This window comes from Aurantibacter sp. (assembly GCF_042094015.1).
In the GTDB taxonomy this organism is placed as follows: Bacteria; Bacteroidota; Bacteroidia; order Flavobacteriales; family Flavobacteriaceae; genus Aurantibacter.
Genome location: NZ_JBELDZ010000015.1, coordinates 1 through 40982, shown reverse-complemented (window position 1 = coordinate 40982; position 40982 = coordinate 1). Strand labels below are relative to the sequence as shown.

40 protein-coding genes are annotated in these 40982 nt (G+C 29.9%); 28 read left to right on the top strand and 12 right to left on the bottom strand.

The window, feature by feature from the left end:
• Window positions 1-411 precede the first annotated feature (411 nt).
• The 13 genes from ACFDSN_RS03905 (at window position 412) to ACFDSN_RS03845 (ending at window position 13195) form a co-directional block, all read left to right on the top strand.
• A complete protein-coding gene (locus ACFDSN_RS03905) occupies window positions 412-3690 on the top strand; it encodes a M43 family zinc metalloprotease (protein ID WP_375238520.1) in 3279 nt (1092 codons plus the stop codon).
• A 97-nt stretch (window positions 3691-3787) separates the two neighbouring features.
• Entirely contained in the window at window positions 3788-4579 is a 792-nt protein-coding gene (locus tag ACFDSN_RS03900) for a T9SS type A sorting domain-containing protein (RefSeq protein WP_375238519.1), read from the top strand.
• Between the two features lie 97 nt (window positions 4580-4676).
• Window positions 4677-5009 (top strand): arsenosugar biosynthesis-associated peroxidase-like protein, encoded by a 333-nt coding sequence (locus ACFDSN_RS03895; RefSeq protein ID WP_375238518.1) that lies wholly within the window; start codon window positions 4677-4679, stop codon window positions 5007-5009.
• Between the two features lie 68 nt (window positions 5010-5077).
• On the top strand, window positions 5078-6133 hold the full coding sequence (arsS, locus tag ACFDSN_RS03890; protein WP_375238517.1) for an arsenosugar biosynthesis radical SAM (seleno)protein ArsS: 1056 nt from the start codon (window positions 5078-5080) through the stop codon (window positions 6131-6133).
• An 8-nt stretch (window positions 6134-6141) separates the two neighbouring features.
• Window positions 6142-6654, top strand: a complete 513-nt coding sequence (locus tag ACFDSN_RS03885; RefSeq protein WP_375238516.1) for a rhodanese-like domain-containing protein — start codon at window positions 6142-6144, stop codon at window positions 6652-6654.
• On the top strand, window positions 6647-7255 hold the full coding sequence (locus ACFDSN_RS03880; protein ID WP_375238515.1) for a TIGR04282 family arsenosugar biosynthesis glycosyltransferase: 609 nt from the start codon (window positions 6647-6649) through the stop codon (window positions 7253-7255). The genes ACFDSN_RS03885 and ACFDSN_RS03880 overlap by 8 nt, the downstream gene beginning before the upstream one ends.
• Window positions 7256-7265: 10 nt before the next feature.
• On the top strand, window positions 7266-8015 hold the full coding sequence (locus tag ACFDSN_RS03875; RefSeq protein ID WP_375238514.1) for a T9SS type A sorting domain-containing protein: 750 nt from the start codon (window positions 7266-7268) through the stop codon (window positions 8013-8015).
• 6 nt (window positions 8016-8021) lie between these two features.
• Window positions 8022-8834: a purine-nucleoside phosphorylase gene (locus ACFDSN_RS03870; protein WP_375238513.1), complete on the top strand. Its 813-nt coding sequence runs from the start codon at window positions 8022-8024 to the stop codon at window positions 8832-8834.
• Between the two features lie 27 nt (window positions 8835-8861).
• Window positions 8862-9830, top strand: coding sequence for an arsenosugar biosynthesis arsenite methyltransferase ArsM (arsM, locus tag ACFDSN_RS03865; protein ID WP_375238512.1), 969 nt, complete (start codon window positions 8862-8864; stop codon window positions 9828-9830).
• A 138-nt stretch (window positions 9831-9968) separates the two neighbouring features.
• Window positions 9969-10853, top strand: coding sequence for a sterol desaturase family protein (locus ACFDSN_RS03860; RefSeq protein ID WP_375238511.1), 885 nt, complete (start codon window positions 9969-9971; stop codon window positions 10851-10853).
• A complete protein-coding gene (locus ACFDSN_RS03855; protein WP_375238510.1) occupies window positions 10850-11692 on the top strand; it encodes a DUF547 domain-containing protein in 843 nt (280 codons plus the stop codon). The genes ACFDSN_RS03860 and ACFDSN_RS03855 overlap by 4 nt, the downstream gene beginning before the upstream one ends.
• Complete coding sequence (locus tag ACFDSN_RS03850) at window positions 11685-12380, top strand: TIGR04283 family arsenosugar biosynthesis glycosyltransferase (RefSeq protein ID WP_375238509.1); 696 nt, start codon at window positions 11685-11687, stop codon at window positions 12378-12380. The genes ACFDSN_RS03855 and ACFDSN_RS03850 overlap by 8 nt, the downstream gene beginning before the upstream one ends.
• Before the next feature lie 92 nt (window positions 12381-12472).
• Window positions 12473-13195 carry an NYN domain-containing protein gene (locus ACFDSN_RS03845; protein ID WP_375238508.1) on the top strand — a complete coding sequence of 241 codons (723 nt, stop codon included), beginning with the start codon at window positions 12473-12475 and terminating at the stop codon, window positions 13193-13195.
• Between the two features lie 715 nt (window positions 13196-13910).
• Here the strand turns inward: ACFDSN_RS03845 and ACFDSN_RS03840 are convergent.
• The 4 genes from ACFDSN_RS03840 to ACFDSN_RS03825 form a co-directional block, all read right to left on the bottom strand.
• Window positions 13911-15179, bottom strand: a complete 1269-nt coding sequence (locus tag ACFDSN_RS03840; protein WP_375238507.1) for an outer membrane protein assembly factor — start codon at window positions 15177-15179, stop codon at window positions 13911-13913.
• Window positions 15169-16170 carry a glycoside hydrolase gene (locus ACFDSN_RS03835; RefSeq protein ID WP_375238506.1) on the bottom strand — a complete coding sequence of 334 codons (1002 nt, stop codon included), beginning with the start codon at window positions 16168-16170 and terminating at the stop codon, window positions 15169-15171. Before ACFDSN_RS03835 ends, ACFDSN_RS03840 begins: the two co-directional genes overlap by 11 nt.
• An 88-nt stretch (window positions 16171-16258) precedes the next feature.
• Entirely contained in the window at window positions 16259-17188 is a 930-nt protein-coding gene (locus tag ACFDSN_RS03830) for a hypothetical protein (RefSeq protein ID WP_375238505.1), read from the bottom strand.
• Between the two features lie 30 nt (window positions 17189-17218).
• Window positions 17219-17920: a DUF547 domain-containing protein gene (locus ACFDSN_RS03825; RefSeq protein WP_375238504.1), complete on the bottom strand. Its 702-nt coding sequence runs from the start codon at window positions 17918-17920 to the stop codon at window positions 17219-17221.
• Window positions 17921-18074: 154 nt separating this feature from the next.
• On the opposite strand from ACFDSN_RS03825, the gene ACFDSN_RS03820 reads away from it, so the two are divergent.
• The 10 genes from ACFDSN_RS03820 to ACFDSN_RS03775 all read left to right on the top strand — a co-directional run bounded on the left by ACFDSN_RS03820 (window position 18075) and on the right by ACFDSN_RS03775 (window position 28569).
• A complete protein-coding gene (locus tag ACFDSN_RS03820; RefSeq protein WP_375238503.1) occupies window positions 18075-19424 on the top strand; it encodes an NAD(P)/FAD-dependent oxidoreductase in 1350 nt (449 codons plus the stop codon).
• A 72-nt stretch (window positions 19425-19496) separates the two neighbouring features.
• Complete coding sequence (locus ACFDSN_RS03815) at window positions 19497-21077, top strand: 4Fe-4S binding protein (RefSeq protein ID WP_375238502.1); 1581 nt, start codon at window positions 19497-19499, stop codon at window positions 21075-21077.
• A 9-nt stretch (window positions 21078-21086) separates the two neighbouring features.
• Window positions 21087-22067 (top strand): toxin-antitoxin system YwqK family antitoxin, encoded by a 981-nt coding sequence (locus ACFDSN_RS03810; RefSeq protein ID WP_375238501.1) that lies wholly within the window; start codon window positions 21087-21089, stop codon window positions 22065-22067.
• Entirely contained in the window at window positions 22064-22756 is a 693-nt protein-coding gene (locus tag ACFDSN_RS03805; protein WP_375238500.1) for a glycosyltransferase family 2 protein, read from the top strand. The genes ACFDSN_RS03810 and ACFDSN_RS03805 overlap by 4 nt, the downstream gene beginning before the upstream one ends.
• 83 nt (window positions 22757-22839) lie before the next feature.
• On the top strand, window positions 22840-24270 hold the full coding sequence (locus ACFDSN_RS03800) for a glycosyltransferase (protein WP_375238521.1): 1431 nt from the start codon (window positions 22840-22842) through the stop codon (window positions 24268-24270).
• A gap of 42 nt (window positions 24271-24312) precedes the next feature.
• The gene (gene mptB, locus ACFDSN_RS03795) at window positions 24313-25686 is read left to right on the top strand and encodes a polyprenol phosphomannose-dependent alpha 1,6 mannosyltransferase MptB (protein ID WP_375238499.1); all 1374 of its coding nucleotides are present in this window, start codon (window positions 24313-24315) and stop codon (window positions 25684-25686) included.
• Complete coding sequence (locus ACFDSN_RS03790; protein ID WP_375238498.1) at window positions 25683-25991, top strand: hypothetical protein; 309 nt, start codon at window positions 25683-25685, stop codon at window positions 25989-25991. The genes mptB and ACFDSN_RS03790 overlap by 4 nt, the downstream gene beginning before the upstream one ends.
• Window positions 25992-26003: 12 nt before the next feature.
• Window positions 26004-26855 (top strand): SH3 domain-containing protein, encoded by an 852-nt coding sequence (locus ACFDSN_RS03785; RefSeq protein WP_375238497.1) that lies wholly within the window; start codon window positions 26004-26006, stop codon window positions 26853-26855.
• Window positions 26856-27058: 203 nt separating this feature from the next.
• Window positions 27059-27541: a carboxypeptidase-like regulatory domain-containing protein gene (locus ACFDSN_RS03780; protein ID WP_375238496.1), complete on the top strand. Its 483-nt coding sequence runs from the start codon at window positions 27059-27061 to the stop codon at window positions 27539-27541.
• Between the two features lie 17 nt (window positions 27542-27558).
• Window positions 27559-28569, top strand: a complete 1011-nt coding sequence (locus tag ACFDSN_RS03775; RefSeq protein WP_375238495.1) for a transglutaminase domain-containing protein — start codon at window positions 27559-27561, stop codon at window positions 28567-28569.
• 4 nt (window positions 28570-28573) lie between these two features.
• Here ACFDSN_RS03775 and ACFDSN_RS03770 read toward each other — a convergent pair whose 3' ends face one another.
• The 4 genes from ACFDSN_RS03770 to ACFDSN_RS03755 form a co-directional block, all read right to left on the bottom strand.
• On the bottom strand, window positions 28574-29059 hold the full coding sequence (locus ACFDSN_RS03770) for an RDD family protein (RefSeq protein ID WP_375238494.1): 486 nt from the start codon (window positions 29057-29059) through the stop codon (window positions 28574-28576).
• 69 nt (window positions 29060-29128) lie between these two features.
• A complete protein-coding gene (locus ACFDSN_RS03765; RefSeq protein WP_375238493.1) occupies window positions 29129-30913 on the bottom strand; it encodes a ribonucleoside-diphosphate reductase subunit alpha in 1785 nt (594 codons plus the stop codon).
• Window positions 30914-30915: 2 nt separating this feature from the next.
• Window positions 30916-32190, bottom strand: a complete 1275-nt coding sequence (locus ACFDSN_RS03760; protein WP_375238492.1) for a ribonucleotide-diphosphate reductase subunit beta — start codon at window positions 32188-32190, stop codon at window positions 30916-30918.
• A gap of 308 nt (window positions 32191-32498) precedes the next feature.
• Window positions 32499-33083: a DUF3109 family protein gene (locus tag ACFDSN_RS03755; protein WP_375238491.1), complete on the bottom strand. Its 585-nt coding sequence runs from the start codon at window positions 33081-33083 to the stop codon at window positions 32499-32501.
• A 103-nt stretch (window positions 33084-33186) separates the two neighbouring features.
• On the opposite strand from ACFDSN_RS03755, the gene ACFDSN_RS03750 reads away from it, so the two are divergent.
• The 5 genes from ACFDSN_RS03750 (at window position 33187) to ACFDSN_RS03730 (ending at window position 35547) form a co-directional block, all read left to right on the top strand.
• Window positions 33187-33768, top strand: a complete 582-nt coding sequence (locus ACFDSN_RS03750) for a MarC family protein (RefSeq protein WP_375238490.1) — start codon at window positions 33187-33189, stop codon at window positions 33766-33768.
• An 11-nt stretch (window positions 33769-33779) separates the two neighbouring features.
• The gene (locus ACFDSN_RS03745; protein WP_375238489.1) at window positions 33780-33980 is read left to right on the top strand and encodes a hypothetical protein; all 201 of its coding nucleotides are present in this window, start codon (window positions 33780-33782) and stop codon (window positions 33978-33980) included.
• A complete protein-coding gene (locus ACFDSN_RS03740) occupies window positions 33981-34583 on the top strand; it encodes an FAD-dependent oxidoreductase (RefSeq protein WP_375238488.1) in 603 nt (200 codons plus the stop codon).
• Window positions 34584-34659: 76 nt separating this feature from the next.
• Window positions 34660-35238 (top strand): PhnA domain-containing protein, encoded by a 579-nt coding sequence (locus ACFDSN_RS03735; RefSeq protein ID WP_375238487.1) that lies wholly within the window; start codon window positions 34660-34662, stop codon window positions 35236-35238.
• Window positions 35239-35280: 42 nt separating this feature from the next.
• Complete coding sequence (locus tag ACFDSN_RS03730) at window positions 35281-35547, top strand: DUF1272 domain-containing protein (protein WP_375238486.1); 267 nt, start codon at window positions 35281-35283, stop codon at window positions 35545-35547.
• 7 nt (window positions 35548-35554) lie between these two features.
• Here ACFDSN_RS03730 and ACFDSN_RS03725 read toward each other — a convergent pair whose 3' ends face one another.
• The 4 genes from ACFDSN_RS03725 to ACFDSN_RS03710 form a co-directional block, all read right to left on the bottom strand.
• Window positions 35555-36655, bottom strand: a complete 1101-nt coding sequence (locus ACFDSN_RS03725; RefSeq protein ID WP_375238485.1) for a DUF4407 domain-containing protein — start codon at window positions 36653-36655, stop codon at window positions 35555-35557.
• A gap of 136 nt (window positions 36656-36791) precedes the next feature.
• A complete protein-coding gene (locus tag ACFDSN_RS03720; RefSeq protein WP_375238484.1) occupies window positions 36792-38870 on the bottom strand; it encodes a M56 family metallopeptidase in 2079 nt (692 codons plus the stop codon).
• 1 nt (window position 38871) lies between these two features.
• Window positions 38872-39237 (bottom strand): BlaI/MecI/CopY family transcriptional regulator, encoded by a 366-nt coding sequence (locus tag ACFDSN_RS03715; RefSeq protein WP_375238483.1) that lies wholly within the window; start codon window positions 39235-39237, stop codon window positions 38872-38874.
• Between the two features lie 202 nt (window positions 39238-39439).
• Window positions 39440-40828 (bottom strand): dipeptidase, encoded by a 1389-nt coding sequence (locus ACFDSN_RS03710; protein WP_375238482.1) that lies wholly within the window; start codon window positions 40826-40828, stop codon window positions 39440-39442.
• Between the last annotated feature and the right edge of the window lie 154 nt (window positions 40829-40982).

Genomic DNA, 40982 nt, shown 5'->3' with positions numbered 1-40982 from the left:
AGAGCAAAGGACTGAAAATCCTTGTGTCCCTGGTTCGATTCCTGGAGGCACCACTAATAAAATGTTAAAAAGCTTCTATTCTTTTGAATAGAAGCTTTTTTTATTTTTTTTACCAAAAACTACAATAATCTGTTTAACTTTTTTACAAAAAAGATCAGCACTTATTAATGTGTTAAAAAAAATTATAGTAAAAACAAGTAGTTAAAAAGAAAAATTAATCGTTAAGAACGATTTTAAAATTTAAAAAACACTACAAATTGATTAATTTATTCGTTAAACAAACGTAATAAAAAACAAACTAATAACGACCGACTAATCGTTCAATATGTTAAATTTTAATATTTTTTTTGGAATACAAATCATATTCTATTATATTCGTGAGCGAAAAATTATTTTAAAATTAAATAACTTATGAAAAAAATTACATTAAGTAGCTTACTTTTGAGTTTCTTTTTAATTGCAACTTCAATGTTTGCTCAAGAAAAAAGACAGATTCAAAAAAGCACATCAGACTTAGGAATAACACAAAATCAAAGTTCGATAAACACTACTCCTTTACAGTTAAGTGAAGAAAATCAAAGATCAATTGCTGAAACTGGCTATGCAAGATGTGTAAGTGTAGAAATGCACGAAAGACGCTTGCAAAGAGAACCAAGAACACAAACAGATGAAGAATTCGAAGCGTGGTTAGCTCCATTAATGGAAGCTAGAAGATCTGAAATTGAAGCCCAAAAAGCTAATGGAACACACAGAATGGCTGTTGTTTATATTCCAATTATATTTCATATAATCTCATCTGGTGGAGCAAGTAATATTTCTGATGCTCAAGTACAGGCTCAGATAGATCAATTAAATATTGATTTTGCAAATCTTGCAGGTAGCACAGATCCTGTTGCTGCAGATGCACAGGTTGTATTTTTACCAGCTACTGTAGATCCAAGTGGAAATACTCTAGCTGTACCAGGAGTAGATAGAGTTACAGCTTTTGGTTCTGGTCCTTTCCCAACAACCGATTTCGATCTAGGAGATGGTGGATTAGAAATTAAGCCTGCAACTGTATGGGATAGAAGTCAATATGCAAATATTTGGACTGCAGATATTTCTGGTGGTATTTTAGGTTATGCTCAATTCCCTTCAAATTCTACTTTACCAGGTTTAAATGCAAATGGAGGTTCTGCATTAAACGATGGTGTAGTAATAGGTTATGGAACTGCTGGTTCTGTTGCAAACCCTGGGTCTGCAGCACCATATAACTTAGGTAGAACATTAACTCATGAATTTGGACACTGGATTGGTTTACGTCATATTTGGGGTGATGGTGGTTGTGCTGTAGATGATTTTGTTACTGATACACCTGATGCTGGTGGAGCAAATTATGGTACTGCCCAAAACACTTCTTGTAGTTCTGCAGATATGGTAGAAAATTATATGGATTATACTGATGATTCAATAATGAACATTTTTACAGCTGGACAAGTCTTAAGAATTGATACTGTAATTGCAAATGCAGATGGTATATCTGACTTACCTAATTCAACAACTGCTGCTGCTGACCCAACAGTTACCTTCTCTAATGCAACTTTAACTACATCAGAAGGAACAGGATGTTCTTTTACAGATGTCACTATCGACCTTAGAATTGGAGCTTTTGCACCTACACAAAATGCAGTTGCATCTATCACTGCTCCAGCTGGGACAGCAAGTTCTGGATCAGATTTTACTTTATTAAACAGCACTGCTACATTTGCGCAAGGATTAACTGAAGACCAAAGTATAACTTTAAGAATTTTTAATGATGGTTTTGTTGAAGGCGATGAAACAATAGATTTAACCTTCACTTTAAATGCTAATGGTGGTAATGCAGTTATTGGAAATAATAATATGACCATTACCATTACAGACGATGATACAGTTCCTGTAAATACTCAATCAATTACTGTTCTTGACTCAGATCAAGAAGCTGCAGATACAACAGATTGGTTTATAATAGACAATGATGGTGATGGAAATAATTTTGGTGGAGCAACTGGACTTACTTACACTGGGATTGATGGAGGCTTCTTTATTTCAGAATCTAATGGATCAGCATTAGGTAATGGAGGAAATTTCTCACCGGACAATCTTTTATTCACAGATCTTTTTACTTTACCTGCTGGCGCAACAAATATTAACTTAAGTTATGGAGTTGGTGGTTTTCAAGATAGTGAGCCATTTGAAGTTTACTGGTCTACAGATGATACTTCTGCAGCTACTATACTTGCTGGTAACGCAGTTGATGGCGGAACATCTGGAAATAGCGCTGGAGAAATTAGAAATGTGGATTTAACAGCATATGCTGGTGAAACAGGTATACTAACATTTAGACATTTAAGTCAAGGTAATGGTCCTGCTAGAACAGATGGTATATTGCTAATTGACAACGTTTTAATAGAAGCAACAATTGCTAAATTTATACAAACAGCTGTAAATGATGGTTCTAGTAACGATTTAGTTGATTTACCAGGTTCTGGGTCAATATATACATCAGATGCAGTATCAACAGATTTAATGTTAGATATTACTAATAATAATTCATTTGATTATGGATGTGTAGATATTTCTGTAAGTAGAGCTGGAAACTCAACACAATCTTATAATGGAAGTACTGGTAATGATTTAGTAATGGATAAAACATTCGATATTACTCCAGGAAGTACAACAAATTCAGGAGATATAACAATTGATTTTTATGTAACTGCTGCAGAAATGACAGGTTTTACATCTACAACAAGTTTAACTTCTAACGATGTATTTGCTTTCAGAGAAGGAAGTAATGATATTGTTGCTTTAACGGCAACTGCTTTTGGAAGTGATTTTAAATTAAGTGGAGATTTCACAGGTCTAAATGGAAAATACTATTTAGGAGCTGAAGGTGCTTTTTCTAAGGTTGAACTTGCAGTTAATATGCTTTTATCTGGCCCAACTTATTCTGGTGGACTTATGAGTGATGAATTAAGAGTTGCTGGATACATTCCAACAACATCGCCTTATGCAGATGCTTTAACTTGTAATGCTACTGTATTTAATACTACTGGAGCTAATGCAATTGTTGACTGGGTTTGGTTAGAGTTAAGAGATGCAACAGACAACACTGTGATTGAAGCTAGTACATCTGCTTTATTACAAAGAGATGGAGATGTAGTTGGTGTAGATGGAAGTTCTAATGTAGTAATACCAACTTCTGCAAAAAATTATTATATAGTAATTAACCACAGAAACCATTTAGGTGCAATGACAAATGCTACTGTAGCTTTATCTTCAACACCTACAACTGTAGATTTCACTAGTGGAATGACAACTTTTGGAACAGATGCACAAAAAGATATGGGATCTGGAACTATGGCTTTATGGGCTGGAGACGCTAATGGTAATAACAATTTAAATTACATTGGTGCTCAATCAGAAATAACTGCTATTAGTACTCATGTTTTTAACGATCCTGCAAATACAGTTTTTGGTGGTCCTCCAACAGCAACTTATAGTTCTTTAGGCTATAGCAACGCAGATGTTAATATGGATGGAATAACACAGTACTTAGGTGCTGGAACTGATATTACTTATATAAGTGATAACATTTTCAATAATCCTAGTAATACAGTTTTTGGTGGTCCTCCAACAGCAACTTATGTATTTACAGCACAGTTACCATAAATAATTTTAATTAAAATAAACTTTAATTTCTCAACAATTGCCAAATTAAAATGGCAATTGTTGAAAATTATTATATATTTACAAAAAACATAAAAAAATGAACAAAAAAATACTTTTACTTATAGCTTTATTTGTTGGATTAACAATTAACGCACAGAGTTATACTTTTTCTTTAGTATACAATTCTGGATATAACTTTTCAGTAACTGCTACTCCAGACTATTCTAAGGCAGCACCTTTTCCTACCTTAGCGCAATCTGGTTTTACTTTATTAGTGCCAGATGGAGTTACATTAGGTCCAGTAACAGGTTATGGATTAACTTATAGTAGTGCTCCATATTTATCTTTACCAGCTCCTCATGGGGTAGAAGATGCTTTTAACCTAAGTGTACTTTATGCGCCAATTGTAGATTTACCAGAACATGTTGCCGGAACTCCAATTGTAGTAGCTACTTTTGATGTACTAGGAACACCAACAACAGGAAACTTAACACTTTTAGATAATGCATCCTCATTAGCATTAGCTGCTGGTGGTATTTTTGATAGTTTCTTCTTAGTGGAACCAACTGGAGATGCTTTAGCAACTGCAACAAATTTATATGTAGGACAAAGTGGAACTACAAGTTTTGCTTTTAACACTTTAAGTACAGCAAGTAATGAATTAGATAAAGTAGCTATTTACCCAAACCCTGTAAAAAATGTTTTAAACATTAAAGGTTTAGGTAATGTATTAGAAAAAGCGGTTATTTATAATGTTAATGGTCAAAAAGTAATTACTCAAACATCTAATTTAGAAACAATTAATACTTCTGAATTAACTGCTGGTATTTATTTTGTACAATTAGAATCTGCTAATTCTACTAAAACAATAAAATTAATTAAGGAGTAAATAAAAACTCTTTTATTACTAATTATATTTAAAACGTCTGTATTTATACAGACGTTTTTTTTGTTTCCAAATTAGTTCTATTTTAGTTAAAAAAAAGATGAGTAATTACTACGATGATAAAGATTTAAGAAAATTTGGAAAAATAACAGATTGGAACGAAACTCTTGGAAACAAGTTTTTTGATTATTATGGAGAAGTTTTTAAAGAAGGAAAACTTACTGCTAGAGAGAAATCTCTAATAGCTTTAGCAGTAGCACATACAGAACAATGCCCATATTGCATAGACGCATATACAAAAGATGGACTACAACGTGGTATAACTAAGGAAGAAATGATGGAAGCATTACATGTTGGCGCTGCTATAAAAAGTGGTGCAACTTTAGTTCATGGTGTACAAATGATGAATAAAGTCAATAAACTAGATTTATAAAAAATAATTTTCCTTTTATATTGTAAGTTTGTCTAGTTATCTCGACAAATTAGCTTTAGTACATATTTATGGCACAAACTTCTTTACAAAAAAGACATAGTGATTTAGCAGAATCTAACAGGCAATTAGAAATATTATCTGGTGGAATTTTTGCAAATGGAGAATTAGAAACATTTAAATCTAAAATTTCCAAAACCAATCAGTTTCCTTTAAAAGCTAAAAAGCTTGAAATTTTACAAATTAATGTTGGTTATATGTGCAACCAAGTTTGTGAGCATTGCCATGTAGATGCTGGTCCAGACAGAAAAGAAATAATGACTAAGGAAACCATGCTTCAATGTATAGAAGTTATAAAAAATACTGGAGCACATACTTTGGATTTAACTGGTGGAGCACCAGAAATGAATCCAAATTTTAGATGGTTTGTTGAGGAAGCTTCTAAAGCTGGTATTAAAGATTTTATTGTTCGCTCAAATCTTACCATTATAAGAGCTAATAAATCGTATTACGACTTACCAGATTTCTTCAAAAAACACAATGTGCATGTGGTTAGTTCTATGCCACATTGGACTAAAGGAAAAACAGATAAACAACGTGGAGATGGTGTTTTTGACAAATCTATTAAAGCGCTACAAGAATTAAATGCGCGCGGTTACGGAATGCCAAACAGTACATTACGTTTAGATTTAGTTTATAACCCATCAGGAGCTTTCTTGCCAGGCGACCAAGTGGCTATGGAAAAAGATTTTAAGAAAGCACTAAAAGAAGATTTCGGTATTCAATTTCATAATCTTTTTGCAATAACCAATTTACCTATTGCACGTTTTCTGGACTACTTAATAGCTTCAGAAAATTACGAAGATTATATGTATGCATTAGTAGATGCTTATAATCCTGCTGCGGTAGAAAACGTTATGTGTACAAATACACTTTCTGTAAGTTGGGATGGTTATTTATTTGATTGCGATTTTAATCAGATGTTAGAGTTACCAGTTAATAGTAAAGCTAAGCATATTAGTCAATACAATGAAGAACTTTTAGAAGGAAGAAATATTGTTATTTCTCAACACTGTTATGGTTGTACTGCTGGTGCAGGAAGTAGTTGTCAAGGAACTGTAGCATAAAAATTATTATGAAGTTAAAATACATCTTACTGTTTACTCTATTTTTTCAGCAAATTTATGCTCAAAACAATCTTGATCAATTACTTAAAAAGTATAATGATAATACTGTGCCTTATATTTCGGTTAACGAACTGGTCCAATTTAAAACTAAACCTGTTTTATTAGATGCACGCGAGATTGAAGAGTATAATATAAGTCATTTAAAAAATGCTGTTTATGTGGGCTACAAGACGTTTAAATTAGAAACTATTTTAAATACTATTCCAAATAAAGGTAACCCAATTGTGGTGTATTGCTCTTTAGGAGTTAGAAGCGAAATTATTGCTAAAAAACTTAAAAATGCTGGATATACAAACGTTAAAAATCTTTATGGAGGGATTTTTGAATGGAAGAATAAAGACTTCAGCGTTTATAATAACAATAAAAAAGAAACCGATAGTATTCATGCATTTTCTAAAACATGGAGTAAATGGCTGAAAAAGGGCATTTCATATTATCCCAAAAAACAATCTAATGAGTAATAATGCACTCATAATTTTTACAAGAAACCCAGAATTAGGTAAATGTAAAACAAGATTAGCAAAAACCATTGGAGACCAAGAAGCTTTAAATGTTTATAAATTTTTACTACAACATACGGCAAATGTGGCAAAAAAAGTAAAATCTTCACGTTATGTATATTACTCTGTAAAAATTAGAGATAACGATATTTGGGATAAAACTCTTTTCAACAAAAAACAACAATTTGGAGAAGATTTAGGTATTAGAATGCAAAATGCTTTTCAAGAGTTATTTAATTTAGGACACGAAAAAGTTATAATAATTGGTAGCGATTTATTAGACCTTTCGACAGAAATAATTGAAGAAGCGTATAAAAAACTCGACACAAACGATGCTGTTATAGGTCCTGCAGAAGATGGCGGTTATTATTTATTAGGTTTTAAAAAACCAACCCCAGAAGTATTCAATATTAAAAACTGGGGAACAGAAACTGTTTATAAACAAACTTTAGAAAAATTAATTTCAAAAAAAGTGTATGTTTTAGAAACTTTAAACGACATAGATTATGTCGAGGATTTAAAACCTTATCCAAGGTTTACTTCCTATTTTAAAACAAGCTAAACACTTTATTATGAAAACAAAATTACTTTTACTTTTAGCTGCTGTACTAACAAGTACAGTTTTTTATGCACAATGCTCTCGTTCTGGTACTTTTATAGAAAACAGCCCAAACCCAGCAGTATACCCAATTTCAGGAACAGCAAATATAACACAAACAGCTTCTGGCTTATCCGTTAACTTTGAAGGTGATTTTATTTCTGTTCAAGGATTTAAACTTTCTGTTTTCTTATCCACAACACAAACAATAGATACAGATCCAGCAACTAACCCAACTCCAACAACTTTTATTAGAGTAGATATGGATGGAGATTTATTAGATGACGAGCATAATGAAGATGCTTCAGGACATGATGGACATGTAATGACTGGTGCAAAAACATTCTCACAAAACTTATCTAGTGTAAACCTTAACGATTACCAATACATAATCTTACAATGTGTACAATTCCACGTACCATGGGGATATGCAGATTTAGGTGTTTTATCTTCAGGTTGTTCTTTAAGTGTTAAAGAAAACTCACTTTCTAAACAAATAAGCTTCTATCCTAATCCAACAAAAGATAATATTACTATTTCAAATAAAAACCAATTAAACTTAAACATTAAAGTAATTGATTTACTTGGAAAAACAGTATTAAAAACTAAAAGTGATAGATTAACAAAAAAAGAAATTAATTTAGATAATTTAAATTCTGGTGTATATTTACTTCAAATAAAAAGTAATAGAAATACTATTATAAAAAAGTTGATTAAAGAGTAGTTCTAAATGAAAAAACACATACAAGACACCGCAAAATATTTAAAAGAAAAAGGATTTGAATCTCCAGAAATAGGAATTATTTTAGGAACAGGCTTAGGTCAATTAACAAACGAATTGGAGATTATACAAGAAGTAAGTTATAATCATATTCCTAATTTCCCTACAGCAACTGTAGAGTTTCATAAAGGAAAATTAATATACGGAAAACTAGAAGGAAAAACGGTAATTGTAATGCAAGGCCGTTTTCATTTATATGAAGGCTACACATTACAAGATGTAACATATCCAGTTCGTGTAATGGCAGAGCTTGGTATTAAAACCCTTTTAGTGTCTAATGCTTCGGGAGCAATTAATTTAGACTTTAAAAAAGGTGAATTAATGCTTATTGAAGATCATATAAATCTACAAGGAAATTCACCGTTAGCATTTAAAGGTGTTGAAGAATATGGCGAACGATTTGTAGATATGAGTCAACCATATAGTTTAAGTATTAATACTAAGTTTAATGCTATAGCAAAAGCTAATAATATTAATTTACATAAAGGTGTTTACGCTAGTGTTTTTGGACCACAATTAGAAACAAGAGCAGAATATAGAATGCTTAAAATTATTGGAGCAGATGCAGTCGGAATGAGTACAGTTCCAGAAATTATTGTTGCTAATCAATTAAAATTAAATGTAGCAGCTATTTCAGTTTTAACAGACGAATGTGATCCAGATAATCTAAAACCTGTAGACATTGCTGAAATTATTGCAATGGCAACAAAAGCAGAACCAGAAATGATTACTTTATTTAAAGAATTAATAAAATCACTTTAATCACTATACTAAAAACGTTTATATAAAATGAGTTACTTAGACGCAACAAATAATTTGTACAAAGAAGCAGCATTAACTCCAGATGTTGGATTATGCTGTACAACAAACCCAATTTGGGAATTGCCTGGTTTAAAAATACCTACAATAATGCAAGAAATGAACTACGGTTGTGGTAGTACAGTTCACGCTAGAGACTTATCTAATAATCCAAAAATGCTTTACGTTGGTGTTGGTGGCGGAATGGAATTATTACAATTCTCATATTTTAACCGTGTAAAAGGTGGCGTTATTGGTGTAGATGTAGTAGATGAAATGTTAGAAGCTTCTCGTAAAAACTTTAAAGTTGCCGAAGAACAAAACGATTGGTTTAAAAGTGAGTTTGTAGACTTAGTAAAAGGAGATGCTTTAAACCTAAATGTGCCAGACAACTCTATAGATGTTGCTGCTCAAAATTGTCTATTTAATATTTTTAAAGCTGAAGACTTAAAGAAAGCTATTGAAGAAATGTATCGTGTTTTAAAACCTAATGGAAAATTGGTTATGAGTGATCCTACTTGTGAGCAACCAATGAATGATACGTTACGCAACGACGATAGATTACGTGCTTTATGCTTAAGCGGAAGTTTACCAATTGCAGACTATGTAAAAGCATTAACAGATGTTGGTTTTGGAACGATAGAGATTAGAGCAAGAAAACCATATCGTATTTTAGATCCTAAAAATTACCCAACAGACGAATTAATTTATATAGAATCTATAGAAATAGCAGCTATTAAAGATCCAATGCCAGAAGATGGACCTTGTATCTTTACAGGTAAATCTGCTATTTATTATGGTGATGAAGATTATTTTGATGATAAAAAAGGACATATTCTACTTAAAAACCAACCTATCGCTATTTGCGATAAAACAGCACAAGCTTTAAAGGATTTAGGTAGAGACGATATCTTCTTTAGCGAATCTACTTATCATTATGATGGTGGCGGATGTTGCTAATCAATAGATAATAAATTCTTGATAGATATTTAAAACCTGTAAGTTCAAAATTTACAGGTTTTTTTAATTATTAGTTAACTTAGTTTTTGACTGAAAGGTTTATCTTTAAGCTTCGACTTAATTATAAATAAAAACGCATTGGGAAATCTTATAGAAATCATACAAAACTCTTATTCTGGTTATTGGAATTACCTTAAAAATCAAATCCTATTAAATTCTAATTGGGATAATTTTTTTTACGGATTAATTTTAATTTCTGTTGTTGTTTTTATTTTAGAATTGGTTTTTCCTTGGCGTAAAAACCAACCTGTTTTTAGAAAAGATTTTTGGTTAGATACATTTTACATGTTCTTTAATTTTTTTCTATTGAACTTAATTATCCTTATAGCACTTTCTAATGCTACCGCTACTCTATTTGACACTTTTTTAAATCAATTTGGTATAGAATTAAAATCATTTCAAATAATAGACATTAGTAAATTCCCAAAGCTATTGAGTTTACTTGCTTTTTTTATAGTAAGCGATTTTGTACAATGGTTAACACATAACGTATTACATCGCGTGCCTTTTTTATGGAATTTCCACAAAGTACATCATAGTGTAAAACAAATGGGATTTGCTGCTCATTTACGTTACCATTGGATGGAACCAATTGTTTATAAAAGCTTTTTATATATTCCATTAGCTATAATTGGTGGTTTTACGGCTAAAGATGTGGCAATAGTTCACTTTTTTGCCATTACTATTGGCCATTTAAATCATGCGAACCTAGGCTGGGATTATGGTGTTTTTAAATACGTTTTTAATAATCCTAAAATGCATATTTGGCATCACGCAAAAGAGTTACCAAAACATTTACCAAAAGGAATGAACTTTGGGATTACATTAAGTCTTTGGGATTATATTTTTAAAACCAATTACGTACCGTATAATGGAAAAGATATAGAGTTAGGCTTTCCAAAAGATGACCAATTTCCTCAAGATTTTATTGGTCAAGAATTATATCCTTTCAACAAAAAATGAAACAGATAATCTATATATTAACAGTAATCTTAATCACTTCGTGTGGTTCTAAGAAAACTGCTATAGTAGCAGCGCAAACTACAGTTAAAGAAATAGAAACTCCTACAGATAATAATTCCACAGAAATAAGTTTAGTAACTGATGGAACAATAGATGACAATGGTATTTCTGAAACTGTTGAACTAGTAGCAATTGAAAAATTTGATCATAGTATTTTTAATAAGCTTCTTAAAAAACTTGTAACACAAAACGGTTTAGTTAGTTATAAAGGTTTTAAAAACAACGCTAAAACATTAAGAGATTACATTGCTTTGTTAAGTAAATATACACCTACAGAAAATTGGACTAAAGCAGACAAACTAGCGTATTGGATAAATGCATATAATGCATTAACTATTGATTTAATTATTAGAAATTATCCACTAAAAACCATAAAAGACATTAAAAACCCATGGGATCAACGTTTATGGAAATTTGGAGATAAATGGATAAATTTAAACGACATAGAACACAAAGTACTTAGAAAAATGGATGAACCACGAATTCATTTTGCTATTGTATGTGCTTCATTTTCTTGTCCTAAACTTCAAAACAAAGCATTTACAGCTTTTAATCTTGATGAGCAATTAACCAATGCAACTAAAGAATTTTTATCAGATTCTAATAGAAATAAAATTAGCACCAATAACATTGAAATCTCTAAAATATTCCAATGGTTTTCTAAAGATTTTAAGCAAAATGGCGATGTCATAAATTTCTTAAATCAATATTCTGAAATCGAAATATCATCTAAAGCTAAAAAAAGTTATATGACTTATAATTGGGATTTAAATGAGTAGAATTTCTATAATAATCCCTGTTTTAAACGAAGCAGAAACTATTGAAGATTTATTGTATCATTTAATAGATAATGCTGCCTTAGAAAACATAGCAGAAATTATAGTAGTAGATGGCGGAAGCACAGACCAAACCACTACTATTATAAAAAACACCAGATTAAACATAAAATTAATTACCACAGAAAAAGGAAGAGCTAAACAGATGAATGCTGGTGCAAAAATAGCTACAGGAACTATTTTATACTTTTTACATGCAGATTCTTTTCCTCCAAACAGATACGATGCGTTAATTATTCAAGAATATCATAACAACAATTTAGCAGGTTGTTTTCGTTTACGCTTTAACAATAACCATTGGTGGCTACGTTTAGCAAGTTGGTTAACTCAATTTTCTTGGCGTGCTTGTCGTGGAGGCGATCAAAGTCAGTTTATTACAAAAGCATTATTTGAAGAAATAGGTGGTTTTAACGAGGCTTATACTATTTACGAAGACAACATATTAATTAACGAACTTTACGCACGTAAAGAGTTTACAGTGATCCAACAAGAGATTATAACCTCAGCACGTTTATACGAACGTCATGGCGTTTGGAAACTACAATACCACTTCTGGACTATTTACGTAAAAAAATGGCTTGGAGCTTCTGCAAATGATTTGTTAACGTATTATAAGAAGCATATAGCTTAAAAGTTGTATTCTTATTTATTTCAACTAACTTAGTAGAACAATTTTATTAAACGTAATTACGAATTAATAAAAAAACCAACACAACATATATTATGAATATAGCAGTACTTATAGATGGAGACAACATTCCATCTGCACATGTTAAAGAAATGATGCAGGAAATTGCTAAATACGGAAATCCAACAATTAAAAGAATTTATGGCGATTGGACCAGTCCACATTTATCTAAATGGAAAAATCTATTATTAGAAAACGCCATTACACCAATACAACAATACGCCTATACTACAGGTAAAAACGCCACAGATTCTGCCATGATAATAGATGCTATGGATATTCTGTATTCCGAAAAAGTAAATGGCTTTTGCTTAGTATCTAGCGATAGTGACTTTACAAAACTAGCTACCAGATTAAGAGAAGCGGGAAAACAAGTTATTGGAATTGGAGAGAAAAAAACACCAAATCCTTTTATAGTGGCTTGCGATAAGTTTATCTATATAGAAATAATTAGAAAGCAAACCGAAAAGAAAGAAAGCACTAACCCAAAAGACAACACAAAAGATAGCGTAGATAAAATTACACCTAAAGTAATTAAATTAATAGCGGCTACAATCTCAGATTTATCCGACGAAGATGGCTGGGCTTTTTTAGGTGATGTTGGTAGTTTACTACAAAAAAAGCAACCAAATTTTGATTCTAGAAATTATGGTTTTGAAAAACTAACACCTTTAATTAAATCTATTGGGAAATTTGAGCTAGACAAAAGGGAAAACACAAAAAGAAAAAACAAATTAGTTTTTGTTAAGAATAAATAACTTGACTTTGTTATTTTTTTAGTCGAACTTCGTTTAACTGCTGATATAAAACATTAAAACGTATTCATATCATCTTGTTGTAGGTAATTTGATGAACAACCATATCAGAAATATTCGCATTACATTAATTATTGTTTTCAGCGCAATTGGAATATTGAGTTTTTCTTTATTTGCTTATTGGATTGCACTATCTGTGTTTGGTATTGAATTGGAAAAAAAACATTCGTTGGAATAGCTTGGAAGTTTAAAGGATTTCTCATTTTAGGACTTTTTTCAGTAATTACAACATTTGCTCTAATTAAAAATCGGAAAAATGAAATTGTATTCGGATATTCAATACCTATTGGACTTCTTCTCTACTTCTTTGTAGATATAACAAAATATTCTCTGAACTATCACTTACTGACTCTTTTTCACGAACAAGTTTGCCAATACTTTATATACTTTTTCTGATTTTAATATTCATTGGATTAATTAAAATGAGAAATAAATTGGATAAATTTAAACTTTGGGAATATATCGCTATTGGACTGTTGGCATTGTCATTATTTTTATCTCTTAATTTTATGAATTTTAAAATATAAAAACTACCTACAACAACGTGCAAAAATAATTGCTTGTGACTTGCCTACTTGGAAATTCCTGCGGAATTCCCAATGGTTCGGTTAATTTTTAGTAAGTTGGTTGCTTACACAAGCACGTTAAACGAAATCACCTAAAAATACTGTCCAATACCAAAAACAAAACCTTTGGCATCGTTTTCTGTAATACCAACACCATAATCTATTCTAAAAATAGCATTATAAATACTTTTATGCATAAAGCGTAAACCTAAACCTGGATTAATCCTAATATTATCGGCTTTACTAAAATCGTTTAATTTTCCGCCTGGATTTCGCCAAGTTCCTGCATCTATAAAAGTATTTCCTTGTAATACAAACCAATCTTTTTCCAATAAAGTATGTCTGTATTCTGAGTTTAATACAAATGCGCCAGTTCCTCTATCTATAGTGTTTCCTGCACCACGAATATTTAAGTTATTATCTACGGCAAAAGGAGAAAAAGGAGATTCTATATTACTAGAAAATCCAATACGTAATCTACTAGCCCAATTTCCTTTGGAGCCAACTCGTTTAAAATACATAACATCATTCCAAGCAATAACAAATTCTGGTAATTCAGAATTTCCATTTACACCAACGTATTGGCCATTAAAAACACTTCTAAATCCAGATACATATTGGTAATTATAATCTAAATTATTATACTCGTAAATTCCTTTTATTAAATGTTTATTTTGCCTTAAAGCTTTTGGAACTTCATTACTTGTAGCACCAGATTTGTATTTATAATATTCAGTAAATAAGTTAAACCCAAGTTCCATTCTGTGCTTAAAATTAAACTCGTATAATCCTAAAACCTCTCGAGAGGTGTTTTGGTATCTATAATCTGCAGAACTATTATTAAAAAACACAGGTTCTTGAGTGGTTAAATCCTGAAAATTAACTGCAAGTCCTAATTTGCGAGAAAATAAGTATGGTGCTCTAAAGTTTATAGCATAACTACTATAAACATCTTTCTGGTAAAAACCACCAAAAATTATATTTCTACCAAATAAATTAAATTCGTACAAACCTAATCTATATGCAAATTCATTGTTATTAGAAGTGTACACATTTACAGATGGAATTATGGTGAAATTTTCTTCAATAGTATAAAAAACTTTATAAAAATTCTCGTGAGACTTAAAGACTTGATAATAAGCGTGAGATATAGAAGGTAATCTTTTTAAACGTTTAATATCTTTTTCTATAACAACAGAATCTAGAATTTGCCCAGCTTTAACTTTAGCTATCTTTTTTACAAAAGAAGATTTTAGCTTCTTATTTCCTTGTACTTCTAAAGAAAAAACTAAGTTGTCCTGAGCTATAGCTAAACTAGAGATTAGTAAAACAAAAAAAAGAAAACACTTATTAGTTTTCATTAGAATAATAAGTTTTTAAAATAGCTTCCGCAGGTTTGTTTTGAGGTGTAAATCTATTATTGTTTATACCGCCAACAGCTTCGTAATTATGAAACCATTTCCAAACAAATCCGCCAGAAAACCAAGGTTCATGCCAAAAAGTTTCAAATAAAGCTTTTGTAGTATTGGTTTGTGCCTCAAGATTAACACTATTTTTTATTCGGCTAGTTTCCCAAGGTTTTTTACCTGCATAATCTACACTTCTGTATCCAAATTCTGTAAATAGAATTGGTTTACTAAACTTATCTGAATAACTCTTAATAATTGTTTTGTGTTTTTTCCAACCTTCCATAGAAGCTTCAAAACTTGGTGTTTTTTCTTCGGTTAATGGAAAATAAGCATCAATACCTATAAAATCTAAATCGTTCCAAAAAGATGTTTTTTCATATTCGTTCCAATTTGCAGCATATGTTAGTTTCCCCTTATAGATTTTTTTTATGTCTAAAATAAGTTGTTTCCAGTATTCTGGTCTGTGTTTTACAAACTGCTCTAACTCTGTTCCTATGCAAAAAATTTCTGCATTTAAACGTTGAGACATTCCTGCAAAGTCCAGAATAAACTTAGAATATGTTTTTTCTAAATTTTCCCAATCTGCTTCGTTTGTCATTTTTATAGTTCCGGTAAATTCGCCATTCCAAACCCAAATTTGAGGCTTTACCATAAGCTTAATATTGCTTTTCCTAAGCCATTTAGAATATTGTTGTAACCCTTCTTCAGTTTCTCCAAACCATTGACGTTTTGGATTATAATAAATATTAGAAGAATCTATAGCTTTTAATAATGCAAAAGGCATTAAAGACGCATAATTTGCATGTATTGCTTTTACTGGTTTTACATGTTTGTTCGAAATAGAATCTGATGCAGCTACAAAACTAACACCATTAATTTTTTCAACTTGACTAGTACAAGACTGAAATAAAACAACAAAAAGGATCGCAGTAAATAATTTCATATAATTCTATTAAACACTAAAGATATTCAATCTAAAACAGACTGAATATCTTTATTTCTTATTTAACTAATATCTGAGAAATTTCTAACTAAAATAAAGCTCTAACTCCTAGGCTAAATGTATTACCTAAACCTTGAAAATTAACACCTCTTACAATTTTACCATAAGAAGCTTCTAAATTTAATACATCTGTTATTTGATATTTTCCACCAAAACCTAATTGTGTATAGTTTTGTTCAAAATCGTTTCCTAAATCTATTCTAAATGCTTGTTGTGCATTTACAAATATTGTTGACTTACTCGACGGAAAATAACTTAAAAAAGCACTTAACGGCAATACCATACTATTGTTTGCAAAACGTTCGCCTGTATTTACATTGTCTCCATTTTCTTCAGCTTCTTTTTTAGATTGACCAAAATCAAACCCAAAATCTACTTCTGTAAAAATTTGCCAGTTATCGCCTCCAAAAGTTTTATCGTAGAAAAATTTAGTTTCCCAAAAAATGCTTCGTTTATCTAAATAAGTAGCATTTGGTTCGTCTTTAAAAACTGGTAAATACACGGAACTTGTAAAAGAGAAATTAGAAATACTAGCAAATGGTTGCACTCTAATAGATGGCGCTATAGTAGTTAATCCACTTCTTGAATCTATTAAATTGTTTTCAAAATTAAAGACACTTAAAGCATCTTGCCCGCCATAATTATTAGCACGAACCTGAAATATTAAACCTACATTTATACGTGAATTGTTAGAAACTCCTGTATAGATTTCCGTTGTATTTGTAAAGAAATTTTGTCTATCTATATCTTGCGCCTGACTTCTTTCGGCTGTCTGCTTGGTTTGTGTATAAAGACTATTAAAAAATTTAATATCCCATTGCCCTTTACTTAACAGTTTACTTGGTGTAAATTCTTGAATATTACTTTTTACAACTTCTGTGGTTTCAGATTCTTCTGTTTCTTGTGCAAAAACTGAAAAGCCTATAAGGAATAGAAATACTATGGTTAGTTTTGTCATTAGTATAATTTGTTTGTTATTGAAAATTAATTACTGTTTGTTTATCGTCCAGTTATATGGAAAATATGAGATCTTAGCTTTTTCGGGTACTTTTTCTGTACGATACTTGTTTATAAAATCTATTTCAGTTTTACCATTCATTGTGAAATCTTCTTTATACCATTTCATAATTTCTGATGCTTGAATTTTAGTTGCCTTCACTTGTAAAAAAGAACCATTTATAGCTTTTTTAGTTTGCACTGTTAATTGAGTATCCAAAGTACTTGGCAAATAAGCCTTACTAATTAAAGGCGGACAACCTAAAGCACCGCAAACTAAGACAAAATGGAAACGCGCATCTTTAAAATTAGCTCTCAATAATTTATGTTCTATATCGTTTAATGTAATTTGTTTTCCTGCTAAATGATAAGTTTTTTTATCAAAAAAACCTGCTTTATCTAAAGGTGATTTTATTGGCATATTATCCAACAAACTTTTAATTACTGTTAAATTGTAAGCGTTAATCCAGAAAGCTTGAAAATTTTTAACATCAGATTTAATAACCGTTATTTTTGAAGCATTTTCTAAAATAGTATTTAAATCGTTTTTATTAATACTACTATAATCTACAAGACCGTTTTTTACGTAGGTTTTAAAAAAAACATCCGATGAATTAAAAAATTGATCTAAATTTTGTGCTGAGCTTTGTAGCGTAAATAAACTTACTATGGTAATAAAAAAAAGGTTTTTCATAATATATTTAAGTTATAATAAAGCGTTTTAACGTTAGGTAAGTCGTCTTTACAATTAGAACTTACATTTATTTTTAAATCTTTGTTAAGGAATTAACAAACCATTCGACCAAAAGGCTGTAAATTAGTTTACAAACTAACTAAACCAGTCTTTTATGGAGCATATTGTAATTATTGGAAATGGTATAGCAGGAATTACTGCTGCAAGACATATTAGAAAAAATTCCGATAAAAAAATAACCATAATTTCAGCTGAAACAGAATATTTCTTTTCTCGTACTGCATTAATGTATGTGTATATGGGACACATGAAGTTTGAGCACACACAACCTTATGAAGCTTTTTTCTGGAAAAAAAACAGATTAGAATTAAAAAAAGGATTTGTAAAGCACATAGATACAGTTTCTAAATCCTTAGAATTTGCTTCTGGAGAACAATTTAGTTACGACAAATTAATTATTGCTACGGGAAGTAAACCTAATAAATTTGGTTGGCCAGGACAAGATTTAAATGGTGCTATTGGAATGTATCATAAGCAAGATTTAGAAAAATTAGAGAAATTAGCTCCAAATAATACAGTTTGTAAACGTGCAGTTATTGTTGGTGGCGGATTAATTGGTATTGAATTAGCAGAGATGTTACGTTCTAGAGATATTCCTGTTACTTTTTTAGTACGAGAAGCCAGTTTTTGGAATGGTGTTTTACCTAAAGGCGAAAGTAGTCTTATTAATGAGCATATTTTAGATCATCATATCGACTTACGTTTATCAACTAATTTGAAAGAAATTGTCTCAGATAAAAACGGTAATGTAAAATCTGTAATTATAGAAGAAACAGGAGAAGAAATTTCTTGTAATGTAGTTGGTTTAACCGCTGGTGTTTCACCAAATATAGACTTTTTAAAAACCTCTAATATAGAAATTGGTCAAGGCGTAAAAGTAAATCGTTTTTTAGAAACTAATATTACAGATGTTTATGCTATTGGTGATTGTGCCGAGCAACACGAAGCTATTGGAAATCGTAGACCAATTGAAGCTGTTTGGTACACAGGAAGAATGATGGGCGAAACTATAGCTCAAACTATTTGTAATAATAAAACAGAATACAAACCAGGACATTGGTTTAATTCAGCCAAATTTCTAGATGTAGAATACCAAACCTATGGTTGGGTTTTTAGTGAACGACATAAATCTGAAGACGAACAACACTTCCATTGGAGACACTCCAAAGAAAATATTTGTATTACAGTTGCTTATAATAAAGAGACTAAGTTGTTTTTGGGCATTAATACGTTTGGAATTAGAATGCGTCACGAAATATTCGACAAATGGCTAACCGAAAAAAGAGATATGGATTATATAATGACGCATCTAAAAGATGCTAATTTCGATCCAGAGTTTTACAAACAGTATGAGAATGAAATTCTTACAACTTACGACTCAGAATTTGGAACGTCAATAGTGCCAGTAAAGAAAAGTTGGAAACGGATCTTTTCAAAAGCTTAATCTCAGTCATTTTTAAATAAAATTAATCAATATATAAGTTTCTATTTCCGTAGGAATTAAAACGAATTATAAATGAAAGCAATCAAAACAACAGGTCTAATTATTTTCTTTATTGGATTGGCAATTTTTTCAGTATTACCAATTCTAGGAACGTATCAATTAGATGCACCAACATTTAAAAACGTTATTGGAGAAAAAAATATTAAGAGTGAGGTTTTTATCCTAGACTTAAAAGATAAAGTCTACAACAAAACTTTTAATGGCATGCAGAGTTTGTCGCCTGTAATTGCAAAAGCTATTACAGAAGCCAACAAATATCACATTAAAAATAAAGAATGGGGCAAAAAAATCTATACCAAACCAAGTGATATGTCTGCTTTAATTGGGAAAAAATCAGCTGTAGGTTTTATTCCAGAAAACAAAGGGTTAATGTGGTTTTTAACTTTTGGATTAGGAATTATTGGCGCCTTAATGTTCATTTTGCCAAACGTTATTTTATTAGGAAAAAAAGGCATAAAAAATAATGGTATCTATCATGAATGCTCAACTAATAAAGGTTGGATTGGCTGGTTGGTATTTTTCTTTTTAGTATCGTTTTATATTGTACTTTATTTTGGGTCAGAATACGCCACAAATTGGACGTTTTTAGTAGATCCAATTAGTGAATTTTTAAGCGGAAATCTTGCGGGACATTGGTTTGTTTATGGTTTTATGTATTGTGTAGTTATGACAGTTATGGCAGTTAGAATGTACATAAAATACAGACATAACATCTATCAGGTTTTTAGAACAACATCTGTTTTGTTTTTTCAAATTGTATTTGCTTTTATAATTCCTGAGATTATGGTACGCTTACAAATGCCTTATTACGATTTTAAAAACGCCTTTCCTTTAGACTATGATTTCTTTTTTAAATGGAATTTAAATGAGCTACTTACAAGTGGTGGAATTGGCTTATTTATTTTAGTTTGGGGAATTGTGTTAACCTTAGTTATTGTTCCAATTATGGTCTATTTTTTTGGCAAAAGATGGTATTGTTCTTGGGTTTGTGGTTGTGGTGGATTAGCAGAAACATTAGGAGATCCCTACAGACAACATTCAAGTAAATCATTGTTTTCTTGGAAAGTAGAACGTTACTTAATACATAGTGTTTTATTATTTGCAATAATAATGACAGGTTTAACTTTGTTTAGCTTCTTTGCAGAAACAGGAACTGTTTTAGGTATAAAAGTATCTTCTATTCAAACGGCTTATAGTTTATTAATAGGTTCAGTTTTTGCAGGAGTTATTGGAACTGGATTCTATCCAATTTTTGGAAATAGAGTTTGGTGTAGATTTGGTTGTCCTTTAGCAGCATATTTAGGCTTTGTACAACGTTTTAAATCACGTTTTAGAATTACTACAAATGGTGGACAATGTATATCTTGTGGAAATTGTTCTACGTATTGCGAGCAAGGAATAGACGTTAGAGCTTATGCTCAAAAAGGCGAAAATATTGTAAGATCAAGTTGTGTTGGTTGTGGTGTTTGTAGTGCGGTTTGTCCGCGTGGTGTCTTAAAATTAGAAAATGGCCCAGAAGATGGACGTATTAATCCAACAGAAATTCTTTTAGGAAATGATGTTGATTTAATGGATTTACTTAATAAAAAGTAATTTTTAAAAATGAAATTTATAACAATACTCTTATTATTTTTTAGCTTAACATTCTGCTTGGCTCAAAAAGAGTATCAAATAAATAGATTTAATAATAATAGTATTAAATCTCACGGCTGGTTAGATAGGAATCAAAAATCTGAGCATTGGACGTTTTATTATCAAGATAGTATTGTAAAAGAAAAAGGCTCTTTTAAATTAGGTATAAAATCGGGTTATTGGAAAACATTTTATATAGACAACACATTAAAATCTGAAGGTTTTTATAAACAGAATTTAAAAAATGGTTATTGGAAATATTACCATAACAATGGAAATGTTTCAGAAAGCGGAGAATATCTAAATAATAAAAAATCAGGATTTTGGAAAACGTTTCATAAAAACGGTACACTTATAGAAAGTAGTCAGTTTAATAATGGAATGAAAAATGGTTACATTAAAACCTATTCTATCAATAACACTATTGTTTCTGAAGGTTTAACAAGAGATAATAAACGTGAAGGTTTCTGGAAAGAATATTACAATAACGGAAAAATAAAGAATCAAGGTAATTTTCAGAAAAATCTAAAAGTAGGTTACTGGAAATCATACTTTAGTTCAGGAAAAATAAAGAATCAAGGTAATTACAAAAATAATTTAAAAATCAATTTTTGGACATACTATTATGCTAACGGAAAAAAAAGTAAATTTGGCACTTTTAAAAACGGATTAGAAACCAATTATTGGTATTATTTTTCTGAAGAAGGACATAAGCAAAAAGAAGGCCATTTTAAACAAGGTAAAAAACAAGATTGGTGGCTTTTTTATGATAATATGGAACGTGTAAATCATAGATGTCAATTAAAAAATAATCAAAAAAATGGTTATTGCTTAATGTACCACAAAGAAGAATTAGTTTCGGCTGCAAAGTTTTCAAAAGGAAAAAAAATAAAAGTATGGACAGATTTAGAGTCCTTTAAAAAAGAAAATAATTTAAGTGATCTAAAATGACCAATATAAAAGTGATTATTCCAGCTTATAACGAGCAAGACTCTATTGCAAAGGTTATTGCTGAAATTCCTACTATTGTTAACGAGATTATTGTGGTTAATAATAAATCAAACGATTTAACTTTAGAAAATGCTACAAAAGCTGGCGCTACAGTTTTAACAGAAAATAATCGCGGTTATGGTTATGCTTGTCTTAAAGGTCTAGAATATCTTTCAAATTTAGAACCAAAACCAGATATTGTTGTTTTTCTTGATGGTGATTATAGCGATTACCCAGAAGAATTAACAAAAGTTGTTGCGCCTATTTTAGAAGAAAACATAGATTTTGTAGTTGGCGCAAGAGTTAAAAAACATCGAGAAACTGGTGCTATGACACCTCAACAAGTATTTGGAAATTGGTTAGCTACTTTTTTAATGAAACTCTTTTTTAATGCCAAGTTTACAGATCTAGGACCATTTAGAGCTATAAAATATAATAAACTACTAGAGTTAAATATGCAAGACCAAACCTATGGTTGGACTGTAGAAATGCAACTTAAAGTTTTAAAGCAAAAAATGACTTATAAAGAGGTAGAATTAAGGTATAAAAACAGAATTGGTGTCTCAAAAGTTTCAGGTACGGTAAAAGGTACTATATTTGCAGGAATAAAAATTTTAGGTTGGATTTTTAAATATAGTTTTAAGAAGTGAATTTACCAGATCCAAACGACGTAATTTACAATTTTGCGTTCGTTATTATTTTAATATACTCTATAGCATTAGTGCTTATCTTTATGTATGCTTTAGCTCAGCTAAACTTACTATTTAATTATATTTCTGCAAAAAAAATAAAAGATAATTCACCTAAGTTTAATTTAGATAATCTAGACGAAATTCCTTTTGTAACTATTCAATTACCAGTTTTTAACGAAGCTTATGTAATGGATAGACTTTTAGAAAATATTAAACTAATAGATTATCCAAAAGATAAATATGAAATTCAGGTTTTAGACGATTCTACAGACGAAACCGTAATTTCTACAAAAGCTCACGTAGAGCAATTAGCAAAAGAAGGTATAGATATTAAACATATTACTAGAACTAATCGACAAGGTTTTAAAGCTGGAGCTTTAAAAGAAGGTTTAGAAATAGCTAAAGGTGAATATATTGCCATTTTTGATGCAGATTTCTTACCAAAAACAGATTGGCTAAAACTAACTATTCCTTATTTTAAAGATGATAAAATTGGTGTTGTACAAACACGTTGGTCTCATATTAATAGAGACTATTCTATTTTAACAAAAATTCAAGCTTTTGCTTTAGATGCGCATTTTAGCCTAGAACAAGTTGGACGAAACTCTAAAGGACACTTTATAAACTTTAACGGAACAGCAGGGATATGGCGTAAAACCTGTATCATAGATGCTGGAAATTGGGAAGGAGATACACTTACTGAAGATTTAGATTTAAGTTATAGAGCGCAATTAAAAGGTTGGGATTTTAAATATTTAGAAGATGTTACTACACCTGCAGAATTACCAGTAGTAATTAGTGCAGCAAGATCTCAACAATTCCGTTGGAACAAAGGTGGCGCAGAGAACTTTAGAAAAATGACTAAACGCGTTTTAAAAAGTAATCTATCTTTAAAAACTAAAATACATAGTGTTTTACACTTACTAAATAGTACAATGTTTTTAAATGTATTGTTAGTTGGAATTTTAAGTATTCCAATGCTATATATTAAAAATGAATATGCACACTTAAAAAACTACTTTTTGGTAATGAGTTTCTTTGTGGCTAGTACACTTATATTCTTTATCTGTTATTGGGTAATGTACAAGAAAAATCACGGAAACACCTTTAAAGACTTCATACAATACGTAGTTATGTTCTTTACATTTTTCTCTATAGCTATGGGATTCTCTTTACATAATTCTATTGCCGTTTTAGAAGGACATATTGGAAAACGAAGTGAATTTGTTCGTACTCCAAAATTTAACATTAGCTCGTTAAAAGATAGTTGGAAAGGCAACAAATACTTACGCAAAAACATATCTTTAAATGTAATTATAGAAGGCATATTAATGCTATACTTTGCGTTTGGAATGTATAGCGCTTTTATAGTTGGAGATCAAGGCGGAGATTTTGGATTATTTCCATTTCACGCCATGTTAACTATAGGGTTTGGTTTTGTATTCTTTAAGTCTTTAACTTCTAAAGCCTAATTGTTTTCTATTATTTTTAGTTAAATTGCTAATTCATAATTTATGAAAGCACTTTCGTTACTAAAATCAAAACAAATACTACCAATTATAATATGTGTAATAGCTTATATACTATTTGCATATCAATTAGAACGCGAACAATTTGCATTTCTGTTTTCACTATACAGCATACTGTTTTTAGGTTTTATACTAGTTTTAAAATTTGGAAATTTAACTTTTAAACAGCTAGCTTATATCGCTTTTGGATTTAGAGCCTTATTTATTTTAGCTGTTCCAAATTTATCTCAAGATTTTTACCGCTTTATTTGGGATGGACGCCTAATTCTAGAAGGTTTAAATCCTTATCTACAAACGCCAAATACTATAATGGCTTCTGGAATTATTCCAATAGCAAACGCACAAGAACTCTATAAAAATATGGGAGAGTTAAGTGCTATGCATTTTAGCAATTATCCACCAATAAATCAATTGTATTTTTTTATTGCAGCCTTATTTAGCTCTAAAAGTATTTTAGGAAGCGTAGTTGTTTTAAGAATCTTAATTATTATAGCTGACTTAGGTGTTTTATATTTTGGGAAACGTCTGTTAGAGCATTTAAAAATTAACCCAAAACAGATTTTTTGGTATATTTTAAATCCATTTATTATAATTGAATTAACTGGAAACTTACATTTTGAAAGTGTAATGGTTTTCTTTTTAATTTCTAGTTTATATTACTTATTTAAAAACAAGTGGATTATAGCAGCAATACTTTTAGGCTGTTCAATTTCTGTTAAATTAATTCCACTACTATTTTTACCAGTGTTTTTTTGGTGGTTTTTAAAACATAAAAAGAGTACAGAATTTACTGTAGTTAATTTCATAAAACTAATTAGTTTTTACATTTTAGTTATTCTCACATTAGTTGTTAGTTTCTTACCATTTTTATCTCAAGAACTCATTGCCAATTACAGTAAAACAATAGGATTGTGGTTTGGTGATTTTGAGTTTAATGCCAGTTTATATTATGTTTTTAGAGAAATTGGTTATTGGTTTAGAGGCTATAACGAAATTAAAATAATTGGAAAATTAATACCAATACTCGTTATACTATTTACACTACTAATTACCTTTTTACGTAAAAACCAACAACCTAAAACTTTAATTACATCTTTATTATTAGCCTTAAGTTTTTATTTATTTACAGCCACAACAGTACATCCTTGGTATATAGCAACAGTATTAATTCTAAGTGTTTTTACTACTTATAACTATGTAATAGTTTGGAGTTTTATAGTTGTATTAAGCTATTATACGTATTCTCAAATAGATTTTAAAGAAAACATATTATTACTTTTCATACAGTACATTTTGGTTTATAGTGTGTTTTTTTGGGATGTATTTTTTAATAGAAAACTTAAAAATAGTATAAAATGAATTTAATAGATTTTTTTATTGGTGCATTATTAGTTAATGCAATGCCTCATTTAATTTTTGGATTAACTAAAACATATTTTCTTGGACTATTTGGATACAGCCCAAAAGGTAATATTGCTTACGCAGTTCTTCAGTTTATAATTTGTTTAGTTCTTTTTCATTTTAATTATGGGCTAGATCTACTAATAGAAAATGGCTTTTTAATTGGAGGACTTATAGTTTTAGTACTTTATTTTATTCTTGGAAAAGTTATGGTTGTATTTTATGGAAAACAAGACCAAAGCGTTAAAAACAACAAGAACTAAAATCAAAAAAGTATGAGAGTGACGTTAAACTTTCAATATTATACTATTTTATATGTAATATTTTTTAGCATAGTTTTATTTGGTTGTAAAAAGGAAAAAAAACAAAATCATTTTAATAACAAGAAAAATGTTTCTGTAAGTAATAATTCTTCAATAATTAATTCTGTTTGTGAACAAATAAATATTAATTATGAGAGAAAAGATTATGCTGAATTTAGTGTGTTTAAATTATTTGGAGAAGACTTGATTTTTGAAATGATTTTAATAGATACTCAAGAAAAAGCATTGCTAAAAGTTAATAATCATTTTTATTTAACACATCTAAATTTTACATATGAAACAGATAAAAAGACTTCAATTTCAGATATAAAAGTTTTTAATTGTGGTAATAATATTCAAACCTTATTACTACCACTTTCTACTGAGGAATTATTAACGTATCAAGTAATAGAACTAAATAACACAACACACAAAAATCTAGGGATGCTTTCGTATGAAAATGTAGATTTAGGTAAGTTATTCAATGTAAATAGTTCAAATAAATTAGAAAAAAATAAAGATGGATATATCTTTAAAATAATAAATAACGATACTAATAAGCCATTAGTTATTTATGATGAATTAAGTCCTCTTGATAACTTTAAAGATGTTAATCAAGTATACCCAAAAGTGGAAACCTATCTTAATATTAGGTCTGGACCAAATATTGAAAATTCTAAAGTCATTGGAAAAGCTTATCCAAACGATAAATTGTTTGTTTTAAGTGACATAAACAAAAAATGGGTTTTAATTTATTTTAACAATAGTTTTGGTTATGTTTATAGAGGTTTTCTATTTAGTACTAATCTTACACAAAACCGTTAAACGAACCTTAAAAAGAATCAAAACACATCTAAATTTAGATGTGTTTTTTCATTATAGAATAATCTTCAATTCACTTTTATCTTCTTTTACTAATAAGTTACCTCAACTAAAACAATACTTCACTCAATCAAACGCATAACCTACTCAATCGCGATTTCATAACTTTTTATATCCATCTATATTTGATGTAAATAATATAAATTATGAAAACACTTTTAAAAACACCTCAGAAAAAATCGGATGTAAATAATTCCGTAAACACGACTCAAAATTTTGCTTTTAGCTTAAATAAGAGCTTTGCCATTATGTCTATTATTGTGGCGACAACATTAAGTTGTCAATTTGTAACTGCACAAGAAACTCCAACAGTAATTTCCAAATCTGTAGATTCGTCTATTATTGTTTCTGGAGTTATTACCGATGAATATGGTCCTTTAGATAGCGCCAATGTTATTTTAAAAAACACACGTATTGGAACTGCAACTACAAAAAAAGGAGCGTTTAAATTCCCTAAACCACTTAAAAAAGGAGATATTTTAGTGGTTAGTTATGTTGGTTGCGAAACACAAGAGGTTACAATTTCAGAAACCAGTCGAGTTATAAACATAACTATGAAAGCAAAAGAATTTGAAGTTATTTTAACATCTTCTGGATCTGAAAAACCTTACAGAAGTAATAGAAAATAACTCTTGTAAATTATAAAATGAAATTACTTAAACTCTTTATATCATTATTTTTTATATGTCAGTTACAGGCTCAAAAATCAGATTTTATTCATCTAGATTTCACAAAAGCCGATAGTGTTGCTATGGCTTATAAAAATAATGATATAAAAAATTTACCAAAACTAGCTTACAATCTAACTAATAACCTAGAGACTAATGCAGAAAAATTTAGAGCCATCTATTTTTGGGTTGCAACAAATATTGCAAACGATTACGATTTGCAAGATTTACATGATGCTAAACTAAATCGTTTTAAAAGTAATAGCATTAAACTTAACAAATGGATTAAAACATTTAAACCAAAGCTATTTAAGAACCTTTTAAAGCACAATAAAACTATTTGTACTGGATATGCATATATAATAAAAGAGCTTTGTTATTTTGCTAATTTAAAATGTAAAATAATTCATGGTTTTGGAAGATCCAGCCTAACAGATGTTGAGAATTTTAATACGCCTAACCATTCTTGGAATGCTGTATTTCTAAATAACAAATGGTATTTAGTAGATGTTACTTGGGCTAGTGGAACACAAGATCTAATTACAATGGATTTTAGATTTAATTATAGCGATGGTTACTTTTTTACAGAGCCAAAGTTGTTTGCAAAAACCCATTATCCATTAGATAAAAAATGGCTTTTACTAGGTAATGAAACGTACACCTTTAATTTTTTTTTAAACGAAGCTATTATATATAGAAATGGCTACGAAAAATTAAATCAACTAATTTCTCCTAAACAAATGCATTCTTATTTGAGCACAAAAGATGATGCTATTTTTAAATTCACTCTAAATAAAAACACAACTAAAGCCGATTTTTATTTAGTAGTAGATAATGGTTATCAATCTGAAAGGACACAAGTAAAGCCTATTCTCATAGAGAATAACAAAATAACATTAAAGCATAAGTTTAAAACACCAGGTTTTTACGATGTACATCTTTTTATTAAAAATGATTTAGTAGCGACTTATACATTTAAGGTAAGGTGATTTTTTAAAGAATATCTTTTCCTAAATTATCAATCTCCTTTATTGCTTCTTGTTCTTTGAGTTTTTTCTCGTCTATTACATAGGTTTTAGATAAGCTATCGTGCCAACCTTTTCCTGGTTCTCCCAGAAAAGAAAAAGCATCAAAAGGAATATGCCTACATAGGCTTCTTAAAAAAACATCGCTAAATTCAGGGTTAGATCCATCTTCTAAAACCACTCTTGTTTTTGTAATGTATTTACCAATACTTTTACCGGTATAGGTTTCTATTACTGTATAATACAAAACACCAATTATTAAAGATTCTAAAAAAGATTTTAAATATGAATCTTCTTCAACAATAACATTATATAAACTAACATCATTTGTGAAATTTGCATAAAGTCCAACTATTACACTTATTATAATTCCTAATACGACTTTTACTAATGAATCTATTAAATAATTATAAAATCGTTTTTCATTTGAAGCTAATATTTTGTTTACTTTCATATAAAGTGATAAGAAAAAAGCTTCAATATAATATTGAAGCTTTTTATTATTTAATTCTATGTGCTTGGTTTAACCTTCGCAACTAGTACATTCTTTCTTTTGTTTAAATTTTTGAGCTGCATTCATACTATGTTGGTAGTACATAGATTTTACGCCCATTTGCCAAGCAGTAACATAAATATTATTTAAATCTTTTGTTGGCATATCTGGATGAACCATAACGTTAATAGATTGTCCTTGATCTATAAAGTTTTGTCTACTAGCGGCTTGATATACCACATCTAATTGATCTATTTCAGGATATGTTTTAAATACATTCTTTTCATGTTCTGTAAAGAAATCTAAATGTTGAACAGATCCATCCATATCACGAATACTTCTCCAAACATCTACTGTATTTTTTCCTTTCTCCTCTAAAAGACTTACTAAAAATGGGTTTTTAATAGTTGTTTTAATTTTAGCAATATCTTTTACATAAATATTTGACCATATTGGCTCTATACCTTGAGATACTTGTCCTAAAATAAAAGCAGAAGAAGTTGTTGGCGCAATTGCATTAAGCGTTGTATTTCGTCGTCCATATCCTTTTAATACTTCTGGTTCACCATACATTTTAGCTAACTCTTCAGATGCTTTGTATGATTTATCTTTAATACATTTAAATATTTCATAATTTAAATCGAATGCTTCTTTACTATCAAAAGATAACATTTTAGATTGTAATAATGAATGCCATCCTAAAGCACCTAATCCTAAAGCTCTATTTTCTTTTGCAAAATTATAGGCTTTCTCCATAAATTTAAATGTAAGTACATCATCACGATCATCAGAGTTTTTAAATACATCTAACTTCGTAATAAACTCTTCCATTACAGCATCTAAGAAATATGTAAGTGTTTCTACAGCATCTGTATCTTTCCACTTATCATAATGCAATAAGTTTATAGATGATAAGCAACATACAAAAGACCAATCTTCATTAGAAGGTAACATGATTTCTGTACACAAGTTACTTGCGTAAATCTCCATGTTTTTGTCTTTATAAACATCTGCAGCATTATTGTTTGCATTATCTCTAAATAGTATATATGGATATCCTATTTCTGATCTTGATTGTAAAACTTTAGCCCAAACCTTACGTTTTTCAACATCACCATCGCGCATTTCTTCCATCCATTTATTACCTACAGTAACACCATGTGTAAGTTCTTGGATTGGATTTCCTTCTGTTCCTATTTCTAAAAACTCGTTAATATCTGGATGATCTATTGGTAAATAAGGTGAAAAACGACCTCTTCTAACAGAACCTTGACTTACAACATCAACCATTTTTTCAAATAATTGCATAATGTGAACTGAACCAGAAGACTTACCGTTGTTTTTTACCGGTGCACCTCTATGACGTAATTTACCAAAGTATCCAGATGTTCCTCCACCTAGTTTAGACATCATTCCTACTTCAGATTGCGAGTATAAAATATCACCCATATCATCTGCTATGTGAGAACCAAAGCAACTAATAGGCAAACCTCTTTGCTTACCAAAATTAGACCATACTGGAGAAGCTAAAGAATAATAACCAGCAGCCATATATTTATAGAACTTATCTGCATAACCATCAATCTTTAAGATGCGTTCTGCATTTTCTGCTATATCTCTAATACGTTGTTCTGGAGTTATTCCATCTGTTAAATATCCAGATTCTAAAAACTTACGACTGTTTTCTGTTAACCACTCAATTTCTGGTTGATTACTTAATTCATTACTAACTTGTAATGCTTTTTTTCTTGCCTCTACAAGGTCGTTTGCACTAGAGACTTTTAGGTTTTGGTTGGTTATGGTGTTCTCGCTCATAATTAAAATAGGTCTTCGTAAGTTATACTTTTGCTTCTTTTTGTGTATGCTATTGATCTTTTCACAAAGAAATCGCCATGTTTTGTACCAATAATTTCATCGTCAAACCATTCTGTTTCTTTTAATAATTCTTCATCTACCTCAAAAACGTTTTCTAATCCAATACTAACTAAAGATTTATTAAAACGGTTTTTCAAAAACTCATTTACAACGTTTTTAGGTAAGAAATCTAGTTCTCCTTTCTCAAAAATCCAATCTACAATTTTGCTTTCTGCCTCAAAGGCTTGCTTACACATATTGGTTGTGGTTTCTTTATATTCTTTACCAAACCACTTTGGATTTTCGTCTCTTAGAATTTTAATAATATCTATTCCAAAATCACCATGTATCTGTTCCTCTTTAGATGTTGCTTCTACAACATTTGAAATTCCTTTTAATACATTTTTATGTTTATTAAAAGCCATTATTATTAAAAATTGAGAAAACAATGACACGTGTTCTATAAATAATGAAAACAATACAATAGACTCTGCGTAATCCTTATTATCCTCACTTTTTGAATTTCTTAAAGCTGTTTCCAAGTAATGAACTCTTTCCATCATTACTGGTTTCTTTTTAAGTTCTTTAAACTCATTATTTAGACCTAAAACCTCTAACAAATGAGAGTAAGCATCGTGGTGTCTTACTTCACTTTCTGAAAAAGTGGCTCCAACAGCTCCAACTTCTGGCTTTGGCATTTTATGGTAAATATCTCCCCAAAATGTTTTAACAGCAACTTCAATTTGAGATATTGCTAACATTGCATTTTTTATAACGCTACGTTCAACCTCATTTAATCCTGTTTTAAAATCCTGAACATCACTAGTGTAATTAAATTCAGTGTGTATCCAATAAGAGTGTCTTATTGCGTTCACATATTCGTATAATTGTGGATATTCAAAAGGCTTAAAATTAATTCGTTTTTCAAAAATATTAGTTTCTCTTTTTCTTGCTTGCTCATTTCTATAAAGAATATAAGCTTTTGCTACATTTGGAAAAGAGCTCTCCATTAATTTCTCTTCAACAATATCTTGAACCTGCTCTACTGTTGGAATGTAGTTTACTTCATTGTTTTTTAGCTGAAGTAAGCTATTATAGACATTATTAGAAATATTTTCCGCATCATTACGTGTTCCTACTTGAACAGACATCATTGCCTTTTCAACAGCATTAGTAATTTTGTTTAAAACAAAACTACTAGTTTCATAATCTCTCTTAATAATTTGCGTTATTTCCATCTTTTTACTTCTTAAAATTTCTACCAAAAGCAAGTATAAAATATGCTGACTTTTAAATTAAAAACTAAACATTTAATTTGCCAGAATTAACTTAAAATATCCTCTAGAATAATTGATGTGCTTTTTGGTTTAACAAATATCAGAAATAGTTAGATTGATTTTTGAAAAAAGAAAAGAGCTTTTCAACAAGTTTTTAACAAAGACTGTAACACCTTTATTTTACACTTGCTGAGCTAAGAAATAAAAAATATTATTTGTAAAAATAAGAAATACACTTACAAAATAAGAATACAAAAAAGAAAGAGATTTTAAGATTTTATTTCTTCCTTTTTTACATGTTTTTCGGCTGCTGAGCATAAATCATTATACCAAGTTTTACCAAATTTTCTAATTAAAGCTTCTTTAACAAATTTGTATACTGGAACTTGTAATTCTTTACCCAAACTACATGCATCATCACAAATTTCCCATCTATTATAATTAACCGCGGAAAATTCAGAATATTCTTTTACACGAATTGGATACAAATGACAAGAAACTGGTTTTTTCCAAGTTATATCTCCTTGATTATAGGCTTCTTCAATACCACAAAGCGCTGTATTTTTTTCGTCAAAAATAACATAAGCACAATCTGCGTTATTAATTAAAGGGGTTTCTAATTCTCCAAAATTTAATACAGATGTTCCTTGAGACTCAATAGCAGTAATTCCTTCAGGACGTAAATATGATTTTATTTTAGGATAAATGTCATTTAAAATGTCAGCTTCTTCAACTGTAAGTGGAGCTCCAGCATCTCCATTTATACAGCAAGCTCCTTTACAAGCGGAAAGATTACACATAAAATCGTTTTCAATAATCTCTTCAGAAACAATAGTTTTTCCTATTTGAAACATAACAGCCTTTTTATTTGGTACAAATTTAGAGAAACTTTACTTTTATTTAACAATAAAGTCTTTATATTAAGATACTTTTGCAACGAAAATTAAAAAAAGAATTATGGAATTCGAATTAAAACAGATTTTTACAGCTTTTATGGTACTTTTTGCAGTAATTGATATTATTGGAAACACACCTTTAGTTATTGATTTACGCAAAAAAGTAGGTCATATTCAAAGTGGAAAAGCTGCTATTATTGCTGGTGTAATTTTAATTGCTTTTTTATTTTTAGGACAAAGCATGTTACAACTTATTGGCTTAGATGTCTATTCTTTTGCTGTTGCTGGATCTTTTATCTTGTTTTTTATTGCACTAGAAATGATTTTAGGAATTACTTTATATAAAGAAGAAGAAACTAATCCAATAACAGCTTCTGTTTTTCCGTTAGCATTTCCATTAATTGCAGGACCAGGAAGTTTAACAACACTACTTTCTTTACGTGCAGAATTTGAAATTCAAAATATTATAATTGCGGTACTATTAAATGTTATTGTAATTTATGCCGTTTTAAAAACATCTAAGCGCATTGAGAAATTTTTAGGTCAAAACGGAATTAGTATTATTCGTAAGATTTTTGGTGTATTATTATTAGCTATTGCCGTAAAATTATTTGCACAAAACATTAAAATATTATTTGCTTAAGCTTTTAAACCATGAAAGTATTTACATATATATTAACTATAGTTGCTGTAGGATTAATAATCTACAACATAACACTTATTAATTTTGAATCACCTTTTCAAGATAAAAGCCTATCTGCTCTTATTACTATTTTAGCTGGACTTTGTGCTATTTTATTGCTCCAAATATTAAGAGTTTCTAAAAAGATTGAACTAAAAAGTAAAGGTAAATAAATGCTAGATACGCTAATAGTTGGAGGCGGTGCAGCAGGATTATCTTGTGCTTTAGTTTTGGGATCTGGTTTAAATAAACCTTTTGCTAAATCTAAAAGTGTTGCAATTATTACGCATCAAAAAACATCTCATTTACAAAACGCTTTATTCAACAATGTATTAGGTTTAGAACCAGGAACTTTAGGTAGAGACCTTTTAGAATCTGGAAAAAAACAACTTAAACATCTTTATCCAGAAGTACTTCAAGTTGAAAAAGAAAAAGTAATCAGTATAACTAACTTTAAAACTTATTTTGAAGTTAAAACAAATAAAAACACTTACAAGACAATGCGTGTTGTAGTTGCAGTTGGCTACACAAGTCTTATTAATATTAATGGACTAGAAAGCTATTTAGAACCTCATCCACAAGCCGCTATAGAAAAAGATCGAGTTTGGCTTAAAAACGAAAATCATTTAGTTGCAAAAAACCTTTATGTTGCTGGAACTCTAGCTGGCGGAAGAAGTCAGTTTGCTATTGCTTCTGGAAGTGGCGCACAAGTTGCTACAGATATACTAACATTTTGGAATAACGGAAAGCATACTAAAATTCACGATAAGGTTTAATTCCATAACAAAACTTAAAGTCCAAATCCTTCTGTTCATCAAATAATCACTAATATTGTAATAAATACTATAAACTATGAGTTTTGAACGCGAATTAAAGAAAAGAAGTGGTGAAAAATGCGAATTATGTTCTAGCAATGAACACTTACAAATTTTCACACTAGAAGGCGCAAGAGAAGAAAACTTAAAAACTCAAATTTACGCTTGTAAAACATGTGTAACTCAAATTACAGATCCAGAACAAACCGAAGAAAATCATTGGCGTTGTTTAAACGATAGTATGTGGAACGAAAACGAAGCCGTACAAGTTCAAGCCTGGCGTATGCTTAGTCGTTTACGAGACAAAGGTTGGCCACAAGATTTGGTTGACATGATGTATTTTGAAGAAGACGTTTTAGAATGGGCAAAATCTACTGGCGAAGGCGAAGATGAAGAAGGTAAATTAATTCACAGAGATGTAAATGGTGTTGTTTTAGAAACTGGAGATTCTGTAGTTTTAATAAAGGATTTAAAAGTAAAAGGCTCTAGTATGATTGCAAAACAAGGAACTGCGGTTAGAAATATTAGATTAGATCATGAAAACGAAACTTTTATAGAAGGTAAAGTTGGTCCTACTCGAATTGTAATTATTACAGAATACGTTAAGAAATTATAAGCCTCAAGATTTTAATCAAAAAATTGAATTAAATTTTAGTTTATGTTAGAAATCCGACCAACTTGCGAACATTGTAATACAAATTTAGCAGCAGATTCTAAAGGTGCTATGATTTGCACTTTTGAATGTACTTATTGCAAAGATTGTGCTACAAACACATTTAAAAATGTGTGTCCAAATTGTGGAGGTAATTTTACAGAAAGACCAATTAGACCTCTTTATTTAATGGATAAATATCCAGCTTCAACGATTGTAATACATAAACCAAAAGATGTAGAAGCACATTTAAAACGTATTCGGAAAGATTAAGTTTTTACTACAATAAGCCTTCTTGTTTTTTATAATGAGCTTCAGCCTGTTTCTTCATTAACTCTCTAGCTTGCTTTAATCTAATATCGTATAATTCTTGCTCTTCAGATAATTCTTTGTAAATTTTATCGTTAACTTTAAAATCTGTTGCTATAGCCAATTTTCGTTCTTTTATACGTTGCTCAACTAAACTTTTTACAGCAGTTTCATGATCTTCAATTTTAAAATCATATTCCCCTTTTGGCGCTAATAATTTTGCAAAAATAGGCGATGTTTCTATAGCTAAAAACAATAGAAATATAAAGAATGAAGGCAACCAAGGTAACTTACTTAAAGCATTAACACGAGCCATTAATCCATCGAAACCATCTATAATAGGCTGAGAAGTGGCTACATTTGTTTTATAAGTTAATTCTAATTGTGCTATTTCTGTTTCAATAGCTTTAATTTTAATTCCATTGGTTTCTTTTAAATTTTTAAGTTCCAATAGAGCTGCATCGTGTTTTTGGCGCTTCTCTTTATAAACTGGACCTTTTCCTAGTTTATTTGTGCCAGATGTACCTTCAGCTTCTGTAATATAAGTACTATAAAGTGTATTAACATTAGCTTCTTTATTAATAATCTCTGTCTTTAATGTATTTATATCAGTTTTTAAAGCTTCAATTTTAGGATTGAATTGCTGTGCTATCTGACCTTGATTTACTAATGTTAAATCATTTTTTTCTTCTAATAAAACCTGATTAATTTCTTTTTCAAATATTTTAAGCTCTAAAGGTTTTGAAATAACAACTGCAATAATTAATGCCAAAATTAATCTTGGAGCAGCTTGGAGCAATTCGTTTAAAAAATGATCTCGTTTTTTTATTGTTGATACTATAAATCTATCTAAATTAAAAATTAACAAAGCCCAAAGTACTCCAAAACCTATAGCAATAAATGGATTATCGAACACAATAAACAAGGCATAACTTGATGCCACAAAAGCCATTGTTGCAGTAAAAAAAACGGTTGCTCCAATACCAACAAATTTGTTTTGTTCGCCATTAGAAACTGTTTTTAAAACATTAACATCTGCGCCAGAACACAGTATAAAGAATTGCTTTAGCATAATAGTGGTTTTTTGTTACACAAATAATATTAAGACTATTAGAACGCTAAAAAGTGTTTTTTGTTACAAACTTTAACATAAAAAATCCCTTGCAATATAACTGCAAGGGATTTTTATTTGGTTTTTAGTTCCGTTGTTAATCCGTTTTAGGTATATCGTACTCAGGAGCTGCCCAAGGTCCTTTACTTTGTTTATGAGATAGGATGATAATTAGTGAACCATCAGGCTGTTCTTCTGTTTTCATACCTATTAAACCATCAGTCTTAACCAGTTTAATAGCTTCTGCTCTAGTTATTTTTTTAGAATCATAAAAAACCTCTGAGTCTTTAAATTTATCATTTCTTAAGTGATTAACATAAGTTGTTATTTTATGTTTCATCTTATCGGACATTGGCGGCGGTGGAATATTAGATTTCTCACCTTTTACAACTACTTTTCCTTCAACAATCTTATGCTGTTTTTTGTATTCTGAAATCATTTTTTTATACCTCTCTTTCTCATCTGGTGTTGCATTTTGAGGAATTGGTGGTGGCGGAGGAGCTGGCAGTAAAGATTTCTCGCCTTTTACAACCACTCTACCTTTAACAATTTTGTGCTGCTTTTTATATTCTGAAATCATTTTTTTATACTTCTCTTTCTCTTCTGCTGTTGCATTTGGAGAAATTGGCGGTGGCGGAGGAGCTGGCAATAAAGATTTCTCGCCTTTTACAACTATTGGTGAATTATCTATTTCTTTAGATGTGTTACTTACTAAAGTAATAATAGCTGGCGGGAATTTTATTTTACCAGATTTTACGTTAAATAATTGAATATTTGCACCCATTTTAGCGTCTGCTAAATATGATTTTGCATTAGTATTAATTTTATTTCCCTTTATATTTTGAGTTGGTTTACCTGGAAATTTTAAATTAAATGAAGTTATTTCCTCGTCTCCTGTAGTACCTATTATTAAATATTCCACTTGTTTTTTTGTGAACTTAAAAAAACAGTCTTCTTTACATATAATTCCATTTATTGTTAATATTATGTCTTCATTTACTAAATGTTTATATGGGTTTTCATTTTCAAAAAACTGAATAACAACTTTATCGTCTTTATAAACCTTAGCAACATAATTCCCAGGGATTACATTTGTTGCATTAACTTGTTTTGATCCATTAATGTGTTCTCCATACTTATTTACTTCAATACCATTTGGATTAAAATATCTTGTTACATTATTATAGGTTACAAAATAATGAGTTACATCTTCAATTGTAATAAATCCTGTTTTAATATCTACTGAGTTCTGTTCATTATTTATTGAATTTGAAATTTTATTAGATTCCTTAACATCTTTTAACTCTATAGTTTCAGTTGTAGAAAAACCATAAACTAAAAGTGCTACTACTGGCACAATTAATAAGGTACGCAGTAAAATGACTGTTTTTGTGCTTTTTGTTTTCATAAGTGTAAATCGTTTTTTTAATGTTGGGTAATTAATAGCATTGAATAAACTATGTTGGGGTTGACTTATAGAATAATCTAAAAGTATATTTTGATATTTTTTTGTGTCTATTCCTTTTTCTAAAACAGATATATCTGCTAAGAATTCGTGATTTAATTTAATATCTTTTTTTATGAAGTATAATAATGGGTTAAACCAAAACACAACTTGTAACAGTTCTATAAACACAATATCTAAACTGTGTTTTTGTTTTGCGTGCGTTAGTTCATGTAATAAAACTTCTTTAGGTATTTTATGCTCCGAGTAGTCTTTTTTATTGAAAAAGATATAGCTAAAAAATGTATGTGGAATAGTAGGTTTATTAACTAAAACAGACGTAAAACTTGCAGTTTTATGTTTCTCGTTAGTTGAAATATCTCTTAATAAACCACGTATATTTAAACTAAATTTAATTCCAAAAACAAGAACTCCTAATCCATAAATAGACCATAATAATATTGATAAATAATCTATTGGTGTTTCTACAATTTCAAGATTTAAGTCTGGTTGAAAATTTTGTGGAACAGCTATAGTTTCTAATAAATCTAAAACTTCAGGCTCCACATAATTATAGAAGGTAATAAATGGAATAACTATAGAGGCCACTATTGCTATTAACAAATAATAACGTTTAAAATGATGGATAGACAAATGTTCTAAAACCAATTTATAAAACAGCATAAATACTGCTAAACATACACCAGATTTTAATAAGATAGACAGTTCCATATTATTTGTTTTTTATTTCGTTATCTATAATTGCTCTTAATTCTTCTAACTCTACTTTAGAAAGGTTAGTTTCTTTAGTAAAAAAAGATGCAAATTGAGAACTACTATCGTTAAAGAAATTTTTTATTAGTCCGTTTACGTGTTTAGAGAAATAATCTTTCTTTTTTACCAATGGATAATATTCTCTAGATTTACCAAACAACTTATACCCCACAAATCCTTTATCTGCCATTCGTTTTAACAAAGTTGCTACAGTTGTTGTTTTAGGCTTTGGTTCTGGATACGCTTCTAATAAATCTTTCATAAATCCTTTTTTGAGTTTCCAGATATGATTCATTAATTCTTCTTCTGTTTTTGATAATTGCATATTCTACATCTTTAGAGTAACTTCTACAAATGTAGAATAAATAAATAAACTCTACAAGTGTAGAGCATTTATTTTTTAAATATTTAAGTGATTTAATAGTAAAACAGCGCCTTACCATTTAGTTTAATTGAGAGGCAACAAGTTTATTTAAACAAAAAACCCGTTCCAATTAGAACGGGTTTTAAAGGTATTATATTGATTTTTATTTTTTTAATTCTGTAAAGTATTTATAAAAATATGGAATAGTTTCTATTCCTTTTAAGTAGTTCCAAACTCCAAAATGCTCGTCTGGAGAATGTATGGCGTCACTATCTAAACCAAATCCCATTAAAATGGTTTTGCTTTTAAGTTCTTCTTCAAATAATGATACTATTGGAATAGACCCACCACTGCGTTGCGGTATTGGTTTTTTACCAAACGTGGTTTCGTAAGCTTTACTTGCGGCTTGGTAACCTAAACTATCTATTGGTGTTACATAACCTTGTCCGCCATGATGTGGTGTTACTTTTACTTTTACGCCTTTAGGTGCAATAGATTCAAAATGTGTTTTAAATAAATCTGTAATGGTTTCCCAATCTTGATTTGGAACTAAACGCATAGATATTTTTGCATAGGCTTTACTAGCAATTACTGTTTTAGCACCTTCGCCAGTATATCCGCCCCAAATTCCGTTAACGTCTAATGTTGGTCTAATAGAATTACGCTCGTTTGTTGAATAGCCATTTTCTCCATAAACTGCTTCTATATCTAAAGCTTTTTTATAGTTCTCTAAACTAAAAGGTGCTTTTGCCATTTCTGCTCGTTCTTCAAGACTTAATTCTTCTACATTATTGTAAAAGCCTGGTATTGTTATATGGTTATTTTCGTCGTGAAGCGAAGCTATCATTTTTGTTAATACATTTATTGGGTTTGCTACTGCCCCTCCATATAATCCAGAATGTAAATCTCTATTTGGACCTATAACTTCTACTTCTACATAACTTAATCCGCGTAAACCTGTTGTTATTGATGGTACGTCTTTAGCAATCATTCCTGTATCGCTAATTAAAATAACATCATTTTTAAGTTTTTCTTGGTTATTTTTTACAAAGGTTGCTAAATTAACAGAACCAACTTCTTCTTCGCCTTCTATCATAAACTTTACGTTACAAGGTAATTGATTGGTTTGTGTCATGAACTCCATTGCTTTAACGTGCATGTACATTTGTCCTTTATCATCGCAAGCGCCACGAGCAAAAATTGCACCTTCTGGATGTAATTCTGTTGATTTAATTACTGGTTCAAATGGTGGAGATGTCCATAAATCTATTGGATCTGGTGGTTGCACATCGTAATGTCCGTAAACTAAAATCGTTGGTAAATCTTTATCTATAATTTTATGAGCATAAATAATTGGATAACCATCTGTTTCACAAATTTCTACTGTATCGCAACCTGCATCTTTTAAGCTTTTAGCGACTTCGTCTGCTGTATTTATAACATCTTTTTTATAAGCAGAATCTGCACTTATAGATGGTATTTTAAGTAAATCTATTAATTCGTTTAAAAAACGTTTTTGGTGTTTTTCAACGTAGGATCTAGAATCTTGCATAAGAATTTTTTGAATTTTAGTAAAAATACAAAAAGTATAGATTTTATACTCAAGGTTTGTTTGTTAATTAAAACTAATGTTTATATTTGCAGTCCTTATTTGCGGGCGTGGTGGAATTGGTAGACACGCTAGACTTAGGATCTAGTGCCGCGAG

Bases quoted from the DNA above. Each gene is read 5' to 3' on its own strand.
- ACFDSN_RS03900 (WP_375238519.1), top strand. From the start codon at position 3,788: ATGAACAAAAAAATACTTTTACTTATAGCTTTATTTGTTGGATTAACA.
- ACFDSN_RS03885 (WP_375238516.1), top strand. From the start codon at position 6,142: ATGAAGTTAAAATACATCTTACTGTTTACTCTATTTTTTCAGCAAATT.
- ACFDSN_RS03835 (WP_375238506.1), bottom strand. From the start codon at position 16,170: ATGAAATTATTTACTGCGATCCTTTTTGTTGTTTTATTTCAGTCTTGT.
- ACFDSN_RS03775 (WP_375238495.1), top strand. From the start codon at position 27,559: ATGAAATTACTTAAACTCTTTATATCATTATTTTTTATATGTCAGTTA.
- mptB (WP_375238499.1), top strand. From the start codon at position 24,313: ATGAAAGCACTTTCGTTACTAAAATCAAAACAAATACTACCAATTATA.
- ACFDSN_RS03810 (WP_375238501.1), top strand. From the start codon at position 21,087: ATGAAATTTATAACAATACTCTTATTATTTTTTAGCTTAACATTCTGC.
- ACFDSN_RS03815 (WP_375238502.1), top strand. From the start codon at position 19,497: ATGAAAGCAATCAAAACAACAGGTCTAATTATTTTCTTTATTGGATTG.
- ACFDSN_RS03820 (WP_375238503.1), top strand. From the start codon at position 18,075: ATGGAGCATATTGTAATTATTGGAAATGGTATAGCAGGAATTACTGCT.
- ACFDSN_RS03745 (WP_375238489.1), top strand. From the start codon at position 33,780: ATGAAAGTATTTACATATATATTAACTATAGTTGCTGTAGGATTAATA.
- ACFDSN_RS03715 (WP_375238483.1), bottom strand. From the start codon at position 39,237: ATGCAATTATCAAAAACAGAAGAAGAATTAATGAATCATATCTGGAAA.
- ACFDSN_RS03880 (WP_375238515.1), top strand. From the start codon at position 6,647: ATGAGTAATAATGCACTCATAATTTTTACAAGAAACCCAGAATTAGGT.
- ACFDSN_RS03895 (WP_375238518.1), top strand. From the start codon at position 4,677: ATGAGTAATTACTACGATGATAAAGATTTAAGAAAATTTGGAAAAATA.
- ACFDSN_RS03875 (WP_375238514.1), top strand. From the start codon at position 7,266: ATGAAAACAAAATTACTTTTACTTTTAGCTGCTGTACTAACAAGTACA.
- ACFDSN_RS03805 (WP_375238500.1), top strand. From the start codon at position 22,064: ATGACCAATATAAAAGTGATTATTCCAGCTTATAACGAGCAAGACTCT.
- arsM (WP_375238512.1), top strand. From the start codon at position 8,862: ATGAGTTACTTAGACGCAACAAATAATTTGTACAAAGAAGCAGCATTA.
- ACFDSN_RS03755 (WP_375238491.1), bottom strand. From the start codon at position 33,083: ATGTTTCAAATAGGAAAAACTATTGTTTCTGAAGAGATTATTGAAAAC.
- ACFDSN_RS03855 (WP_375238510.1), top strand. From the start codon at position 10,850: ATGAAACAGATAATCTATATATTAACAGTAATCTTAATCACTTCGTGT.
- ACFDSN_RS03735 (WP_375238487.1), top strand. From the start codon at position 34,660: ATGAGTTTTGAACGCGAATTAAAGAAAAGAAGTGGTGAAAAATGCGAA.
- arsS (WP_375238517.1), top strand. From the start codon at position 5,078: ATGGCACAAACTTCTTTACAAAAAAGACATAGTGATTTAGCAGAATCT.
- ACFDSN_RS03870 (WP_375238513.1), top strand. From the start codon at position 8,022: ATGAAAAAACACATACAAGACACCGCAAAATATTTAAAAGAAAAAGGA.
- ACFDSN_RS03780 (WP_375238496.1), top strand. From the start codon at position 27,059: ATGAAAACACTTTTAAAAACACCTCAGAAAAAATCGGATGTAAATAAT.
- ACFDSN_RS03730 (WP_375238486.1), top strand. From the start codon at position 35,281: ATGTTAGAAATCCGACCAACTTGCGAACATTGTAATACAAATTTAGCA.
- ACFDSN_RS03765 (WP_375238493.1), bottom strand. From the start codon at position 30,913: ATGAGCGAGAACACCATAACCAACCAAAACCTAAAAGTCTCTAGTGCA.
- ACFDSN_RS03905 (WP_375238520.1), top strand. From the start codon at position 412: ATGAAAAAAATTACATTAAGTAGCTTACTTTTGAGTTTCTTTTTAATT.
- ACFDSN_RS03845 (WP_375238508.1), top strand. From the start codon at position 12,473: ATGAATATAGCAGTACTTATAGATGGAGACAACATTCCATCTGCACAT.
- ACFDSN_RS03850 (WP_375238509.1), top strand. From the start codon at position 11,685: ATGAGTAGAATTTCTATAATAATCCCTGTTTTAAACGAAGCAGAAACT.
- ACFDSN_RS03710 (WP_375238482.1), bottom strand. From the start codon at position 40,828: ATGCAAGATTCTAGATCCTACGTTGAAAAACACCAAAAACGTTTTTTA.
- ACFDSN_RS03840 (WP_375238507.1), bottom strand. From the start codon at position 15,179: ATGAAAACTAATAAGTGTTTTCTTTTTTTTGTTTTACTAATCTCTAGT.
- ACFDSN_RS03740 (WP_375238488.1), top strand. From the start codon at position 33,981: ATGCTAGATACGCTAATAGTTGGAGGCGGTGCAGCAGGATTATCTTGT.
- ACFDSN_RS03800 (WP_375238521.1), top strand. From the start codon at position 22,840: ATGTATGCTTTAGCTCAGCTAAACTTACTATTTAATTATATTTCTGCA.
- ACFDSN_RS03750 (WP_375238490.1), top strand. From the start codon at position 33,187: ATGGAATTCGAATTAAAACAGATTTTTACAGCTTTTATGGTACTTTTT.
- ACFDSN_RS03825 (WP_375238504.1), bottom strand. From the start codon at position 17,920: ATGAAAAACCTTTTTTTTATTACCATAGTAAGTTTATTTACGCTACAA.
- ACFDSN_RS03830 (WP_375238505.1), bottom strand. From the start codon at position 17,188: ATGACAAAACTAACCATAGTATTTCTATTCCTTATAGGCTTTTCAGTT.
- ACFDSN_RS03725 (WP_375238485.1), bottom strand. From the start codon at position 36,655: ATGCTAAAGCAATTCTTTATACTGTGTTCTGGCGCAGATGTTAATGTT.
- ACFDSN_RS03770 (WP_375238494.1), bottom strand. From the start codon at position 29,059: ATGAAAGTAAACAAAATATTAGCTTCAAATGAAAAACGATTTTATAAT.
- ACFDSN_RS03790 (WP_375238498.1), top strand. From the start codon at position 25,683: ATGAATTTAATAGATTTTTTTATTGGTGCATTATTAGTTAATGCAATG.
- ACFDSN_RS03785 (WP_375238497.1), top strand. From the start codon at position 26,004: ATGAGAGTGACGTTAAACTTTCAATATTATACTATTTTATATGTAATA.
- ACFDSN_RS03760 (WP_375238492.1), bottom strand. From the start codon at position 32,190: ATGGAAATAACGCAAATTATTAAGAGAGATTATGAAACTAGTAGTTTT.
- ACFDSN_RS03720 (WP_375238484.1), bottom strand. From the start codon at position 38,870: ATGGAACTGTCTATCTTATTAAAATCTGGTGTATGTTTAGCAGTATTT.